Raw genomic sequence first — 47348 nt, forward strand, 5'->3', positions numbered from 1 at the left:
AAAGAAGGATGTAAAAGTAGAAGATTTTCTACAAATATAAATAAAGAATGCTGCTAAGTATTAGGAGAAGAAGCTTAAAGACAGAAAAAAGAAGAATGGATATCCATTCTTCCTTAAGCCATCATTATAAAGTTTTGTTAGAAACGTTCTCCGCCAAGTTGTTGCTCAGCCATTTGTACAAGACGCTTTGTGATTTCGCCACCTACTGATCCGTTTGCACGTGCAGTTGTATCAGCACCAAGGTTTACACCAAATTCGCTAGCGATTTCATATTTCATTTGATCGATTGCTTGTTCAGCACCGTATACTAATAATTCATTGTTGTTGCTGCTTTTGTTGTTTGCCATGTTGTGTCACCTCCTTGTTTCTCTTAAGTTTCCTATTGTCAGAGATGTATATACATAGAAAATAATGGACGTATAATTTAGCATTCATTCCACATACTAAATGGTAGAAATCAATGACACTGTAAAAAGTGAAAAAAGGACATTGCTTGTACAAGCAATGTCCTTTTATATGGATATAGTCTTATAGGGTAAGATGAATCATGTAGTTTGAAATCCTAGTAAGTAACTTAAATTATTCTTTAACCAATTTAACAAGCATACGGGCAAGGTGATGTTGTTCTTCCTCACTTCCAACTTTCCATAGCTCATGTAATAAATATTGCTCTTCATTTTGTGGTTCCTCATGTTTTGCCAAATAATCAGCTATTTTTTTAGCTGCCAAAGTTAATTGGTCATCATTCAACCCCAATTTCTCACCTTTTGTGACTTTATCACCTAAGTATGTTTTGAATTCGTTAAAACTAGAAAGAATGCTGTCTTTCTTCTCTTGACTCATCTCGTTTAGCTTATTCTCTACTTTATTTTCTACAGTCCCAGTATTATTGTTCATTTTCTATTCTCCTCTCAATTAAATAGTGATGTTCTTATAAGATAAGTCCCCCAATTATAGGTGTATAAACATTTAATTCCATTTTAATGTGCTGTAGAATTTTTCTTCATGACAATTTCCTTTTACTATTTCACCTGAACTATCTTCACACTATCTTGACTAATTGATGATGAATTGAATAACGGTCTATATAAGCAGATATTAAAAAAAGAGTGGATAGAAAATATTTCTTCTAATGAACCTGTGGAAAAAGTATCTCCTTAATTTATCTAGATAGACAGAATCAGTGTTAAATCCATTGATATTGAAAAAAATTACAATATGACTTATTGTGAAACAAATTTCATATTAAGTTTCCTTTATAAGCTAGCTCACATGACGACCTAAGTTAGCTTTTTTATTTAACAATAAATAGATTGGCATTATATAACAAAATTTTCCCCTGTAAAACCCAATTGGAATCTTAGAATACCTTTTTTAGGGTCTGAATAGCTTATTTTTCATACCTAATACATGTTACAATACGTTTTGTAGATGCGAATGAAAATTCCATTTCTTATTTCATAGGTAAGAGAAGTCCTCATAATTTGAGGGCTTTTCTTGTTTTTAATCTGATGATAGTCAATTTCCAAAGAAGACTGTTAGATCACAACCTGATTTTTTAAGATCATTTATAAAAAATGACCTCTTAACTATTATTTAAGGAGCATAGTTTTTTGTATCAAGGCTACCATTTTTACCTAAGGCAATTTTTATAGCATAAAGAAACATTTGTTGGGTAAACTGATAACAAATATGATTATGATGAGAGTGTATACGGATGAGTTATTTTTATGGTGCTACCTTTTTATTTTTTGGTTTATTTCTAATAAACCTATTATTTTCGTATCAAAGTAAGCATATTGATCCAGCCTTTTGGACGACTTTAAAGTATCAACTTTTTGCCTTTCCACTATTTTTAATAGCCAATATGCTCATCGGATACGGCATCAAATTTGGACTTAAAGCGATTCAGAATTTAACATTTGTTTTAGTTACATCTAAAGGAATAGAGATAGTAATTTCAATATTAATGGGTTATCTATTTTTCAAAGAGGTTCCTACTTGGAAAACAGCATTGGGTTTTTTCATTATGATTGCAGGGATTATTATTTCGAAAATAAAGTAGAACCTTTAACGGTTTCAAAAATTCTGTTGGTAAACTTAAAATAATAAAAAAGCTTATGTTTGGAGAATGTTGTAGTAAAGCTTTAGTTAACCTAATTACTCTTTTGGACCATAGAAAAAACCCCTCTTTTTCAGCAGCTCACGCGCAAGGGGGGAAAGAGAGAGTGCTCTCATGAGGTAGGCAGGTTTTTTATAAATGACGAACATACTAATGATTATTTGTTAAAGAACTGCTTAACAACCAAGCTTTATATACTTATGCTCCGACAGTAACACCTACTGTTTATAGCGAGAATATGTTACGCTTTATTTTCAGTTATAGATTTTTTTAAGGGTACCTCCTTCTCCAATGCCATTAGAACGAGGTACCCTTTTCTCATTTAACTACTAAAGAAACTTCCACTCTTTCTTTTCCTCTTATAATGATGATGTCCATAACTTCCGTGATGACCATCTCTTTTCCTATAATCATCACTGCTGCTATAACTTTTAAAAGGTTTTGATCTTCCTCTCCTGTAATCACTGCTACTGTAACGCTTGTGCTTATTATTCATTAGTGAATCAAACAGTTTCTTGAACATGATTTAATCACTCCTCATAGTCATTTTAAATCTATAAAAAACAAAAAGCGCTTTTATCCTTTTAGTAGATAAAAGCGCTTGATGTACAAACACAGACTTCACCTAACTAAAAAAGTAGGCAAAGGTCTTGCTAACAATTAAGATTGCCAACAAAGCCGGAAACATTTTGTTTCGTAGTGACGACTTTTGTTGTACAGCTACTCCCCTTTTGAGTATTAAGTTTGTTCAATGTTAACTTAAACCAATTCTATAAGTCAATTAATAACTAATGAGATATGACTTTTCTAAACATTATTCGTATCGTTTATCTTCATCGTACCAGATGACTGACTATTGAACGTTTTTCAAGGTTAGTTTAGATGTAAAAACAATATATGGTCACTTTTAATCTAGCACATAACTCTTATAGTAGTTCTATATTCTTTGTAGAAAAACATTCTATTTGTCTACAAGATGTGTAACTAGTAAAACCTTAATAATAAATTAAATAATTTATTATTTACTTAACGAACAATAAAACGGAGACAAAGTTATTTTTTATATATCGTGAATGACAACATTTGTTTTTAAAGATATATGTATATGAATCTACAAAACTGGCCAGACTAATAACGTATTCCCCCCAATTCCAATAAATTTGAAAATCCTTTGCCTACATGGGCAAAGGATTCTTTTTGTCTTCTATATCTTAAAAATAGACACTTCCTCAAAGTTTAAAGTTGACAACATCCGTGATTCATTTTTAAGATGTATATAATATATATCTTAAAAATGAAATTATTAATTTAAAGGAGATAGAACATGGATACTAGTAAAACTAAATGGATTCCTGTTCCTTATTTTCAAATCAATCAAGAAGGTAAAATTTTAAATTCTTCAAACATAACCCATACCTATTTTCCTTCTACGTCTAATATATGGACCATTATTCATGAAGAAGATCGAGGTAAAGCGATATCAATGCTCTCGCAGGGTGCTAATTCTGATTCTATAACGAAACATTTGGTTTTACAGACAAGTAACAAGTTATTTGGGAATTTTAAATGTACGATCCAATGGAAAGATGGTATAGGTCACCTGGTGTGTACAGAAACCAAGAGTATTGAAGTTCTAGCTGTTACACCTTCATCTGTTCAAAAATCTTTAGTAAACACCCAAAAACGGTTGGAGGAATCAGAAAAACATTTAGACCATGCTGCTGAAATGTTAATTATAAGAAAACACTAATTCTTTGCTTTTCATTACATGAATTTTTTCTATACAGAGCAAACTACTCAAGACGCCGTAAGGCATCATCTCTAAAATGCCAATTAGAGAAAAAAACTACCTTATGCGTGAACTGCACCCCAATTGTTAGACAAAAACTAATAATTGGAGGTGCAGTTTTTTATGTCAAAACACACACTTGAAACAAAGTTAAAAGCTGTAGATTTCTACATCAATAAGCAATATTCATATAAAGAAACAGCTGAGTTATATGGTGCGAATACATCAGATGTTATTCAATGGGTGGCATTATTTAAAAAACATGGGAAAGAAGGTTTAGAATCAACGTATACAAAGTACTCTGCCGAGTTTAAAATGGACGTATTAACGTATATTGAAAAAACGGGAGCGTCTATTCTTGAAGCATCTTCTGTATTTAATATCCCTTCATATTCAACGGTTATAAAATGGAGAAGAATCTTTGAAGAACAGGGCATGGACGGCCTGTATGCCAAGACCAGGAGGCCGCCAAAAGTGAAGAAGAATTCGATTAAAAATAATGATTCACAGAAAACAAATGAAGAGCTAGTAAAGGAACTTGAATATTTACGAATGGAAAATGCGTACTTAAAAAAGTTGAACGCCTTAGTACAAACATCAAGGGAATTAAAGAGCGAGAAAAAGCCCAAGTAGTGTTTGAATTAAGGCATGAGTATAAGGTCGTCGACCTTATCAAAGTAGCTAGAATCGCTCGTAGTACGTATTATTATTGGATAAAAGCCTTTAAGCGCCCTGACAAGTATAAAGAAATTAAAGAAACCATTCATCATATCTTTCATAAACACAAAGGGAGGTATGGTTATCGTCGTATTACGCTAGAATTACACCGTCTAGGCTATCTTATTAATCATAAGACGGTCTGTCGATTGATGAAAGAGCTAGGCTTAAAGTGCCTCGTTCGGCTCAAAAAGTATCGTTCTTATCGTGGGAGAACAGGAAGAATCGCTCCAAATATCCTTAAACGTGATTTTAAAGCATCTAAACCAAATGAAAAATGGGTAACCGATATCACAGAGTTTCACCTATTCGGAGAGAAGCTTTACTTATCACCTATTTTGGACCTTTTTAATGGGGAAATTATCTCCTACCATATCGACAAGAGACCTGTATTTTCACTGGTCACTACGATGTTACATAAAGCATTTGACTGTTTAAATGAGGGAGACTGCCCTATTCTTCATTCTGATCAAGGATGGCACTACCAAATGACCAAATATCAGCATTTATTGAAGGGAAATAACATTACTCAAAGCATGTCCCGTAAGGGTAACTGTTTAGATAATGCGGTTATTGAAAACTTCTTTGGTCTATTAAAATCAGAGTTACTCTATCTACAAGAATTTGAAAGTATAGAACAGTTCAAACAGGAATTAGAGGCCTATATCCTCTATTACAACCATCTACGAATAAAAAAAATTAAAAGGATTGACCCCTGTAGAATACAGAATTCAATCCTCATTAGCTGCCTAAATAACGTGTCTAACTTTTTGGGTTCAGTTCAAATGAGCCAATAGGTTTTTTCTATATTACTCTTAGTTACCATAAAACGTATTATAAGAATCCATAAAAAAGAGAAGATTCTATTCTTAATCTTCTCTTTTTCTATATTTCAATTGTTCCTCTTTATAAATAAAATTCATTATTAAACAAAATACTGCTACAAGCCAACCAATAATAGGAGAATAAATAAAAACATTTGTTAATAACAATCCTGCACAAATAGAGATTACCGACAACATTAATAAAAAAACGTTAGTACCTTCATTTTTATTCATATAAAACACCTCTCTAATTAATCAACTAAGTGAAAAAATAAAAACTTTGAAAGAATTCCATAATATTTCCTAAGCAAATAAGGACATTTCTTTTATGCCCTGTTTCCTCGTATCAGCCCCACCTACGCTAAATACTATGACAGCCACTCATGCCATCCAACCTACACTCAGTATAAATGAAAGCGTTTACAAAGTAAAGTAATTAATAAAATATTCTGTCTACTTTTTATTATATTAAACTTGCCTATTTCGAATAATATTAAATACAGTGAGCAAACTATACAAGACGCCGTGAGGCATCTACGGACTTTCTTATTCGAATTTTACACAGAAAACTTCCTTAACGCATTGGGGGAGTTTTTCTGTTTTTAAGCTGTATATCATATACAAAGTTAGTTAAGTCGGGTAGGCAGGCACTCTCACGAGCGCCCGCCCCCCTAAGAACCGTACGTGACAGATTTCCCGTCATACGGCTCAAGCCTTCTTTTTATCCAAACAACTTATTCAAGACATGGTACATGTACTAATTTAGCCAATTTACCTGTAGAAACCTCTAGGTTTCGCACTGTAACTTTCTCTCCATTTTGTAGAGTCTGCTTACACAATGCACAACGATATCCTTGTTTCCTTGCGAGTTTCATCCTATCTAAAGTATTTTCGCTATTAAAGACCTTTCGGTCTCGCTTTTCCCAATACTCTTTTAGATTCGGATCATCTGGGCTGTTCTTGTAGGCTACCATGACATGTCGTTCTATTTTAATCCAAGACATCTTCAACAATTGAATATTAGTAAGTGGACATGTGAGAATCCATTTATTATTTCCACCATGGTGGGGTTTCTTAAAATAGCGCTTATTAATCCACTTCCAAGACTTCCTTGGATGCAATTGTCTAAGATGTTTCCTTATTTTCAAGAAGACGTAGTTGTCTATATAACCAAACGTCTTTTTAGAAACGACATGTTTCCAATACTGTCCGTAACCACGAATAATTGGGTTTAAAACACGTATTAGTTCTTTTACGGGTCGTCCTCGCATCACTGCGAACGTATCTTTTATCTTGCTTTTTGCTTTTCTGATACTGTCTTTACTGGGTTTGATTAATAACTTATTGCCTTGTTCCGTTTTGTATTGTCGGAGTGAAAAACCAAGGAAATCAAACCCACTCTCGATATGTGTAATTCTGGTTTTATCCTCACTCAATTTAATTCCTCGCTTTTGTAAGTAAGGATTGAGTTTCTGATACATACTTTCAGCTTGTTCCTTCGTTTCCGTTACGATGACGAAGTCATCTGCGTAAAGAATACGTCCTATTTTACATTTGGGATCGATTTTATATCTTCCATTTGATTTGTGTGTTTTTCTATAGAAGATACCAATCTCTTTTTCCATCCCACATAACGCAATATTGGCCAGAAGAGGGGACACAATACTTCCCTGAGGAGTTCCCTCTGTTGTTTTATGGAGCATATCCTGCTCTATGCATCCCATTTTGAGCCATCTTTTAATAAGAGTACTTCCTGAGAATGAAGATGTTTGTTCTACTATCCAATTATGGTTAAGATGGTTGAAACATCCTAGGAAATCTTCTTCAAATACCCACTTTTTCTTACTATTTGTGTTCAGCTTGTTAAAGAGGTTACTTATAGCATCGTGTGTACTTCGTTTAGGACGAAAACCGTAGGAAGTGGCTTCGAATCTAACTTCCCATTGAGGTTCCAGTGCGTTCTTTACTACGTTTTGATACACTCGATCTCGTATCGTCGGAATACCGAGAGGTCTTAGCTTCCCATTTTTCTTAGCGATAAACGTTCGTTTCGCTGGCTTTGGGCGATGTTGAAAGACATTATATCCTAACAGTTGTTGATATAGTGTGATACGTTCATTTGGTTTGAAGACCGTATAGCCGTCTACACCAGGTGTTCGCTTTCCGGTATTTTGTTGTGTTACTCTGCGAATAGAAAGCAGTAGATTTGCTTTACTCCGAAGGAGTAAACGTTGAAGTTTCCTTACTTTTCTTTGTTGATTTTGTTGTTCGGCACGATAAATTCTTTGTCGTAACTTCGCTACATATTTTTGTATAATACTCCAATCAATAGAGTACCAATCTTTATGCGAGACGTGCGCCGACGCTCGTAGAGAGGTATTCATAACAGCACGCTCCTTTTCGTTAGAAGATAGCCACAACTTTATTTTCGTGTTGAAGACCCATGAGAAGTGGGCGCTCTTTCGAGCCTGTCATTGTCCATAAAGACGACAATATCCGTCCAGTTATACAGTGTTCCTGCTTTCCTGTTCCCTTTCAAGTTAACGGCTTTAGCTTTTTCTCATATCCCATACCCTCTGTCACATCGTTTGACTTTGCAGTCATTCTACTGCTGATGCAGATGACATAGGGCTTACCAAGTTCCACATTCTACAGATACGATAGGGGTAGGTAGGTTCTTTACTCCGGGTAAGATGCGGGACGCATCAGAGTAGCATTATGATTCTACTGTTCCTCTTACCAAGACCCAAGCCAATCTATGCATTATCTTGAGCTAAGAGTAACGAAGCTTACAAACCTTCACTTTCGTTTACCATGCCTATCTTCTCCTAGCAGTATTCTGGACCATGCATTTGTCCTCTGTTTCCGCATTTCCTCATGCAACCGACAAACTCGTTACCAAGAATGCCGTTTTGGATGGAGATCATCTTCGCGTCTAGATAAGTAGCGTTAGCTACACTGTAAGAAAGCGACTTCTTGTCGCACCATAATACCTCTTTCCGGAATACACACAAAAAAAAGAACCCTTGGTAGGCAAGGATTCCGATGAGGTTACGATTTCTGCTTTATGCAGCTTTTTATACATCTTTGACACACTAACGTTTAGGAGCACAACCAAAGAGATGTTGATGTATAAAAAGACCACCTTTTATACATATGTAGAGCACATCGGAAATAGTATGAATATTAAAAATATGTTATAGTCGGGTTGTTCATTCTCGGATACGTTTGAACGACCCCTTATGTGAAAGCAACCTCGCTTGCCAATGCCGAGGTTGCTCTTTTATTTTGTTAACGATAATAATTACTTTAACATCTTGTAATAGATTTAAATATCTTATCCGTAAAAGTATATCTTTTTAGAAAAATTCGCGTCGAAATAAAAGAAATAACTGTTAAATAATCATTGATATTCTGTGATTTAGAAGCGTAATACTTTGTAGAAAAAAGTTTCATTTGTCGACACGGAGTAAAATCAATAACACTACTTTTAATAAAATACGTTTAGTTTCACTTAATGATATGACGAAAAGTAAACTACACATAATCAGCTTTTTTAAAGGGGGGGAAGAAAGACCGATATTAAAAATCAACAATTCCTAGAGACTATTGATTATTTGCTTTCCTCAATTTTAAGTATGTATATGTACTTAACGTGATGGCTACCATTACTATACAAGTAAGAGGAAATAGAATTGTATTAACAAAATGATCATAAAACCAGGTATACATGAAAACCACCTCAAATAGTGTAAATTCACCCTGATAAGCCTTGTCTTATAGGGGTTTAACAGATTGTAAGAACCACCTCATCTTCGAAGGAAATAATGCAAATAAACCTTTTATGACCTCTGTTTCTTTCTATTTTTCAAGAAAGCAACAAGAAGAAGCAGAGAAGGAATAATCCCGAGGATAGGCATATGCAGAATAAACATTTCTACCTTTAGTCCTTCATGTAGATGTTCTTGAACATTGCTGGCAATCGTGCTAGCCATAAATAGAATAACGAAGCCCAAAGGGTATGAAAGGCGTGAAGGTGATTTAATCTTAAATAAGTTAGCCGTACCTATGACAGCTGCATATAACAACACACTAATCTTAATGAAACCACCGATAACTAAAGCAAGCATAAAAAATACATCAAGACGTTCCAAAAAGTCAGCTACCTGGATGCTTTGTACGGTACTAAGAAGAGGAAATTGTGAACGTGCAGTCAAATCAACCCCAAGTACACTAATGTTAATAAGCATGGTAATAGTTAAGTTGATTCCACTTAGTCCTGTTGCACATAACATCGTCATTTTTGCCTTTTTTTGGTTTTTTAAATAGGGTAAAATCATTGTAAATACCATCGCTTCTGCAAACGGGAAATAGATAGCTTGAGTAAATGCAACTTTCAGGACGGGGAATACACCCTCCTCAAGTACTGGCTGTAAGTTTGTAAACTTGATTAAACCTGAACATACGATGAGAATAAATCCCATGATGGCAAAAATATATATAAATATAAAAAGGATCTCTCCTGAGCGAGCTACAACCTCGATTCCTTTTCGAATCGTATAAATAACGACAAGCATTAATAAAGTATGTGCAATGAATAAAGGAGTCTCAGGGTAGGCGGAGGTTAACAACATCGCGCCAAAATCACGGAGAACCCTTGCTGCATCATACATAAAATAAAGGATGTAGACAAAGGCAAGTACCGTTCCAATCCCTTTACCCATGATTTTTTGCATGTACTCGGTAGGCAGGAGATCCGGGTAATAAGAATGCAGCTTATTATAGACTAGAAATAGAACAAAACTTCCTACCATCCCAAGCAGAATCGCAAGCCAGGCATCTTGTTTTACATCCATTGCAATAGGTACCAATAAAGAACTACCTAGTTCAAACAAAACCATTAGAATAAATAATTGACTGGCACTAATTTTTGCCTTCTCCATTCCACTGGAACCTCCTTTCTAATTTTATTTAAATTAATCTTTTGCTTTCTCGACCTTTCATAACGTACAATCTTTTAAACGTTATGTAATAGATAGCAGATTTACTTTAAGGTTAATTCTAGGCTAAAAGTATTCTTTCTACGGGTAAGAACTTTACTGGAGAGCTTAACAAGAATGACAATATTACATATGAAAATTAGCTAGTTAAATGTGTTTTCCTCATGCTTCTTCCTGTTTTTAAAGAAAGCTACAAGAAGAAGCAAAGGAGGAATAATCCCAAGAAGAGGAATGTGTATAGTGAACATTGCCACCTTCAGCCCTTCATAGTTATGTTCTTGAAGGTTACTCGCAATGGTAATAGATAAAAAGAGAATGATTAGCCCTAAAGGATACGATAACCTTGAAGGTGATTTAACCTTGAATAAATTTGCTGTACCTATGACAGCTGCATAAAATAACAAGCAGATTTTAAAGAAGATAGTGATAATTGAAGCAAGCATAAAAAATACATCAAGCCTTTCTAAAAAATTAGCTACTTGGATGCTCTGAATTGTGCTAAGAAGTGGGTATTGTGAACGTGCAGTTAAATCAACACCAAGTACACAGACATTAATAAGCATGGTAATAATTAAATTGATTCCACTTAACCCTGTTGCACATAGCATGGTCACCTTTGCCTTCTTAGGATTATTTAAATACGGCAAAATCATGGTAAATACAATGACTTCTGTAAATGGAAAATACAAGGTTTGAGTAAATACCACTTTTAGGACAGGGAATAAACCTTCTTCTAAAATGGGTTGTAAATTTTTAATCTCAATTAAGCCAGAAGATATAATTAAGATAAAGCCAGCAACGGCAAGGACATACATGAAAATAAAAAGCAGTTCTCCTGATCGAGCGATGACCTCAATCCCTTTTCTAATGGTATAAATAATGACAAGCATTAATAATGCATTGGCAATGAATAAAGGTGTGTCAGGATAGGCAAAAGTTAACAGCATTTCACCAAAATCACGTAGAACCCTTGAGGCATCGTACATAAAATAAAGAATGTAAACAAAAGCCAGTACGGTACCTAATACTTTCCCTAAGATCTTTTGGATATATTCTGTAGGCAAAAGGTCAGGATAATAGGTATAAAGCTTGTGGTAGATTAACAATAGAACGAAACTGAATACCATTCCAAGGAGAATTGCAAGCCAAGCGTCTTGTTTTGCATCTATCGCAAGAGGTACCAGTAAAGCACTACCCAGCTCGAACAGAACCATTAAGATAAAGAGCTGACTAGAACTAATCTTAGCTTTTTCCATTCAATTGCGACCTCCTTTTTGGTTTTATTAAAGCGTCCTTCTGCTTTTTTGAATGGTTATTTAACTTTCTATCACTTTCGAACGTTATGTAATAAAGATGAGATTTGTTCTAAAGGTAACTCTAGTGTAGAGAGAATCTTTCTACGGGTAATTACCTTATTAGGAAATGAGGCTATAAAGACAATATTCTATATGAAAACTAGCTAGTCAAACATGGTTTCCCCCATGCTTCTTCCTTTTTTGTAAGAAAGCTATAAAAAGAAGGATAGGGGGAATTATTGTGAATAGAGGAATATGCAGAATAAACTTGGCTATATATAATCCTTCATGGAGATGTTCTTGGAAATTACTCGCAATCGTGATAGATAAAAATAGAATAACAATACCTAAAGGATACGCTAACATTGAAGGTGACTTAACTTTGAATAAGTTAGCTGTTCCTATGGTGGCTGCATAAAATAATATGGTAACCTTAAAAAAAATCCCAATCACCATAGCAAGCATAAAAAATACATCAAGTCGTTCTAAAAAATCAGCTACTTGGATGCTCGCGACTGTACTAAGAAGTGGAAATTCGGAACGCGCAGTTAGATTAACTCCAAGCACGCTAATATTAATGAGCATGATAATAACCAAATTGATTCCACTTAATCCAGTTGCACATAGCATGGTCACCTTTGCTTTCTTAGAATCATTTAAATACGGCAAAATCATGGTAAACACAATCGCTTCAGTGAACGGAAAATATAACGTTTCAGCCAATGCAACCTTTACCGATGATAGTAACCCTTCTTCCAAAACAGGTTGTAAATTTTTAAAATCAATTAACCCAGAAGATATAATTAAGATAAAGCCACCAACGGCAAGGACATACATAAAAATAAAAAGCAGTTCTCCTGATCGAGCGATGACCTCAATTCCTTTTCTAATGGTGTAAATAATGACAAGCATTAATAATGCATTGGCAATGAATAAAGGCGTGTCAGGATAGGAAAAAGTTAACAACATTTCACCAAAATCACGTAGAACTCTTGAGGCATCGTACATAAAGTAAAGAATGTAAACAAAGGCAAGTACAGTACCCATCACTTTACCTAAAATTTTTTGCATATATTCTGTAGGCAAAAGGTCAGGATAATAGGTATAAAGTTTATGATAAACTAAAAATAAAACAAAACTTCCTAACATGCCGAGCAGAATCGCAAGCCAGGCATCCTGTTTAGCTCTGATGGCGAGAGGTACCAGTAAAGCACTCCCAAGCTCAAACAGGACCATTAAAATAAAGAGCTGACTGGCACTGATTTTTGCTTTCTCCATTTAACTGGCACCTCCTTCTCCTTACTTTTGATTCTCTTTTACTCCTGAAAGAAACGATTTATTTCGTAAGCCAGCTCGACGTACATAGGCTTCCACTGTGATATCTACATCTAACTTTGGAAAGTAGACATCATTCCATTCTGTTTTTAATTTTTTAAATTGATTTGGTCTAGTACGGTGAACTACTTCGCCAAATCCTAAAATATCCGTTTTGTTTTTTTGGGCACGTTCAATAGCTGTCTTTAGCTCTTTTTTAATTTCTTTCCTCACGGATTGTTCGATTTTTGTAATGACCTTTGGATTGGTGATATCAACAGGTACCTCCATGTCACCGATATCTCCTTCAACACGTGTATGAACAGAAATATGAGGTTTGCCATTCTTCACTTGAGCAGACACACTTGTTTTTTGTCGTACGGTTTGATAAGCAATAGCTTCTTTCTTTCCTGCCCAATCAATATTAATATTCGTTCCTTGGATTTTATTGAGAATCCATACCGTTCCTCTTGCTGGTTTTCCATACAGCCAATCCACTAGCTTTCCTTGTTTTAAGACAGCAATTCCGGAAGCTCGAAGCGTTGCCTCGGGTTCACTTTCCTGAAGGTTATCTAGCTTTTGTGCTTGCTGGGGATTACCAACTAGACGAAATCCTGATACGACAGTTCCTCTTCCAGGGGACTCAATGCTCTTCATCACTTCTTGGAGTGATGTTTTTACATTCTCTCCCCATTTTCTTTCCGTAAATTCTAAGGTTTTTAGCACTTTATTCGCTGGAATTTTATCAACTGGCGTTAATGTTTTGACAAGGTCAGCTGCGGTCGAGTTTTTCGCAATCACAAGAGTGGAAGTATTTCGAAATTCCGGATCCCGATCTAAACCATCGATTAACGTATTAAGTCCTTCTTTTCTGGCCAGTCTTTCTCCAACTACGACTAAGTTTGTATGAGCATAATACAATCGTCGAGAGATTCTGCCTGAAGCCCGTCTACTTGCTTCTACTATATTATCCCCTGAAGCCGAATAGATGGTAATAGGAGGGCTTTGACTGCCTCCTCCTCCTTGCATACCTCCTGCCACGTTTCCTGGATTAATAATTTGAAGTGTTAAGTGAAATCTTCCATCTTTCGTTTCGTCGATACCCATGGCTGATACAATAGCAAGATCCGTTAATTCTTTTTTACTCCAGCAACTTGTGAGCAAGAGCGTCATTGCCATCATTAATAAAAGAAAAAAACCTTTACGCTTCATTGTTGTTACCTTCTTCAAAATCTCGATTCACCATACCTCGAGATGCAGGAGGGTGTGGGTGTTGATTTGTCCCTTCTCGAACCGTATTAGCAGTAATTAATCGTGGTCTTTGTCTCAGTGTCCACCATGGTAATCTCACAACCGTATCAGCATTGTTTACAGGGATGAAGGGAGCAAATGGAGCCATGTAGGGTACTCCAAATGATCGTAAGCCGCATAGATGGACAACCATCAATAAAAGGCACAAAATGATGCCATAGAAACCAAATGTTGCTGCACCAATCATAAACAAAAAACGGATTAAACGAGCTGAAATCGCCATATCAAAAGAAGGTGTGGCAAAACTAGCAATGGCTGTGATTGATACAATGATAACCATTGCTGGTGACACAATACTTGCTTGAACGGCTGCTTGACCAATTACAAGGGCGCCGACAATGGATACTGCTGAACCAATAGCTTTAGGTAAGCGTATCCCTGCTTCGCGTAAGATTTCAAAGGTTATTTCCATAAGCACAGCTTCCACAAATGCCGGAAAAGGGACGGACTCCCTCTGTGCCGCAATCGCTACAATGAGCGTGGTTGGCACCATTTCCTGATGGAAGGTTGTCACCGCGACATAGGTAGCAGGCGCGATTAGCGAAATCATAAACATAAAAATACGTAAAAGACGAATTGAGGTTGCAATGTCAAAACGAGCATAATAATCTTCAGCCGATTGGAAGAATTGCATGAACACAGCTGGCGCAATCAGCACAAATGGGGTTCCATCCACAAATATAGCAATTCGCCCTTCTAACAGGTTCCCTGCTACCACGTCAGGTCTTTCCGTGTTGTATATAGTTGGAAAAGGAGTCAATGTTTGATCCTCTATTAGTTGTTCAATATATCCTGATTCCAAAATACTGTCGATATCAATTCGATTTAATCGCTGACGAATTTCTTTGACGACTTTATCATTGGCAATGCCATGTACGTACATAAGCGTCACATCTGTCTTTGTTACACGCCCAACTTTTAAAGACTCCATCCATAAATCTGGGGTCTTAATGATGCGGCGTACCATAGCTGTGTTGGTCCCAAGAGACTCTGTAAATGCTCCTTTTGGTCCTCGCACTACCATTTGGGTAGTAGATTCCGCAATGGAACGCTTCTCTCCACCTTTGGTACTAGCACTCAGTGCCTGATCTACTCCATCCACTAAAATAAGAGTATCTCCTGCCATTAAAGATGCAAATAAATCATCCAAGTTAGTGATTGAAGATATGTTTCCAATTGTCATTATATCTTTAGAAAGCAGGTCTATCGCATTTTGCTGATTTATTACTTCTTTATGATCATCCTTCATCATAGATTGCAGTAGATACTCTTGAATCGACTGATTGTCTACAATTCCTTCTACATAGACAATCGCTGTTTTAATGTCAGAATCCCCCCCCATTTTTATCTCACGAATAACGACATCTGAACTATTTCCGGTTTTCTGCTTAATCATGTTAAGGTTACCTGATAATGAAACCTGTATCCGTTCTATTTGATGATCAGTAGTTTGATTCTCGTTACCCTGTGGCCGTTTCTTTTTTGGTTTGCGATCTTTAAAAAACGAAGGCATAGATTTAAGCACCCTTCTTTCAGTTTTTATTACTTTAACCATATAAGAGTTTTTTATGTAAAAATTAACAATAAATATTTATGTATCATCATAGAAGAAAGGGAAGAACCTATTATATGGAGCGTGATAGATATGAAAATCATAGGTATTAGCCTTTTAATGATGGGATGTTTAATGGGCTTTTCTTTAGGTATTGATATTGTTCAAGGATTTGATGTTTCTCAGGCGTTGTACAACGCCGTGAGTCCATTTAGGGTAATGGAAGTCGCTGAATTATTTGTACTCTTTTTTCTTCTTTTTCTTTTTTTTGCTGAATCTTTATATCTTTTTATGAAGAAGAAAAATCAAAGCAAGTAACAATATACTCATCAATTATCATTTTTAAAAATAGGAAATGGACATAATGGTAATTTAGTTCAGGCTACCCGTTTCAATCAGTTCTTTCATTAATTAAGATTCATATAAAATAATTCATCGTCTGTGTTATTTAGTTGTTCATTTATCCATTTCCTTACATTATTCATTCTGGAATCAAAAGCCATTTGAAAGAGACCAGTTAACTGAAAATCGGTAAAATGACTTCTCTTTAATTGGAGAAAAGCCTCCTGATAGGAAGAGAAATGAAGCTGTTTGAATAAGAAATCATCCATTGCCTCTCGAATATATTCTTCATTTTTCCAACAATTCATGGGAACATGAGCAAATTGCCAAGGCCTAAAGACACTAGGATAAATCGCTTCAACTATTTGAAAAGGGGAATAGCCTAAAAGCGTAAAGGCGCCACCTAAACCATGTTGTCTAAAAAAATTAAAATTAACTCGAAAGGGTATTTCTTCCATAGGAATCTTCATTTTTTCCTCTATTACATATCTTACTGCCTCAATAGCTCTTCTCTTTCCTTCTTCTCCCTCCCAATATTTATCAGGAGTTTGTTGGAATTGCCAAGGTTTAAATTTTCCTGGATAGGCATTATCAATGACTTCATAATAATTCCATCCATATAGCATAGCAGGGGGTCTGAGACGATGAGACCATAATGTATTGGCACCTACTTGAAAAGGGATTTTATCGATGGGGATTGATAAGTGTTGCTCAAGTAAATAGCATGTCATATAGCGCATATATTTTTTTCCTTCCTTACCTACAAAGAAATAATTAGGAAATCTTTTTCTTCTCTTTTCTAGAACATCTTGATAAACTTCAATGACTTGTTCTCTATTCACTATCGAAAGCCCCTTTTGAGAAAGTATATTTTTATTATTATGTATAATAATGGGATTTATATACGAATGGAGCTGAATCTGATAAGATACATAACAAAAAGAAAAGCTACTTATCCTTTATCAGTAGCTTTTCTTTTTATTATGTAAATAGGGATAAGGTAATTGATAAAGGAAAATATATACTCGTGCATATTGGTTCTTGAAACCCAACTCCAACGAGTCCACCACTCTTTCTAAGCTGCGAATTTTTTGTGTTTAAAACAAAAAATGTAATCGTTTTCTAATTTGATTTGTTGTAAAATAAAAAAGGCATGTTAATTGGAGATTTTTCGAAATGTCATCTTAACTCATTGAGCCTATTCCCACATCAAAGCACCAGGGAATAGGTTTTTTTATGCAATTATGGATATAGTATTTAAACCTATATTTAAAGTGGAATTATTTGTATAAATTTAACAATAACACAAAATATATAGTTCATAAAAGTATATCTTTACGAACAAAAATGAAATTCAATTAGCGAACGCTTTTCAGTGTTCGAAAAAGTATAAAAACACTGTACGAACGACTTTATATTGACACACCACTTTTACGAACGTTTTTAAATAATATCATCTCATATATAGGTGGTTTTAAGTTTGAAATGGAAGGTTCAATCAGTTAATAATCTGAGTAAAACCCTCTTCGTATCATTCGAAGAGGGTTTTTTGTTTCTTCTATTTAGTTCTCATTGCTTTCTTTCAATGCTTTTTCTCTCGCTTTCACAGAAAAATAGGTATTGATCCAAGCTGTAACCGGAATAATGAGAGCTACTCCAATCCCCGCAAAGAAAATGGTCATCATTTCCGCACCAAAGATTTTGGAGTTCACGATCGCACCGATGGAATAATGTAAATCCTTAAACCAGATGAGAAGTGCGAGATAGCCTCCAAAAAAGGCAAAGAACAGCGTGTTCGTATCAGTGCCAAGAATATCCTTTCCTATTCTCATTCCGGACAAGAATAAGTCTTTTCTGCTGATTGAAGGGTGATGCTTCATTGTTTCGCCCATTGATGAAGTGATTGATATGGCAACCTCTGTAATCGCACCGATTGTACTGATGATCATGACAGAAGCTCCTATTTTAACAAAATCAATGCCTACAAAAAGGGAGAAGACAGCAAGCTCTTCAGTCTCTTCTTCACCATACCCTTGAATCATAGATACGTTCACGATCACCTCAATTAATACAATCAAAAGAACAATCGTGACAATTGTAGAAAGAAAAGCAGTTCCTGTTTTTCGATCTACGTTATTAATGAAAAAGAGATTAATACAACTAATGATTGCACACGAAATTAAAGTGATGATGACTGGATTCATTTGCGGGCCGAGCATAAGAAAAATGGTAAACATAAGCACACCAAAGTTCAAAAACAAGGATATAAAAGAGCGCATTCCTCTATATCCGCCAATTACAATCATTAAAACAAGTAGGATCAGTGACAGGATGACTAATGCATTCATATTCTTTTCCTCTTTTGGTTAATAAAATAGATAGATGTGTACACGGCGATTGGGATGGTTAGCATAATGCCAATTCCTCCTGCCAGTGCACGTGCAATCTCTAAGGAAAGGTTCATGGAAAGGGTAAACCCTAATGGTGAAGCATTCTTTAAATACAAAATCATGGACGGAATGGATCCCGCCGCATAAACAAAAAACAAGATGTTGGTTAATGCGCCCATGACGTCTCTCCCAATGTCCATTCCTGATTTTCGAAGTACCGTTAAGCTTATCTTTTCATTCTTTTCATAAAGCCCAAAGAGGGAAGAGGAAATGGTGATTGAAACATCCATGACCGCCCCTAATGATCCAATCAACAAGCCAGCCATAAAGACAATTTCATACGGTCGAGTCAAAAATTGCATTCCTTCATATCTTAATCCGTTTCCATTTGTAAAATGGACCACGGCATACATAACTCCTAACGTTAGGAAGATGCCCAGCAGTGTGGATGTGATCGAAGCGTACGTCATTTCATTTACACCATTGAGGAGCAGCAACGAAATGACTGTAAACAAGATGACCAATATACTGCAGATGAAAACTAAGCTTTTGTATGAACTGTTCACGTAAATATCCAATGCGAAGGACATCAGAGCAGCATTAACCAACAAGCTGATCAAGGCAAGGAATCCCCGTTCCTTACCGACAAAAAGGAGCGTGAAGATGAAAAGCCATCCGACAAGCAGAACGTACTTGTCTCGCTTGGCATTCTTAATGGATCCGGTTAAGTGCTTTTCTTTTGAATGCTTATCAATTATAACGAAGATTTGATTACCGGGTTTATACTTTTGATCATAAGCGCCAGATGAGGAGTATTCATTTTCTAAATGAATAACTTTCCCTTTGTCTTTGCCGTTTTTTATTTCGGCTTTGATACTTTGTTTATAGGTTTGGTCCTTATTGTTATGCTGATCGGTCACTTTCTCTTTACTTTGCAAATGGGTGCTCAACACTTCAGCTATCGGCTGCTTGTAGAATGAGCTATTATGATTCACAAAAATGATGGAGAGGACAAAACAAAACACGATAAGGGAATAAACCACCCATTGTTTTATAGACATCTTTTTCAATTTATTAATGATCATTTTAATCTCGAATTCCTCCGTTCGGAAGGGGTCTGTTCTATATTCATCAGAATTGTTATAGCTTATATTTACTTAGTGAAAAAAGAGAGAACAATGCATTGTATCATGGATAAAGGATTGAAACAAAATTTCCTAAGGTTGATAGCTTAAAAAAGGAGAAAATACATATGAAAAAAGGTAAGGCACTTGCCCTAGTATCTGCTTTTGGATTATTAGTTACGGGAGGAGTAGCTGAAGCATCTACTACATATGAATCATATTCTAAAAAGATTCCTGCATTTAATGGTAGTGCGTATACAGGGTACCAAGGGATGACTGGTTACGACACCACATCGGAAACTATTGATAAAACACAATTAAACTAAAAAAGAGAAGGTTTTTAACCTTCTCTTTTTCTATATCATCTATATTTAAATACTCTTTTTCATCCCGCACTCTCGACATTCACGTAGAAAAATGGCACCTTTTATAGAACTTTTGAAGTAAGATGAATTGCAGTTATCGCATTGGACACTAACTTTATTCGGAAATTCAGCATAGTCATAAACTTTATCAAGGATAATTTTTTGCTAATCTTTCTCTTCTATATAGTCAGAAAGCAGTCTTTGAATAGTTAAAGTACTGCTTTTTTACTTCATTCTATAATGAAGCTAACTCTTTCTTCTTCGTTCACATGTGAAAAATAATTTCAGATCTGTATAGCAGAAAGGAATTCGTAGAAAAGCTGTTAGGATTTATTTCCTTTAAATATGATCTTTCTTTTCTCCTGTTTAATCCGTTTTAACCGTAGTTCTATCTTTTTATCTAACGCTCTATACAGTATTTCGCTAATTGCACATATCAAAAATAAGATTAGAGTAATAATTGCAGCCTTTGGTACATGAAAATAGAAACAAAGTACGACTACAAGTAGGGACATAGCGTAAATAGAGTTGGTTACCCATCTTCTACTTCTATGAGCTTCTAGGTTTCTCTCAAGTAATTCTTTTTGTCCTTCTTCTTTTTTTGTATCTTTTAAATGATGGTATGTAGAATTCATTGCTTTTCTCCCACATGAAAACTAATTGTAAATTATCTCTGCATTAAATATCCTATATGTTTCAATTAAGGAAAAATATGAAGTTTTTCCTTTTTCATATTATATACGAACAAATGTTCTTTTTCAATAAAAACTCTAAAGTTTTCCCGAATATGGATATTGCCTCTACTTCATCTTTCTACATTTTATAATTTAGGGGTCATTTACATAGTCATCCGTATCAAGTTTTAAATAGAAACCCACTGGGTACATGATATACACAATAAGGATGGAATTAAATGTGAAAAGAAGTTTTCGTTTAATTAAAATTTAAGGGGAAGGGAAAATGGGAACGAGAAAACGAGTTGCAGGGGCTTTTCATTCGGAGCAAGAAGTGATACATGAAATTAAGGGGTTAAAACATCAGGGGTATCGTGAAACAGACATATTAGTAATAGCAAAGGATAGCAATAATACTTTACAGTTAGGGACTGAAACGAATGTAATGATAGAAGCTGGAACACCAGCTGTAAGTTCGTTGGCAGGTGTGATGATGGACAGCTTTCTTACCATGATGACAGGTGGAATGATTTCTACTATCCAAGCTGGTGGCCTAACTTCAAAACTTGTCGGAATGGGGATTCAAAGCTTTACTGCAAAACAGTGTGAAATGGGTGTAAAGGAAGGGAAAATCCTTGTCCTAATTGATGTGGATGAAACTCAAACAATTCCTTCACATACTACGGTTAGGGAGTCGCCATACGAGACAGAGGGGCATAGGTCAGTGCAACTTCGTGAAGAGCAGCTTAATGTAAGGAAAGAGCGAGGTCAGACTGGGGAAATAAACCTTCGTAAGGAAATTGTAGAAGAACTACGAACTATCCAGGTTCCAGTTATGCGTGAGGAAGTCTACGTAGAACGTCGCCCGGTCATAGACGGTCAGTATGATGGTAGCCCATTGACAGAGAACGAGATCATTCGTATTCCTATTATGGAGGAGCGAGTTGAAGTAACCAAGAGGCCTGTAGTTGTGGAAGAAGTCATCATTGGTAAGCGTAAAATTCAAGAGATTAAAGAGATGAAGGATACTGTTCTAAAGGAAGAAGCAAAAATTGAACAGTCAGAACTTCCCGTGATTCCTGAACTTGCTGACTCTGAAATCTATCAAAACATGGATAATCACGTAGATCAAAGTTACCAAGAAGTTGCTGCCGCAATTGCCTCTGATGCTCCAAAAGAGGAAAAAGTTAAACTTTCACCCAACAAGAAACAAGAAGCTCAACTTAAAGTGACAACTTCTCCTGTTATTAAAGAAATTGAAGAGGTTGCAACCCCAGTAAACAACCAGAAACCAGAAAGTCAAACTAAAGATACAGATATTACGACTTCTGAAAAAAGAAAAAACAATGAGAAATTAACAAACGAGCAAAAGAAATAAGTATATCTCCTCTATGGTTTATAGCAGAGAGAATAATTAGGGATATTTAAGGAAGGGCTGCCTAGCTGTATTGGCAGCTTTTTTTATTTCTCTTTAAATTAACATAAGTAATGTTTCTAAAATCAAAAAAGCATTAAAATAACTTATTAAAATGAGCATAAACAGGCAATAAAATAAAAGAAATGACTTTCATTACTGGGGGTCATTTCTTTTATTCCTAAAAGTCCTGGAGATTGTATCAAATTCCAACAGGTATTCTCACTAAACTCTAGAAATATTACTTATCAAAATAATTTATAAATATTTCCAATTCCAATAGAAGCAGGTGATTAAATGGAACGAAAGAAGTTTATTGAATACATTGATAAGTTACTAGAACAATCTGATGCGTGGAGAAAGGATGCGGAGAAAAGGGAAGACTGGAACAGTGCATGTTTTTACCAAGGTGAGGTCAAAGCTTATGAGAGAGTAAAGAGATTGGTTAATCAGCAGTTACATGTATAAATAAAAATTACAACCCTAACTCAGAAATGAGAAGGGTTTGCTTTACTTCCTTTTCTAGTTTACATAAGACATATTCTAGGAACCAATTTATTTCAGGAGAAAGGGGGCCTTTTATGGTCCAATATAATAGTAAGTGCATAGAGTTAGTTTATAGATAGAGTAAAATCGTTTGAGTGTCTTAGACTGCGCTTTTTTATATCTCAATTTGTTAAGAATACTTTTGAAATTGAGATATAAACAATTTAAATTTATATTAAAACCCACAATTTTGCCTGTCTACTCATAGAAATAAAAAGAAACTATACAGCAGCAGGTGATCATTAGATGTTTATAAAATATATGCTCTTCTTTATATGTTGGAACGTGGCTTAGTCGCGTATATTTTTCATCAACTGAATGGGAGATCTAAAGTTGTATCAAAAATTGAAGTAGAACGTAATGAGAATCACTGGCAGCATAACGAATTGTATCTTCTAGGTCCTAAAAAGAAGTAAACAAAGGTAAATAAAAAAGAGAAGATTTTAACCTTCTCTTTTTACCACATATATTCTACAGTTTTAAAGTTAATTATTTAATTAACAACAGCTGTTATCCATTCCTACCAAAACAAATCCTGCACCTTGAGGACCTTCTTGAACATCAAGTGTAAGCCCTTGAGTTGTAGATAGTACTGTATTTTCAATAGCTACTTGAATACCGTTAATTTCTTGGACTGTATCATCCTCAGTAGGTTCGTCTAATGATAAACCGACTTGAGGTCCACAGCATCCAGCACCTTCAGAGTAAAAACGAATGCCTTTAGCTCCTTGTTCAGCGAATACATCTTCTAACATCTTTTTAGCTCCATCTGTGATATTCATCTAATCTCTCCCTATCTTCAATTATATTTATTGGTTAAGCTTCTGGAAATAAACGTTGAAGTGAAGCTTTCATTTCAGGTTTTACATTAATTTTAGCACGAGCTGCTTTTGCTTTTTCTTCGGCTTCTGCAATGGAATCAGCTTCTCCAAGTGCTAACAGAGTTCCAATTGCAATCGTACCAGTACGATTACTTCCTCCTGCACAATGGAAGTAAATCTTCTTCTCTTCCTTGTACGATTTTATTACTTCATTAATTGCATTTTCAATAGATTCATCTTGGTTTTCTGCATCATCTACAATTGGCGTATGAACACGTACTTCTGGAGCATCATGTTCTAATGATTCTGCACGTAAGTCATAAATCACATCTACTTTATCATTTTTCATTATTTCTTTTACATCAGCTGCACCACCAATAAAAATACGATTGTCAATTAATGATTGATAATTTTTGTTATTCATGTTGTCCACCTCTATAATTTTAATGTCTGAATCATTATTAAAACAGGTTACTTCCCACTTTGAATTATTGAATATACTCTTTGACTTTTTCGTAACCGATTTTCTCTTCTGGTTGCCAGGGAATAATAGCACAATTAGATGTTAATTCTTTCTTTATTTTCTTAATCCATGCTTTTTCAGCTTGTGATCTTCCCTTTAAAATAGCATCCTTTGTATCTGTTGCGTACAAACTTTGGTTGATAACCCACCATTTTGGCGTAATTTCAGCACGTTTCAAGTCTTCCTGAAGACGATTCGCTTCTAATACTGGCGTTGCTTCTGCAAGAGTTACAATAACTACACTCGTTTCTTTTGGATTACGTAAACGTGGCAGTAACGTTTTAACGCTTTCTGGAACCTCTCCTGTAGCTTTTTCCAATTCTTTATGATAAGACTCGCTAGCATCAAGTAAAAGCAACGTATGACCAGTTGGTGCTGTATCAATGACTACAATTTCATCATTTGACTTAGCTACCACATCCGCAAAAGCTCGAAACACAGCAATTTCTTCTGTACATGGTGAATTTAAGTCTTCTTGAATATAAGCAATGCCATCTTCATCAAGTTCCTCACTAGCTTTTGTAAGTACTTCTTTTTTATAAGCATCTACTTCAGCTTTAGGGTCAATTCGACTGATGCTTAGTAATTCCTTTGCTCCACTATTACTAAAAATAAAATCTAAATGGGCTGCAGGATCTGTGGTAGTTAAATGAACACGATGGCCTTTTTCAACTAGTCCTACTGCAATGGCAGATGCTACTGTTGTTTTACCAACACCGCCTTTACCCATTGTGAAAATAACTTTTGTTCCATTTTTAGAGAAGTCTTCTACAACATCTTTAAACTCGGATAACTTTTCTGGAGAAAGCTCTACATTTTTAATTTCGGTTTCTGGTAATGTCTCTGATTTAAACAAACGACGTAAATGATTAATACCCGTTAAAGGGTAAGATACGTAAGGCACTGAATACATAACCATTTGTTGAAGTTCTTCTGGCACTTTCTTTAATGATTCTTGTTGTCGAGTATAAAAAGCAGTAGATATTTCATCGCCTTGTACATATTGACTCATTAACCCATTCACAATTAAGTTTTGATTTAAAATGCCAATATCTTTTAATTCTTTTGAAGCTCTATTTGCCTCTTCTAGAGAAGAAACATCGGGCCGAGCCACTAACATTAAAGTCGTCTGATCCGGATTTGATAAAGCTTCTACCGTTTTTGCGTATAAACCTCTCTTTTCATCTAGACCTGATAAAGGCCCTAAACAAGAAGCTCCATGTGTACTTTCATCTAAGAAACCAGTCCATGCACTAGGCAATTGTAACAAGCGAAGTGTATGCCCTGTTGGCGCTGTATCAAAAAGAATATAATCAAACTGGTTGACCATTTCTTCATTAGCAAGTAAATTTGTAAACTCATCAAATGCAGCAATCTCTACCGTACAAGCTCCAGATAATTGTTCTTCCATAGTAGAAACAACAGCATCAGGGAGTTTTCCACGATAAGGTCCTACGACTTTCTCACGGTATGTTTTTGCTGCTTCTTCAGGGTCCAGGTTACAAGCATATAAATTTTTCACCATCGGTATCTCAATTGGCTCGTTTCTCAAGTCAATTTCAAATACATCTTGTAAATTTGAAGCAGGATCTGTACTAACAATCAGTACTTTATGACCGTTATCTGCTAACGAAACAGCTACAGCACATGCTATGGATGTTTTGCCAACACCGCCTTTACCTGTAAAAAATAAAAAGGGTGTTTGAACCATTTTTTCGGGTTGAAAAGATTTGAACATTTCTTTTACCTCCCTATTTTGGATTATTAATATTTAATTTGATCGACATGCGTGGTTTTTCGCTCTTTAATTCTTCAGTTTTAACACCAAACCATTCAGCAAATTCTTCATTGGTTGGGTAGCTTCCAGTTTTCTCTACTTCACCATCCACTAATACCACTGGTAAAGCATCTGGACCTTTACTCATAAGAATCTTATTAACTGCTACTTGATCAACGAACTTATTTGGTTCGCTTGTTAAGTTATAACGTGTAATATCGAACCCTTTTTTCTCCAAGGAGAATACAGCTGAAGCCACCCTTGTTAATTCAGGATCAACACTAGGACCACAAACACCTGTTGAACAACACATAGCTGGATCAAAAATCTCTACTTTCTTCATAATTTCATCTCCCTTTATGTAGACTATACCTTTTTAAAAGTAGTTTATAATAATATACTTATATAAAAGATAAAGGATATGCCGAGAGAAACTCTCCCGGCTATTTAATTTTAATGATTATTTACCTGTTTCAGCAAAACGGTGAATACGCTCTCCGATTTCATCACGTACACGTTGGAAGAATGCCCATTTCTCTTCATCTGTTCCTTCTGCTTTTGCTGGATCATCAAATCCCCAGTGTTCACGTTTTACATGAGGAGGCGTTACTGGGCAGTGATCTGCTGCGTGACCACATAACGTGACGACTAAATCCGCATTATTTAAAATTTCAGGATCAATAACATCAGATGTTTGATTCGAAATATCAATGCCTGCTTCTTTCATCGCTTTGACAGCATTGGGGTTTAGCCCATGTGCTTCCAGACCTGCACTGCGTACATCCCATTCTTCATTATTTAGATGTTTTTTTGCCCAACCTTCTGCCATTTGGCTACGGCAAGAGTTACCTGTACATAAGAAATAAAGTGTTTTTTTAGACATGTGTCAAATCTCCTTTAGAAATGTTATGAAATAATAAGTAACCAAATATATAAACCAACAAGTGTAATAAACAGTGTTGGAATGGTTAAAATGATACCTGTTTTGAAATAGGTTCCCCATGAGATTTTCACGCCTTTTGTAGAAAGAACATGAAGCCATAAGAGTGTGGCAAGAGAACCGATTGGCGTGATTTTCGGACCTAAATCTGATCCAATAACATTGGCGTAAATAAGTGCTTCTTTAATCGTTCCTGTTGTATGTGTTGCGTCTATCGCAAGGGCATCAATCATAACGGTTGGCATATTGTTCATGATGGATGAAAGAATGGCTGCAATAAATCCCATGCCAATGGTTGCTGCAAACAGGCCTTGATCGGCTGTTGCTTGAATCACATCGGCTAGCACTTCTGTTAGACCAACATTACGTAAACCGTATACCACGACATACATACCGATGGAGAAAAAGACAATGGCCCACGGTGCTCCTTTTAATACTGTTTTTGTTTCCACTGCTGGACTTGTTCTTGCTATTCCTAAGAAGAAAACAGCAATAATTCCTGCAATGAGAGATACCGGAATATCGAAAAATTCACCAACAAAGTAACCAAGGACTAGAATAACGAGTACTATCCCAGATAATCGGAACATCTTTTCATCTTTAATCGCATCGACTGGTTTCTGTAAATCCGCAACATTGTACTTCTTAGGAATACTTTTGCGGAAGTATAGATATAAAACAATAATGCTTGAGAAGAGTGCGAACAAATCTGGCACAATCATACGTGATGCAAACTCAGAAAATCGAATACCAAAAAAATCAGCTGATACGATATTAACTAAGTTACTAACCACAAGTGGTAATGACGTTGTATCTGCAATAAATCCACTTGCAATTATAAATGGAAAGACCATTTTATCTTCAAACTTTAATGCGCGAACCATTGCCAGTACAATCGGCGTTAAAATTAAGGCTGCTCCATCATTCGCAAATAAGGCTGCAACAACGGCTCCAAGTAGCGAAACATATACAAACATACGAACACCATTGCCACCTGCAGCTCTTGCCATATGCAATGCTGCCCATTCAAAGAAACCAATTTCATCTAAAATTAAGGAAATAATAATAACTGCGATAAATGTGAGGGTCGCATTCCATACGATGCTTGTTACATCCAGAACATCTTGAAAATCAACGACTCCTGCCAGCAAAGCCAGGACGGCTCCCCCACAGGCTGACCAACCTATAGATAGGTTTTTAGGTTGCCAAATAACAAAAACTAATGTCACTAAAAAGATCAGTGACGCCAGGACAACTGATGTCAATTTTTAAACCTCCAATTACTCACAACAACTAATACGTAAGCCTTGTTTTTCTAATTCAGTTAAACGTTCATCTTGACTTGGTAATGAAGCAAGCAAACTGATTATAAAATCGTGATTTTCATGTGCTTCGTTAAGAGAATAAAAAACCCATTGTCCTTTTCGTTTTTCCTTCACTAAACCAATATCTTTTAACTTGCGTAAATGCTGACTAATGGATGGCTGACTAGCCTTGTAGATTTCTACTAATTCGCAAACACAGCATTCATTTGTTTGTAAAAGCTTCATCATTGATAGGCGCGTTTTATCACCCAACAATTTTAGAATTTGAGCTGCTTTTTCAATTTCAACTACTGTTTTCACACCCACGTACATACACCTCCTAGTTAACTAGAATTAATATATAATAATTTGCTTATATGTTTATGTGTATTAATATACTTGCTTTTTAAAACATTTACAACCCTTTTGATTAAATAAGTTAGATCAGTCCCATCTTGTTATCATGCACCCATCTAACTGTTCACTTATATATAAAGAAATTTATGTAATAATTAACCTTCACATCAACTTCTACTTATATGTGAAAAATCCCCCAAGATTATTCCTTAGAGGATTTTACGAATTATTTAAGGATTTTCTCCATTGCCATCACATCTACATGCTGATCGTCTAATATTCCTTGTTCATAAAAAACGCCAACTTCTCGAAACCCCAAACTACGGTATAGTTTCTGACCTGCTTCATTAAAAGGAAAAGTCGAGAGAACTAGCTTATGAAAATTATTTTTCTTTGCGATAATTTCTAAGGTGTGCAATAAAGCTTTTCCAATCCCCTTTCCTCGACTCTCACGTTGAATATAGACGGATACATCAGCTACGCCATTATATGCACAACGATGAGAATAGGGATTTAAAGAAGCCCATCCGACTATTTCTCCTTCTCTTTCGGCCACAATAACCTCATACCGATCATTGCGATGATACAACCATTCTTTTATGTAAGGTAAATCCTTTACATCTTCCTCTAAAGTAGCAATTCTGTCTTCAATTCCTTCGTTATAAATACTTAAAACTTGTGGTAAATCCTCTTCTTTCATGATTCGAACATTCATAAAACTCCCCCTATCTTAAGTCTTTAATTATTATATCAATTTTTTTTGATGTATTAATTGATTTCTGTAATTTTTTTGATATGATTAATACATCAAGAAATTTTGATTCATTCAATGTGAGGTTAAAATATGAGAATTAACAATTCAGGAAACCTATCTGTAGAGTATTTTCATGCTTATTTCCGATTAGTCGTCAATACACAAAATATAGACAAAAACGAAGCTAAAACCCTTATATTCAAACGTTTTTTTCATGATGATCCAATGTTACGCGGAAAAACTACGTATACAAATTTTGAAAAAGCATACAATACATTTACCTATTAAATCAAAAAAAGTTGATTAAGGAGAAGAGTAATGGATACAGTAAAAGATATGAAGCAAACATTTGAACAATACGAACAAAAGTTTAAAGCTCTTGCGGATCAAAAAAGACTAGAAATTATGCATGAGCTTTGTCAACGAGGTCAAACATGTGTGTGTGATTTAACTGAATTCTTTGGTATATCCCAGTCAAAACTATCCTATCACTTGAAGATTTTATTGGATGCTAACTTGATTACAAAAGAAAAAAAGGGAACTTGGAATTACTATGATCTAAACAACGAAGAGCTAAATCATTTATTATCTGAGGAGCTACGTTGTTTATTTAAAAATGAAAAAGGATAATTTTATCCTTATTTTTTACCGAATATATCAATTTTTTTGATTTAACGTAGTGCTTATATTACTAAGGAGGAATTTTAAGTGAAATATGTTCATGTAGGAATTAACGTAACGAATTTAGACCAATCGATTAAGTTCTATCAAAAGGTATTTGGCATAAAACCTGAGAAGATAAAAGAAGACTATGCGAAATTTCTATTAGATGAACCAGGACTTAACTTTACTCTAAACGTACGTGATGAGGTAAACGGGAACCAAGTCAACCACTTTGGATTCCAAGTTAATGATGCAGAAGAAGTAATTGCTCATAAAGAACGATTAGCGAAAGAAGGATTCTTTGCTCGTGAGGAGATGGATACAACTTGTTGTTATGCTGTTCAAGATAAATTTTGGGTAACAGATCCGGACGGAAATGAATGGGAATTCTTTTACACTAAAGCAAATAGTGATGTTCATAAAATTAGCTCCAATGTAGGGCCAAATGAAAAAGCCCCTAAAACTTGTTGTTAAATGAAAAGCCTGCCTCTTCAAGGAGACAGGCTTTTTTTGAATCTCTAACATGTTCTTCTACTTCGGAAATCGTATAAAGATATAATAGCTGTTAAAGGAGTAACTTTAGAATATAGTAGAAGACCATTGCAATAATCCCGGCTCCTGGTAAAGTAACTACCCATGATAGAATAATTTCTTTAATAACTCCGAAATTCATTGCTTTTCGTCCATTCTTTAATCCAGCTCCAATAATAGAAGAAGTACTTACGTGGGTTGTAGAAGCTGGTAATCCAAATTGACTCGATGCCATAACTAATGAGGTGGTAGTGAACACTGCTGATAAGGAGCTATTTTCATCTAATTTGGTCACTTTTTTTGCTAACAACTCTGTGACTGGCAGCCCTTTAATTAAGCTCCCTAGGCTCATTGCTACCGTGACTAAAATGAAGAATGAAAATGGTAAGGTATTGCTTTGTTCTGAGGAACCATTTAACACTGAGACTAGTAAAGCAATTGCTACAATTTTTGGCGTATCATTGACTGATCGAACAAAACAAATTAAGCCACTAGATATCCACGCAATACCTTTTCCTACTTGTGGATTAATTTTAATTTTGTCTATAAATAAATTAAGTAACCAAGCTATACATAAACCTAATACAGGACTAAGAAGTAATGGTAAAACAAATTTACTTCCAAGATTGCCCCATAAAACACTAGATACCCCCTGTGAAATACATGCAACTAGAATGACTGCTCCGATAATGGCATGAGTTGTAGAAACAGGTAACGAGAATTTAGTGGCAAGTGCTACCCAAAGAGTTGCTCCTAAAGCCATAGCTAAAGCCATAATGCCTGTAAGTTGATAGTCTGGATTCATTAAACCTGCAGTAAATAAACCAACTAATTTAGAAGCAAGAAAAAAGGAACATACTCCTCCAATTGCTGTCATGATAACACCATATATAATAGCTGTTAACGCACTCGCATAGCCAGAAGCTACTAACGAGGACACACCTTTAGAGACATCGTTTCCTCCATTTTCTGCAGCTAACCATGCGACAACACATAACCCTATAAACGTTAAAAAGGAACTTGTAGGAACAATATTCATTAGTGCAAAGAAGCTTGTCGTTACAATTGAGATGATTAAGCCTGTTAGAGGGCTCGTTCCAAAATTTAATTTCTTTCTTATCCTTGGTTGAATTACTATATCTTCACTTATCTTTTGATTTTGCATCTCTTTCTTCAATCCCCTTCATTATGATATAGTCTGTTACCTTTGAAGAATTTTATCTCTCTATTTAGAAGCCAATGTTTTATTTATATATAGGTCTTATTATGAATAAGGAGCCAGCAAGCTGGCTCCTTATCGCTTAGTTAATTTCTTTTATTACTAATTCTAGATGAGGTTTAGTTGCAAAGCTTATTAAGTTCCCGTTTACAACTACAGCTGGTGTTACATATTTAAGGATTGTATCCTCGCTTATATGCTGAAATCCTCTTTGTTTAATTAATTCGCTGAGTTTTTTCTGAGCCATTACGCGATCCATTGAAATATCATAATTATAAAGATGCACATTTACCGATTTATCAAAGTGCTCTTTTAATTGATCTTTTAATTCAAGGCTTTCTTCATAAAAGCTTTGACTATCTTCACAGCAATCAGTTTCTACTTCCAAGTTAGAATCTGTATCACAACAATCTCCTTGAACATTTGGTACACTTGGGAAAATTTCGATTAAATCGCTTGATTTCATTTATATCTCCTCCTTACATTACTTCGTATAAACGATGAACTGGTTTTGGTGGTAATGGACTAAAGCACTCATTGTATGTTTCAGTCCAATTCGTTCTAAATTCTTGATTTAAAGCTCCAATGGCATCTGCTACAACTAGATTTAAGATGGCTGGAGATGCTTCAATACGGATATTTAAAACAACTCTTAGTTGTTTTGCATTTTTGACATTTTCCTCCGTAAACGTTGGTTCATCGCCTGTATGAACCATACTCGCCTTTACATATCCATTTTCAAGTCCTACATGTACTTTTAAATGTGCAATGGCCATTTTTTCTCTTATAAAGTGGGCATTTAATTTATCTAGGAAGCTTTTAGCCCACTGACGTGGATCTACGTCTTGATCAGAGTTTAAATCACCCAAAATATTCATCCAAGCTAATTGAGCTTCTCCCTCTGCATAGCGTTCGTAATCGATATCAAGTACTTTATCTCCACCTAAATCTGTTGTTAACCAAGTTTCTGTCAGAACATCAAGGTTATCTCCTCTTTCTGCGGAAATTGTTTGAATGACCGTTTGTGGATAACGTTGTTGTAAATAGTTATATAATTTTTCAACTTCCTCAGAAGAATAGCGATCTAATTTGTTTAACGTAATGATATCTGCTTCAGCCAACTGTTTTTCAAAGATATAGCTGACTGATTGTGAAAAAGAAGGTCTTGTTTCATCTGTGGCATTTAACTCATGCATTAATCTAGCTGGATCTACAACAATTGTTAAAGGCGCAGTCTTAAACTGCTCTGAATAATACTGTTTTAAAGGCTGGATTACAGTAGCAGCTAAATCTGTACAACTTCCTACAGCTTCTGCAATGATGACATCTGGTTGTTTTTCCTCTAATAAACCAGTTAAATTCTCATATAAGTCTTCAAATTGACAGCAGAAACAACCGCCTGTTACTTCTTTTGTATCTAAACCATTTTTGCGAGCTAGCTCAGTATCAATTAACTCTTTCCCTTGGTCATTTGTTACAATGGCTACACGATAACCTTGCTCCTCAAGTTTTAAAGCAGAATTAATCATTGTAGTTGTCTTACCAGCTCCTAAAAATCCTCCAAGTAACACTAATTTTGCAGTTTTCATTTTCATTCCCCCTGATTATTTACTCTTCTTCATGAAGTATTTTATAAATGAAGGCAGCGCTAATGGCACCTAATACAGTGGCTATTAGGTAGATCCATAGCGTACTAACTGTACCTGATACGATTGCAGGTCCAAATGATCGAGCAGGATTCATTGAGGCCCCACTAATTGGACCACCAAACATGGCTTCTAAAGCTACAGTTGCTCCTATTGCCATGCCAGCAAATGCTTTGACGGCTTTACCATGTACAGCTGATGTTAAAATCACCATCATGAGTACAAATGTCATAACGAATTCTAAAATAAAGCTTTGGGTCCAAGAACCACTAGGCAGAGTAGCTCCCAAGTTCGCTACGTCCCCAAACATAAGTAATAACGTGAGGCTTGAGGCGGAAGCTGCGATTAATTGAGTGAAAAGGTATAGTGTAGCTTCTCTTTTGTTGATTTCACCAAGAAATAGAAAAGCGAGTGTGACTGCTGGATTGAAGTGAGCTCCTGAGATATGTCCAAATGAATAAATTAAAGCCAATACAACCAAACCAAATGTGAAGGCTACTCCAACATGAGTTAGACTCTTTGTAAGGGAGTCGACGACAATTGCTCCTGTCCCTGCAAAAACAAGAAAATAGGTTCCAATAAACTCTGCTATCAGTTTCTTCTTTGTTTCTGCGTAAGGGTCTATCTTTGGCAAGACATGCGTTTGGCCAACAGGAGCTGTTACCATAGATTTCTCAGCCACTAGTTATTCCTCCTTAACATTTCAAGCAGCATCGCTTAAAGATGCCCTCTTCAGCTGGTGTTAACATTTCAAAATAAAGCTCGTCCAATTGAGGATCTGGATGTTTCCAATCGTAGTGAAATTCATGTTCTTCTAAATCTAAGGCTTTAATAGAGTCTTTATTTAATAATGGGGAACCTTTATACAAATATAGTCTTGTTTCATATTGAATTGGATCTACTATATTTCCTAGTTGATTATCCTCTACAAAAGTTCTGAATGTCGTAAGGTCTTCAAATTTCGTCCACGGATTAAACATGATAAACGTTGGATTCAACTTGATATCAATCTCTCTTAAGTAGGCAATTGCTTCCTCAATATCTGAAACAGTAGTATCCTTAGCAACCGCATCAAGTACTTCTTCAGATGGGAATTCTAATGCTGAGGTAATAAATTTGACTCCTAGGTTCTTCATTTCTAAAAGAGTTTCTTTATTTTCTAAGATGTGATCTACGCGAGTGGTAAAATCATATGTTAAGTCAGGAAATTCTTCGTGAAGTTTACGTAAAATTTTGATTCCATGATATTTTGCATTAAAGAAATCTGCATCAATGAATGTAAGGTGAGTCATTCCCCCTGCAACTAAATTTCGAATATCTGTTAACACTATATCCTCTGGAACTAAAATGACTTTGCCATCGTATGCTGCAAATACTGAACAGTATAAGCATTTGTGGTGACAGCCTCTTGCAATTTCAGTAGAGCCTACAACTTCTTCCGATCCTAAAATATGATTAATTTGCTTTTGAGGGTATTTATACAATGGTGGTAATAAATCTCGTGAAGGTATGTCTAGGTGATTACGTGCCATGTAAGGATGTATGGATTCTCCTTTTATCGCTTGCTCTGCACTTAATAAGCCTGGGATATTTTCTTGTACATCGCCAGAAAGATGTTTAGCTAATAGGGTTAATGGGTGCTCCCACTCCCCACAAATACAGGAGTTACTATACTTTCCAGCTAAACGATTAGCGTTAATCGTGGCATGTTGTCCAAAAAAGGTTATGTGGGCTTCTGGGTTAAGATCTGCGGCCCGTTTTGCGATCTCGATTCCAGCATGCACTGCATCAAATAACGGAACGGAAATTGCGATTAAATCTTTATCAGAAAACTTTTCTTCCACTATGCCTTCAACGTAAGTATCTAAAACTGAAACGTTAAAACCTGCTTTAATTAAAGGAGTGGCTGCTGTAGCAATAGTATTTGGTTGAAAGCCACCTTCAAAATTTGAAACTAGTAAAATATTCATTAATTAATCCCCCTAATTTCTTCTTATGGCCAAGCTGGATCTGTCATCATGATAATAGTAGCTGTTGCCATCGTAGCTTTCATAAACCACATCTTACATTTCAATTTTATTTTAATTTTAATTTCCTATTATTAGAGTATTTTTGATTGTTCCTTAATAAGTTATTTCATTTATTTAAACTCGTGGCCAAACTGGGTCTGCCATCATGATAATAACGGCTGCTGCTATCGTAGCTTTCATAAACCAAGTCTTATACTTCAATTTCATTTCAATTCCTCCATTATTAGAGTATTTTTGAGTTCCTCTTAACAATTTATTTTACTTATTTAAACTCGTGGCCAAACTGGATCTGCCATAGAGATAATAACGGCTGCTGCCATCGTAGCGTACATAAGCCATATCTTATATTTCAATTTCATCGCTCCCTTTCATTTTTGAATATTCAAATTATTTTAATTAAGTTTCCCTAACTGTCATCATAAATATGGAAGTGTTAACCTTACTAACTAGTAATCTTCAAACTTTATCTTTATCTTCCTCCTTTTTCACACCATTTAACATCAGTTAACATTTTTAATCATTTATAAGTTTTGTTATAAATGTTAATTCATAAGTAAATAGTAATAGATGTGGAATTACTTGTCAACATATTTTGAACATTTAACAAACTATTTACATTTTGTTCAAAAATGTTAATAATAGAGATAGGTAAATAAAGAAAAGATTGGGGTAGTTTTTATGTTAGGACAGCGCATAAAAGAATTAAGAAAAGAATCAAAGTTAACGCAGCAAGATTTATCAGAGGGCATCATTACTAGAAGCTATCTAAGCCAGATCGAAAAAGGCCTTGTTCAGCCTTCATTTGATGTATTAGAAAAGTTAAGCGAGAAACTAGATTGTACAGTCGATGATTTCTTTAAAACTATAGAAAATAAAGATTTACTTTTATCCCAAGTAAAAAAAGAAATAAAAACTGCAGAAAACCAAGTAAATGCGAATTCATTTGATAAAGTTGAAGCATTTATTCAAAATAAAGAATATTTGTCCCGGAACGATTTAAATGAATATGACAAAGGTATTTTAATGTGGATACATGGAAAGTATTACGAGCATAAAAAAGACTATAACCACGCCATTACTTTCTTTGAAAAGAGTTTTTCAAAGCTTGAAAAAGGTAAACATACGAATGAAATGCTTCGTTCTTTAGACTCTCTTGGCTCTAGCCATAGCCAGGTTAATAATAATGAAAAAGCACTTCATATTCTAAATAAGGCTTATCGTATTATGATTTATGATCAAATTAGTGGAATGATAAGAATATCCATCTTGGTTAATTTAGGGGTTGTTCACGGTAAATTAAAGGAATTTTATTCTGCCATTAATTTTTTAGAAGAAGCAAGGGACTTAAATGATAGTCTAGGCACCTTTTATAAATCAGGAGAAATTTTTATGGCTCTGGGAATTTGTAATATGGAGTTAAAACGTTATAAAGATGCCAAAGGTTCTTATGAACGGGCTCTTAAATACTTTAAACTTAGTGAAAATAGATACCATGAGGCCGGTACCTATACCAACCTAGGAATTTTATTTTCTTACCAAGAAGACTATTATCAAGCTGAACTTGATTTGAGAACAGCTATAAACATTTATAAGAATTTGAATGCAGAAGAAGCGAGAATTATGAACGCGCAGGTAGAACTTGCAAGAGTGTACTATTTACAAGAAGAATATGTAAAGGCTTCTTCTATATGTGAAGACATTATAGGTATAAATGATGTTAATAAACATAAGGCACAAGCATTTGAACTTTTAGGAGATATTAATTGTAAATTATCTAATACAGAAGAAACATTAAGAAATTATAGTGAAGCAAAAAGAATTTTGGTAGAACAATCTATGCCATGTGATTATGTCTGTAAAAAGGTGGCTGATGTTTACTTCCAGTTAGGAGATTTCCAAAAAGCTGCAGATTCCTATAAAGAATGCTTTTAATACAAAAAACAGTGAGTTACTCTGACTCACTGTTTTTTATGATTTCTTGGTAGATAGTTGGCGATAAGATACGTTTAACTTCTTTCTCATCTACCTTATAGTAACACCAGGTTCCTCTTTCACAACGTATAAGTATTCCTGCTTCAACTAATAATTTCAAATGATAGGATAACTTAGATTGAGAAATTTGAAATTTATCCTGCAAATCGGATACACATAACTCCTTACAACAGGAAATTTCCTGTAAAAGTGCAAGTCTAGTCTTATCACTAAGCGCTTTAAATTTATTTTCAACACCTGTAATCATAATTAAATCTCCAATGGGTTCTTAATTGTTATAGATAATTCTTTTTCTACAGAATCGGCTTTACTACATGAAGGACTCTGCTCATCTCCATAGACAATAAAATAACCCAAACGATTAAAATTACTCTCGGTTCGTTGGACTGATTCACCATCGTTAACATACCACTTCTGTTCTTTTATAGAAGCAGATTGGAACTGTTCATCGAAGTACACTTTCCCTTCCTTATTTGCTAACAAGAATCGAATGGAGGCAGAAGGAACAGTAGATGAAGACAAATCTATGGAAGCAATTCCTTTGCCTAAGGTAACAAGGAAAGCTAAAGCTTTAAGATCTACTCCAGTGACTGCTTTCACCAGGTGTGGAATCTCATCGCCTCCAGGTCTAGCGTTTACTTCCACTATTCTTGGACCCTTCTCTGTTAATTTGACCTCAGTATGAGTAACGGCAAAATCCACATCTAAAGCAGCTAAGCTTTGTTCTACTAGCCTTTTAATTTCATTCTCTTCATTAGTATTTAAGTTTGCAGGGAAATCATGTCCTACTTCAATAGAAAGAGGATATGGAGTTACAAGTTTCTTTGTAATTCCAATAATAGTAGTTTGGCCATTAACCGTTACAGACTCAATACTAAACTCCGGTCCATCTAAAAACTCTTCAATAAGTATGTCTGAATCAATGGTTTGGCCCACAATGTTTTTCTTACTTTTCACAATATGTTTAATAGCTGTTGTTATTTCTGATTCGTTCTTACATAAGTAAACATTTTTACTTCCTGAATCATTAGAAGGTTTAACAATAAGGGGAAAATCCATGCCTTGAAGTTGGGATTCCAAGTTACTGTCTGAAGTAACAAGACGATATTGGACCTCTCCTACACCAGCTTCATTTAGTTTTTGCCTAGCCATTTTTTTATTTCTACATCTTAAACTAGCTTCGTAAGGTAGTTGATACTTTAATTGCAGCATTTCACTTATCTTAGATGCCAAGGGAATTCTATACTCATTCATGGTAAAAACTGAAATGACCTCTAGCTGATTAGTTAGTTGGAGACACTTTTCTAACACAGCTTCTTCGTCATTTAAATCAATTTCAACAGGTATATCCACATCAAAAATTTCATCATATGAAATCTCTTTTCTTAATAAAATGATTTTATAGCCCTTCTCCTTTACTAATTGAACTTCATTATCCCTAGGACTCACTAAAATAACATATTGATTCTCCATAGATTGGCTCCTTATTGGCAGCATGTAGAAGATGGTTTACTTTCTACCCTTACCTCGACTTGATCCCTTAACTTTTGAGCATTAACAGCAATCGCGATACCCGTTATTTGACCGATTTCTTCCTTGGTAAAACCTAATTGTTTAGCTGTTAGAACTGCGTTCTTCAACGTATCCTGATCGTTTAATAAAGTAGCTGAAGTTAAAATAGCTACAACTTTCTCTCTTTCTGGAAGTGTGCCCCCTTCGACTGCTTCCGTAAAGAAAGTATCAAAACAAGAATTTAATTTTTGATTTAAAGCTAACATGTATTTAACACTCCTTTTTAACTTTATTAACATTTTTATTATTTTTATTAAAATGTTTTATTTTGTTAATTAAATAATATAATCTATTTCAATACCCGTCAACAAAAAAATCTGAAAAAAATGGCAATTTAATCATTGACAATTGAAATAGTTGTATTTTACAATTGTTTCAACAAGCAAATAAGGTGTGGTGAAAAGAATATGAACAACGTAGAAGTGGGAAAAGAATCTCATCAATTTCGTCAAATGCTTCAAATCCTAATTAGACGCTTTGGTTTACTCGAAAAAGAAGGTGCACAATGTTGTGGGGTTTCTTTAGTACAGAGTCATATATTATTTGAAGTGGAGCGCACAAAAACCCCATCTTTAAATGAACTATCTTCTTCTTTAGGGTTGGATAACAGTACATTAAGTCGTCACATTCAAGGATTGGTAGAACGTAACTTAGTAAGTCGTATACAATCCCCTACTGATCGTAGATATGTAACCATTACGCTTACTCCTGAAGGTGAGCAATATGAAGATGAGATTGCTAAACAGATGAATATATATATTCAAGAAATCCTTTCTAACGTACCAGAAAATAAACGGGGTCAAGTTTTAGAAAGTATTGATTTAATTTTAGGGGCTATGAAAAACAGCAGTTGCTGTTAATGCCTCTTTTTCTAAAAGTAATAGTTGTATTTTGCAACTATTGTAAATATACATAGTTTCGAAGTTTAAATGAATTAGGAGGAATGCTTTATGCCAGATTTAGTAACCAAAGTATTATTGGAGTTTCTATCTTTAAGTAAGAACTTATTAGTTTTATTCCTTGGTATTTCTTTTTTCATTAGTTTTATTCAAGCCTATGTTCCTTTTGAAAAAGTAGAGAAATGGATGGGGAGTAAAAACCCTTTCCTAGGTAACTTAGCAGGTGCACTACTTGGTTTTATAACACCGTTCTGTTCATGTTCCACTATTCCCTTACTAGTAACTATGCTCAATCGTAATGTTCCTTTCCAAACAGTAATGACATATTTATTTACTTCACCGTTATTGGATCCTTGGATTTTAGGGTTAATGGCTTATATCTATGGAGTAAAGGTAACAGCTATTTATACCGTTACAACTTTTGTATTCTCTATGATTATTGGATGGTATTTAAATAAGAAAAACTATAAAGAGCAAGTTAAAAAAGTCATGATTAAAGGAAATCTCCCAGAGCAAGATGAACGTCGCAGAAAAGATCTTGTTTTAAACATTAAGGAATCCATTAAGGAAACTATAGATTTAATTCGTTCAGTTCTCGTATATATATTAATTGGTGCATTCGTAGGAGCAATTATTAAGGAGGCAGTGCCAACCAATTTCTTGACATTTATTTCTGATCAAAACCAATGGTGGGTTATCCCATTAGCAGCTATTATTGGTGTTCCATTATACATTCGTCTATCAACGATGTTACCAATTGCTCAAGCTTTACTTGTTAATGGATTCCCTATTGCTCCGACTATGGCATTGCTAATAGGAGGTGCTGGTGCAAGTTTACCTGAAATCATTATGTTGAAGAGTATTTTCCATAAGAAATTAGTAAGTGCATTTGTTGTATCAGTGTTTTTGATGGCAACTGTTTCAGGCTATTTATTCTTAGTATTAGAACTTTAATGGAGGCGAAGAAAAATGGGATTAATGTCAATTTTTAAAGGAAATAAGAAAGAAAAAGATTGCTGCAATATCGAGATTGTAGAGATAAAAGAAGAAAAGAGCACTTGTTGCTCAAGTGAAGCTAATAAGGAGCAAAAGAAAGAAGCTTAAAAAGGAGTGAGTAATTATGATGTATGAACTAGAATTTATACTCATGCAAGAACAACGTGCGATGAATTATGCATCTCGTCAACAGACACATGATACTAATTTATTAGCTAAAGAGAATTACCTTTCAAAAATAAAAGGTATTATATCCAGAAATTCCAATGTCACAAAGTCTAATTCTCAATGTTGTGTACCATGTTGCTAACACTATAAATAACAGACAATTTAAAATATTAAGTACAATAAAGGTGAAACAATGGTATATCGGGAGATAAAACTACCTAATGAGTTATAAGTGGGGAGGTTTTATCTTCCTTTTTTATTTCTTTGTTTCTTAAAAATAAGACGAGGAGGATTTGTATGAATAATGTTTTTAATTTTTATGAGTTCAGAAGACATAGAAAAATCAAGAAGTTTTTTCGTTTCATTTTAGTAATAGGGATAATTCTTCTATTCTTTGTATTTACTTATCTTTTAATGGTAACAGGGACAAACCAACCGAAGGAGCTTCCTTCTTATATTGAGCCTAAACCATAATTGTTGAATGTCTAGCTTCCTCATTTAAACTCAAGCATCTTTAGTTAATCTTATTAAATACAAACAACAAGGCCCCTTCAAACTCTCAAGGGACCAGATGTTATATATTGAAACCACGTATTTTTTAGATACTCTTCTTCATTCCACATTCTCGACATTCACGTAAGAAAATGCCACCTTTTACAGAACTTTTGAAGTAAGCTGAGTTGCAATTATCGCATCTGCCACTAATTTTGTCCGGGAATTCAGCATAGTCATACACCTTATCAAAATCAATTTCTTGCTCTTTTATTTCTTCCAGGTTAATCACTCTTTTCTGTTTGGCTTTCCTTAGACTAACACATCTATATCCCTAGAAAAGAGTTATGATAAAATTATTTTATATAATACGTGACTTTTTATATTTGAATTAAAAATCTTGTTCCTTCCACAACAATCCAATTTCTTGTTCACGTTGCAAAACCTTCTCCAGATAACGTTCGGTGGTCTTACGGTCACTGTGACCTAGTTCTTTTTGAATTAAAAAGATGTCTGCTCCCTGCTGCCGACTATAAATCGCATAAAAATGACGAAAGTAATGAGGCGTAATCCTGTTATTACGTTCTTTTATAAAAGGTAATTCCGTTCGTTCAATGATACGCACAATATAATTACTTAAGTTTTTATATTGATAAAACTCTCCTTCTTTAGTTGGTAATAATGGACCTTGATCACTTGAATTTAATACTGTACTGACATGACGTCGTTCTCGAAAAGTAAGAATGCGTTCATATAGCGATGGATGAAGTAACTTATCAAATTTCTTTCCACCCTTCCCTACCCCTCTTAGTCGATAATGGCCACTTAAACTGTCTAGATATACATCTCCCCATGAAGCTTTAGCTATTTCCTGTACACGCAATCCTGTCATGGCCAACATCGTTAACAATCCATAATTAATAGGATGGTCTTTATAGTAATCTAGAAGCTGTTTGACTTCATGATAATACAAATCTCGATTTGGAATTTCTTGTTCAGATAATGATGTACTCAAGATTTCTTTATACAATGGTTGCTGTATGTAATTCGTTTCATGTAGCCATTTCATAAAACTTTTTAAAATCGTCATTTTCGCGTCTAAAGTTGCAGGTGAATAAGGTTTCCCGCCCTTCCCTAACAATGCAGTGCTTAAATAGTCCTGGTAGTTCCGTATATGCCAAGGACGTAGGTTTTTAAAAATAGTTTCTTCTATATAATAGTCAACATCTTGGCGCAAGAACGACTCACTTTTTACCGCATACTGATAAAACTGCAATAAAGTCCGTAAGTATTCGGTTTTTGTATTTTCTTTTCGTTCTCGATCCTTTCGAATATGCTTTCGCTGATGGACATAGTAGTACATCATTTCTTCATCCGTAAAATCACTGAACATATCTTCACTTTTTCTCTGGTGATTCTCATTTCTTTCTTCTAATGCATCATAATATTTATTATCTAGCATCAATGAAAAGATTTTATTGAAATCCCCTTTTCTTTCTCTTACTTCCGTTCCGATATGTACTAATGAGACATCTCGCATAAAACTTCTCCTTTCATCAAGCATGTCTTGTTATTTATAGGTTTTTCCTGTGTTGGAATAGTTTCTTATCTATGTGAAGGTAAAGTATATATTTATATGTATATAGATGATAAAGAACCTTTAAATTGTGATAATATTTCTGCTAGCAATAGCCAAACTATAAATTATTTTAATTAAATACCTAATGCTTTTGTAATTAAATATATATTAAAAGTTACTTATTATATTTATTACTCATTAATTGTAACTTATTTAAAAGTAAAAGTGTAAATTTACTTTTTATATAAATAGTTTAATATTTATATTGTTTGTAGAAAAATCTCCTATTTGTCATCAGTTAGAGTAAATAGTAAAACATAATATTATATAAGTTGGTTTTACTATTTACATATCAGTTAAAAAAACTTTATCCTTATAACTATACATAAATATGATATAATTAATTATCAAATATAAGAAAAAGAATAGGAGTGTATGTCATGATTGATAATCTGACTAAAATTATTACCATTGAAGATATAATGAGAATGTTAGGTATTTCATCAAAGAAAACTATTTATACATATATTCAACAAGAAAAATTAAATCCTATTAATAAAGATGACTGGCATATCGAAGGACGTTATGAATTTGATATCGAGGATGTTGTTCGTTTACAAGAAGAGTTAAAAAAGCCAGGACTTACGACAAAAGAAGTTGCGAAGCAACTCGATATCTCTGTCACGACGGTGAATAAGTATATTAAACAAGAACTGTTACCGGCGTTCCAAGAAGAATACAGGGGCATTAATTGTTATTTTGTCAATGAAGAAGATTTAGAAGAGTTTAAGCGTACACATGAAGTGGGGCGCAAACCGAGTAAGCGTCATTTCTATCATGCTGAACAAAATGTGGCTTTATTTCAGCTTTTTGTGAAAAAAGGTGAAGAAAAAGAGCAGTTTGCACGTATCATCTCGGTAGAAGATCCAATTATGGCCGTTACAGAGCAACATGAAGAGATAACAGTAGAAGAATTACTTGATCGAGGCTATGAAGCAGCCTATAAAATTGAATCGAAAAAAACGATTACGAAAGAAGGCTATGCAACGTTTGCCTTTAAGCAAACAGCCTATGCGAAATCACAGCTTTATAAGCTCCTGGATTTATTCTATCAATATCTAAGCCCGACCAATATGAGGATTACACCACAAGAAGAGAAAGAGCAATTTTTGATTGAAATTAAACCAGTATTACTGACGGAATCAGCACAAGAAATCGTCGAGTTATTAGAGTCGGTTCTTGTCTCAGGGAAAATTAACAAGCGTAGCCGTGGCATTTATATTGATAGCGATTTGGAAGTGGTACGCGTGAAAGTAACAAGTGATTTGAAAGAAGAGTTGCAACAAAAAGCGAAAGAACTAGGTAAAAGAAACATTGAGGAATTGTTACTATACGCTGTACAAAAATTATAAAATGGAATAGAAAAGACACCTAATAAAAGGGTCTTTTCTTGTTTAGATACTACTTTGAATTATCAAGTTTCTAGTGCATATCTCCAAAAAGGTCTAGCTTACTTTTCATATAAAGATAGTAACTATTTAATTCTTTTTTATCACTAATCTTAAATAAAACATCATCGTTATTGTAGAATTAGGAACAATCTCCTTAAAAGCTTCCTAATCTGAAGACATTGCCACTCCTGATTCTCTTGCTGCTTAACAATTTTTTACAACCTTTTTATGATTTAGTCACATAATGTTCATTTCCACTTAGAGATGTACTTAAAGTAGAACATCAGGCTTCACAAGCATTTGCAAATAAAAATTTCTCCAATATCAAGTATATGTATTTGGTAGGTGACTACAATTCTCTACTTTTTAAAAATTTATAAGGTGTTATTCCCACCAATTCTTTAAATACCTTTGTAAAATGGCTCTGGTTAGCAAAATGTAACAAGCTACAAATTTCAGAAATAGAATATGATGAAGAAGTAATTAACGCTTTCGATTCCTCTATTTTTACTTTTTGAATATATGTATTTAGTAATATTCCTGTTTCTTTTTTAAATAATCTTGATAAATAACTAGGATGTAAATTTACTAACTCAGATAATTTGGATACTTTTATGATGTCATAAATGTGATCATTTATAAAATTCATGCAGATAGTAATTTCTTTAGAATATATATTATTTTTACTTGTACGTACGCGTTGTCCAAGATCAATAAATGCTTCTTTTGTTAAAGTTTTTATGCACTCTAAATCTTCTGAGCTCTCTATACTTTTAACATAGATATTACTTAAGTCATAAGCAATTTCAGAGTACAGCCCACCTCTTATGGCAGAGGTTACTGCAAGAGTAATGTTTGAAAGGGCCAAGCTTTTTAAAATTTTCAAATCATATCTCTTAGAAGAATATGCATAGTGAAATTCTTGATCTAGAATATCAATAAAATTATCTATCTCTTCACTATTACCTTCTTTAATTAGTTCAAGTAATTTTTCATGCTTAGCATTGTGATCTTCAGAAGCAATTAAAGAAGTATCTTCATCTTCCATTACATTTTCCGTTTTCATCTTATTCAATTTAAACATGTGTTGTAAATCAAGCTCTTTTTGATAAATCATATAGTAAAGAATAATCCCATGGCGTATTAAATCTACTCTTTTGACTATAGGAATGGACTCATAGTATGAAAGAAGCGATTTCGTTTCTTCAAGTGTACCCAAACTATTAATGAATTCTTTTAATATTCCTAGAGGATACTTCTTATACATAAAAGGACCAACAACCATTGCTCCTTCAAAATTATCCTTATGTTTCAAATTAATTATTAAGAAATTTTCAAGAAATTTCGTTGGTTTAATTAGTGGATAATCATTACACACCTCCTCATTGATAAGTATCTTGATATGGTCTATTTTATGAGGAGAAAGAGAAGGCTGGGAAGAATGTGGAGAAATTTGAAAAATCAATTCTTTCTCTTTATTAAAAAGAAAGAATGAAAGTTTAAAAGTTTCTGTCATATTTTCACAAATGAATGTTAATTGCTCTTTATTGGGAATTTCCATAAAAAAAATCCTTTCGTAGACTATTTTTATTAATTTCATAGATATAATATCATACTTATTTGCAATAATTTTCATTGATAAACCAAAAGCCCTCTTGATATCAAAGAATCAAGGGGGTTTTTGGTTTAATACAAATATTTATGTTACTTAGTAAACTAACCTTTAAAGTCATAACTTCCTATTATAACAAGAAACGAATTAGCGATACCAGTCTATATATTTATGATTCATATACTTTATTACTTGCTCTAAAAGCTACAAAATACCATATAATATTTGATAAGAATGCAGCCACACCTAAACTTATCGCCCCTATAGAGATAATCATACTATTGTATGAAAAAATGTCCATGAATACCATTACTAAAAGTGCTGTAATAGCTATTAACATTCCTAAACCACAAAAAATAGCCATTACAATTCTCATTGAATCAACACCCAGTGCATAAATAATTAAAGGTATAAGATAAAAAATTAACACTGTTCCCACTGAAGACCACATTCCTACATCACCAAATTTGTTAACATTGGGTCCAGTATTAGAAAGCGAAGATAGGGAAGATACTATAAGCAATGAACAAAGTAGAACTGCTGATACTATAGTGGCTAGTATTACTGAATTTCTTTTGTTTTTAGTATTCATATTTTTTCCTTTCTTTTTCAGTATTAAAATGTAATCGAAAATTAGAATTAGTTATTAGCTTATTGACATATATGTCTTAATAATGAACTATCCTGATCCTCTCAATACTTTATGTAAATAAACTGAATTAGGGATCTACGAAAAATATTCATAGACCCCCGATAGAGAATATAAAATTAGCAAACTGCAAAACTAATTGTACTTACTACTTTGCAGTTAACACTTAAAGATGAACCTGCGCGTAGCTCTACATCCTTCTTTGAATCTAAAACTTGAAGAGATAATACTTTTTTCACAAAAATCACCTCCTTTTAGTTAGTGACCTTCCATTAAAGCTATTACGCCAATACATTTAACTTTTGGCTGCTCAATGAAAAAATGATTTCTATAATCTATGGTAGGATACCGAATAATATTATTCAGTAATCTTTAATAGAAAATATAAAATTAGCAAACTGCAAAACTAATTGTGCTTACTACTTTGCAGTTAACACTTAAAGATGAACCTGCACGTAGCTCTACATCCTTCTTTGAATCTAAAACTTGAAGAGATAATACTTTTTTCACAAAAATCACCTCCTTTTAGTTAGTGACCTTCCATTAAAGCTATTACGCCAATACATTTAACTTTTGGCTGCTCAATGAAAAAAT

51 protein-coding genes and 1 pseudogene (1 of these 52 running past the window's edge) are annotated in these 47348 nt (G+C 34.4%); 15 read left to right on the forward strand and 37 right to left on the reverse strand.

Features of this window, described 5'->3' with window-relative positions; genetic code table 11:
• Nucleotides 1-40, forward strand: partial view of a helix-turn-helix domain-containing protein gene (locus tag AC2YJL_RS24595; protein ID WP_230932240.1) — the 3' end only. 188 nt of this gene lie to the left of the window's left edge; the window shows 40 of its 228 coding nt (coding positions 189-228); its start codon lies beyond the left edge, outside the window; the stop codon is at nucleotides 38-40.
• Nucleotides 41-137: 97 nt separating this feature from the next.
• Here AC2YJL_RS24595 and AC2YJL_RS24600 read toward each other — a convergent pair whose 3' ends face one another.
• Together AC2YJL_RS24600 and AC2YJL_RS24605 are read right to left on the reverse strand one after the other, a co-directional pair.
• A complete protein-coding gene (locus AC2YJL_RS24600; RefSeq protein ID WP_230932209.1) occupies nucleotides 138-347 on the reverse strand; it encodes an alpha/beta-type small acid-soluble spore protein in 210 nt (69 codons plus the stop codon).
• A gap of 232 nt (nucleotides 348-579) precedes the next feature.
• Complete coding sequence (locus AC2YJL_RS24605) at nucleotides 580-897, reverse strand: DUF3243 domain-containing protein (RefSeq protein WP_230932208.1); 318 nt, start codon at nucleotides 895-897, stop codon at nucleotides 580-582.
• 820 nt (nucleotides 898-1717) lie between these two features.
• On the opposite strand from AC2YJL_RS24605, the gene AC2YJL_RS24610 reads away from it, so the two are divergent.
• The gene (locus AC2YJL_RS24610) at nucleotides 1718-2065 is read left to right on the forward strand and encodes a hypothetical protein (RefSeq protein WP_230932207.1); all 348 of its coding nucleotides are present in this window, start codon (nucleotides 1718-1720) and stop codon (nucleotides 2063-2065) included.
• A 379-nt stretch (nucleotides 2066-2444) separates the two neighbouring features.
• Here the strand turns inward: AC2YJL_RS24610 and AC2YJL_RS24615 are convergent, their stop codons facing one another.
• A complete protein-coding gene (locus AC2YJL_RS24615; RefSeq protein ID WP_230932206.1) occupies nucleotides 2445-2645 on the reverse strand; it encodes a hypothetical protein in 201 nt (66 codons plus the stop codon).
• Between the two features lie 801 nt (nucleotides 2646-3446).
• Between AC2YJL_RS24615 and AC2YJL_RS24620 the strand changes: the two genes are divergently transcribed.
• The gene (locus AC2YJL_RS24620) at nucleotides 3447-3872 is read left to right on the forward strand and encodes a hypothetical protein (protein ID WP_230932205.1); all 426 of its coding nucleotides are present in this window, start codon (nucleotides 3447-3449) and stop codon (nucleotides 3870-3872) included.
• Nucleotides 3873-4034: 162 nt separating this feature from the next.
• Nucleotides 4035-5381, forward strand: a pseudogene (locus AC2YJL_RS24625) (IS3 family transposase).
• A 116-nt stretch (nucleotides 5382-5497) separates the two neighbouring features.
• Here AC2YJL_RS24625 and AC2YJL_RS24630 read toward each other — a convergent pair.
• The 7 genes from AC2YJL_RS24630 to AC2YJL_RS24660 all read right to left on the reverse strand — a co-directional run bounded on the left by AC2YJL_RS24630 (nucleotide 5498) and on the right by AC2YJL_RS24660 (nucleotide 15885).
• Nucleotides 5498-5686, reverse strand: a complete 189-nt coding sequence (locus AC2YJL_RS24630) for a hypothetical protein (RefSeq protein WP_230932204.1) — start codon at nucleotides 5684-5686, stop codon at nucleotides 5498-5500.
• A gap of 500 nt (nucleotides 5687-6186) precedes the next feature.
• Entirely contained in the window at nucleotides 6187-7836 is a 1650-nt protein-coding gene (gene ltrA / locus AC2YJL_RS24635; RefSeq protein WP_251569154.1) for a group II intron reverse transcriptase/maturase, read from the reverse strand.
• A gap of 1458 nt (nucleotides 7837-9294) precedes the next feature.
• Nucleotides 9295-10395, reverse strand: coding sequence for a GerAB/ArcD/ProY family transporter (locus tag AC2YJL_RS24640; protein WP_230932202.1), 1101 nt, complete (start codon nucleotides 10393-10395; stop codon nucleotides 9295-9297).
• A 200-nt stretch (nucleotides 10396-10595) separates the two neighbouring features.
• Nucleotides 10596-11708, reverse strand: a complete 1113-nt coding sequence (locus tag AC2YJL_RS24645) for a GerAB/ArcD/ProY family transporter (protein ID WP_251569153.1) — start codon at nucleotides 11706-11708, stop codon at nucleotides 10596-10598.
• Between the two features lie 207 nt (nucleotides 11709-11915).
• A complete protein-coding gene (locus AC2YJL_RS24650; protein ID WP_230932200.1) occupies nucleotides 11916-13025 on the reverse strand; it encodes a GerAB/ArcD/ProY family transporter in 1110 nt (369 codons plus the stop codon).
• Nucleotides 13026-13046: 21 nt separating this feature from the next.
• A complete protein-coding gene (locus AC2YJL_RS24655) occupies nucleotides 13047-14273 on the reverse strand; it encodes a Ger(x)C family spore germination protein (RefSeq protein WP_230932199.1) in 1227 nt (408 codons plus the stop codon).
• Nucleotides 14263-15885 (reverse strand): spore germination protein, encoded by a 1623-nt coding sequence (locus AC2YJL_RS24660; RefSeq protein ID WP_230932198.1) that lies wholly within the window; start codon nucleotides 15883-15885, stop codon nucleotides 14263-14265. Before AC2YJL_RS24660 ends, AC2YJL_RS24655 begins: the two co-directional genes overlap by 11 nt.
• Nucleotides 15886-16017: 132 nt before the next feature.
• Here AC2YJL_RS24660 and AC2YJL_RS24665 point away from each other — a divergent pair, with 132 nt between their 5' ends.
• Nucleotides 16018-16242, forward strand: coding sequence for a YczF family membrane protein (locus AC2YJL_RS24665; protein WP_098334763.1), 225 nt, complete (start codon nucleotides 16018-16020; stop codon nucleotides 16240-16242).
• Nucleotides 16243-16331: 89 nt separating this feature from the next.
• Here AC2YJL_RS24665 and AC2YJL_RS24670 read toward each other — a convergent pair whose 3' ends face one another.
• From AC2YJL_RS24670 to AC2YJL_RS24680, 3 genes are all read right to left on the reverse strand, one after another.
• Nucleotides 16332-17108, reverse strand: a complete 777-nt coding sequence (locus tag AC2YJL_RS24670) for a DUF4046 domain-containing protein (RefSeq protein ID WP_144635477.1) — start codon at nucleotides 17106-17108, stop codon at nucleotides 16332-16334.
• Between the two features lie 720 nt (nucleotides 17109-17828).
• On the reverse strand, nucleotides 17829-18614 hold the full coding sequence (locus AC2YJL_RS24675) for a YibE/F family protein (protein ID WP_230932197.1): 786 nt from the start codon (nucleotides 18612-18614) through the stop codon (nucleotides 17829-17831).
• Nucleotides 18611-19747, reverse strand: a complete 1137-nt coding sequence (locus AC2YJL_RS24680) for a YibE/F family protein (RefSeq protein WP_372586396.1) — start codon at nucleotides 19745-19747, stop codon at nucleotides 18611-18613. The genes AC2YJL_RS24675 and AC2YJL_RS24680 overlap by 4 nt, the downstream gene beginning before the upstream one ends.
• A 161-nt stretch (nucleotides 19748-19908) precedes the next feature.
• On the opposite strand from AC2YJL_RS24680, the gene AC2YJL_RS24685 reads away from it, so the two are divergent.
• The gene (locus AC2YJL_RS24685; protein WP_487374999.1) at nucleotides 19909-20106 is read left to right on the forward strand and encodes a hypothetical protein; all 198 of its coding nucleotides are present in this window, start codon (nucleotides 19909-19911) and stop codon (nucleotides 20104-20106) included.
• 45 nt (nucleotides 20107-20151) lie between these two features.
• On the opposite strand, the gene AC2YJL_RS24690 is transcribed toward AC2YJL_RS24685, so the two are convergent.
• Nucleotides 20152-20304 (reverse strand): DUF8096 family protein, encoded by a 153-nt coding sequence (locus AC2YJL_RS24690; protein ID WP_483879672.1) that lies wholly within the window; start codon nucleotides 20302-20304, stop codon nucleotides 20152-20154.
• Between the two features lie 164 nt (nucleotides 20305-20468).
• Entirely contained in the window at nucleotides 20469-20780 is a 312-nt protein-coding gene (locus tag AC2YJL_RS24695) for a hypothetical protein (protein WP_230932194.1), read from the reverse strand.
• A gap of 325 nt (nucleotides 20781-21105) precedes the next feature.
• On the opposite strand from AC2YJL_RS24695, the gene AC2YJL_RS24700 reads away from it, so the two are divergent.
• On the forward strand, nucleotides 21106-22197 hold the full coding sequence (locus AC2YJL_RS24700; protein WP_230932193.1) for a YsnF/AvaK domain-containing protein: 1092 nt from the start codon (nucleotides 21106-21108) through the stop codon (nucleotides 22195-22197).
• Nucleotides 22198-22530: 333 nt separating this feature from the next.
• A complete protein-coding gene (locus tag AC2YJL_RS24705; RefSeq protein WP_165574757.1) occupies nucleotides 22531-22701 on the forward strand; it encodes a hypothetical protein in 171 nt (56 codons plus the stop codon).
• A 575-nt stretch (nucleotides 22702-23276) separates the two neighbouring features.
• On the opposite strand, the gene AC2YJL_RS24710 is transcribed toward AC2YJL_RS24705, so the two are convergent.
• From AC2YJL_RS24710 to AC2YJL_RS24745, 8 genes are all read right to left on the reverse strand, one after another.
• Nucleotides 23277-23561 (reverse strand): HesB/IscA family protein, encoded by a 285-nt coding sequence (locus AC2YJL_RS24710; RefSeq protein WP_047751966.1) that lies wholly within the window; start codon nucleotides 23559-23561, stop codon nucleotides 23277-23279.
• 34 nt (nucleotides 23562-23595) lie between these two features.
• On the reverse strand, nucleotides 23596-24024 hold the full coding sequence (locus AC2YJL_RS24715; protein ID WP_230932192.1) for a protein-tyrosine phosphatase family protein: 429 nt from the start codon (nucleotides 24022-24024) through the stop codon (nucleotides 23596-23598).
• Nucleotides 24025-24088: 64 nt separating this feature from the next.
• Nucleotides 24089-25861 carry an arsenical pump-driving ATPase gene (gene arsA, locus AC2YJL_RS24720; RefSeq protein ID WP_487375000.1) on the reverse strand — a complete coding sequence of 591 codons (1773 nt, stop codon included), beginning with the start codon at nucleotides 25859-25861 and terminating at the stop codon, nucleotides 24089-24091.
• Nucleotides 25862-25874: 13 nt separating this feature from the next.
• A complete protein-coding gene (gene arsD / locus AC2YJL_RS24725; protein ID WP_230932190.1) occupies nucleotides 25875-26243 on the reverse strand; it encodes an arsenite efflux transporter metallochaperone ArsD in 369 nt (122 codons plus the stop codon).
• A 117-nt stretch (nucleotides 26244-26360) separates the two neighbouring features.
• On the reverse strand, nucleotides 26361-26783 hold the full coding sequence (arsC, locus tag AC2YJL_RS24730) for an arsenate reductase (thioredoxin) (RefSeq protein ID WP_047751970.1): 423 nt from the start codon (nucleotides 26781-26783) through the stop codon (nucleotides 26361-26363).
• 23 nt (nucleotides 26784-26806) lie between these two features.
• Nucleotides 26807-28105: an arsenical efflux pump membrane protein ArsB gene (locus AC2YJL_RS24735; protein ID WP_047751971.1), complete on the reverse strand. Its 1299-nt coding sequence runs from the start codon at nucleotides 28103-28105 to the stop codon at nucleotides 26807-26809.
• Nucleotides 28106-28120: 15 nt separating this feature from the next.
• Nucleotides 28121-28471: an ArsR/SmtB family transcription factor gene (locus tag AC2YJL_RS24740; protein ID WP_230932189.1), complete on the reverse strand. Its 351-nt coding sequence runs from the start codon at nucleotides 28469-28471 to the stop codon at nucleotides 28121-28123.
• 256 nt (nucleotides 28472-28727) lie between these two features.
• Nucleotides 28728-29216, reverse strand: a complete 489-nt coding sequence (locus tag AC2YJL_RS24745) for an arsinothricin resistance N-acetyltransferase ArsN1 family A (protein WP_195694660.1) — start codon at nucleotides 29214-29216, stop codon at nucleotides 28728-28730.
• A gap of 375 nt (nucleotides 29217-29591) precedes the next feature.
• Here AC2YJL_RS24745 and AC2YJL_RS24750 point away from each other — a divergent pair, with 375 nt between their 5' ends.
• Both AC2YJL_RS24750 and AC2YJL_RS24755 read left to right on the forward strand, forming a co-directional pair.
• Entirely contained in the window at nucleotides 29592-29885 is a 294-nt protein-coding gene (locus AC2YJL_RS24750; protein WP_195697079.1) for an ArsR/SmtB family transcription factor, read from the forward strand.
• Nucleotides 29886-29963: 78 nt separating this feature from the next.
• On the forward strand, nucleotides 29964-30392 hold the full coding sequence (locus tag AC2YJL_RS24755; protein WP_230932188.1) for an ArsI/CadI family heavy metal resistance metalloenzyme: 429 nt from the start codon (nucleotides 29964-29966) through the stop codon (nucleotides 30390-30392).
• Nucleotides 30393-30483: 91 nt separating this feature from the next.
• On the opposite strand, the gene AC2YJL_RS24760 is transcribed toward AC2YJL_RS24755, so the two are convergent.
• The 5 genes from AC2YJL_RS24760 to arsL all read right to left on the reverse strand — a co-directional run bounded on the left by AC2YJL_RS24760 (nucleotide 30484) and on the right by arsL (nucleotide 35284).
• Nucleotides 30484-31488: an inorganic phosphate transporter gene (locus AC2YJL_RS24760; RefSeq protein ID WP_230932187.1), complete on the reverse strand. Its 1005-nt coding sequence runs from the start codon at nucleotides 31486-31488 to the stop codon at nucleotides 30484-30486.
• Nucleotides 31489-31750: 262 nt separating this feature from the next.
• A complete protein-coding gene (gene vcpD, locus AC2YJL_RS24765) occupies nucleotides 31751-32134 on the reverse strand; it encodes an ArsD-related vicinal cysteine protein VcpD (protein WP_230932186.1) in 384 nt (127 codons plus the stop codon).
• Nucleotides 32135-32147: 13 nt separating this feature from the next.
• Entirely contained in the window at nucleotides 32148-33257 is a 1110-nt protein-coding gene (locus AC2YJL_RS24770; RefSeq protein WP_116516813.1) for a GTP-binding protein, read from the reverse strand.
• Nucleotides 33258-33276: 19 nt separating this feature from the next.
• Nucleotides 33277-33981, reverse strand: a complete 705-nt coding sequence (locus tag AC2YJL_RS24775; protein WP_269067567.1) for an aquaporin — start codon at nucleotides 33979-33981, stop codon at nucleotides 33277-33279.
• A 28-nt stretch (nucleotides 33982-34009) separates the two neighbouring features.
• A complete protein-coding gene (gene arsL / locus AC2YJL_RS24780; RefSeq protein ID WP_221816176.1) occupies nucleotides 34010-35284 on the reverse strand; it encodes an arsinothricin biosynthesis radical SAM protein ArsL in 1275 nt (424 codons plus the stop codon).
• 738 nt (nucleotides 35285-36022) lie between these two features.
• Between arsL and AC2YJL_RS24785 the strand changes: the two genes are divergently transcribed.
• A complete protein-coding gene (locus tag AC2YJL_RS24785) occupies nucleotides 36023-37276 on the forward strand; it encodes a helix-turn-helix domain-containing protein (RefSeq protein WP_195694654.1) in 1254 nt (417 codons plus the stop codon).
• 16 nt (nucleotides 37277-37292) lie between these two features.
• Here the strand turns inward: AC2YJL_RS24785 and AC2YJL_RS24790 are convergent, their stop codons facing one another.
• The 3 genes from AC2YJL_RS24790 to AC2YJL_RS24800 are packed head-to-tail and all read right to left on the reverse strand — an operon-like array spanning nucleotide 37293 to nucleotide 39114.
• Nucleotides 37293-37583, reverse strand: a complete 291-nt coding sequence (locus AC2YJL_RS24790) for an ArsR/SmtB family transcription factor (protein ID WP_116516816.1) — start codon at nucleotides 37581-37583, stop codon at nucleotides 37293-37295.
• Nucleotides 37584-37585: 2 nt separating this feature from the next.
• Nucleotides 37586-38809 (reverse strand): ATP-grasp domain-containing protein, encoded by a 1224-nt coding sequence (locus AC2YJL_RS24795; protein ID WP_230932184.1) that lies wholly within the window; start codon nucleotides 38807-38809, stop codon nucleotides 37586-37588.
• An 11-nt stretch (nucleotides 38810-38820) separates the two neighbouring features.
• Entirely contained in the window at nucleotides 38821-39114 is a 294-nt protein-coding gene (locus AC2YJL_RS24800) for a carboxymuconolactone decarboxylase family protein (protein WP_116516818.1), read from the reverse strand.
• Nucleotides 39115-39315: 201 nt separating this feature from the next.
• Between AC2YJL_RS24800 and AC2YJL_RS24805 the strand changes: the two genes are divergently transcribed.
• From AC2YJL_RS24805 to AC2YJL_RS24815, 3 genes are all read left to right on the forward strand, one after another.
• Nucleotides 39316-39768 carry a MarR family winged helix-turn-helix transcriptional regulator gene (locus AC2YJL_RS24805; RefSeq protein ID WP_116516819.1) on the forward strand — a complete coding sequence of 151 codons (453 nt, stop codon included), beginning with the start codon at nucleotides 39316-39318 and terminating at the stop codon, nucleotides 39766-39768.
• A gap of 90 nt (nucleotides 39769-39858) precedes the next feature.
• Nucleotides 39859-40761 carry a permease gene (locus AC2YJL_RS24810; protein WP_230932183.1) on the forward strand — a complete coding sequence of 301 codons (903 nt, stop codon included), beginning with the start codon at nucleotides 39859-39861 and terminating at the stop codon, nucleotides 40759-40761.
• Nucleotides 40762-40776: 15 nt separating this feature from the next.
• On the forward strand, nucleotides 40777-40911 hold the full coding sequence (locus AC2YJL_RS24815) for a hypothetical protein (RefSeq protein ID WP_269067562.1): 135 nt from the start codon (nucleotides 40777-40779) through the stop codon (nucleotides 40909-40911).
• Nucleotides 40912-41569: 658 nt separating this feature from the next.
• Here AC2YJL_RS24815 and AC2YJL_RS24820 read toward each other — a convergent pair.
• Nucleotides 41570-41746 carry a DUF8096 family protein gene (locus AC2YJL_RS24820; protein WP_483879671.1) on the reverse strand — a complete coding sequence of 59 codons (177 nt, stop codon included), beginning with the start codon at nucleotides 41744-41746 and terminating at the stop codon, nucleotides 41570-41572.
• A 108-nt stretch (nucleotides 41747-41854) separates the two neighbouring features.
• Nucleotides 41855-43003 carry a tyrosine-type recombinase/integrase gene (locus tag AC2YJL_RS24825; protein WP_230932181.1) on the reverse strand — a complete coding sequence of 383 codons (1149 nt, stop codon included), beginning with the start codon at nucleotides 43001-43003 and terminating at the stop codon, nucleotides 41855-41857.
• A gap of 479 nt (nucleotides 43004-43482) precedes the next feature.
• Between AC2YJL_RS24825 and AC2YJL_RS24830 the strand changes: the two genes are divergently transcribed.
• Nucleotides 43483-44454 carry a helix-turn-helix domain-containing protein gene (locus tag AC2YJL_RS24830; RefSeq protein WP_230932180.1) on the forward strand — a complete coding sequence of 324 codons (972 nt, stop codon included), beginning with the start codon at nucleotides 43483-43485 and terminating at the stop codon, nucleotides 44452-44454.
• 388 nt (nucleotides 44455-44842) lie between these two features.
• Here AC2YJL_RS24830 and AC2YJL_RS24835 read toward each other — a convergent pair whose 3' ends face one another.
• The 4 genes from AC2YJL_RS24835 to AC2YJL_RS24850 form a co-directional block, all read right to left on the reverse strand.
• A complete protein-coding gene (locus AC2YJL_RS24835) occupies nucleotides 44843-46054 on the reverse strand; it encodes a helix-turn-helix domain-containing protein (protein ID WP_230932179.1) in 1212 nt (403 codons plus the stop codon).
• Nucleotides 46055-46274: 220 nt separating this feature from the next.
• The gene (locus AC2YJL_RS24840; protein ID WP_142339099.1) at nucleotides 46275-46697 is read right to left on the reverse strand and encodes a DUF5391 family protein; all 423 of its coding nucleotides are present in this window, start codon (nucleotides 46695-46697) and stop codon (nucleotides 46275-46277) included.
• Nucleotides 46698-46873: 176 nt separating this feature from the next.
• Nucleotides 46874-46993, reverse strand: a complete 120-nt coding sequence (locus AC2YJL_RS24845) for a class III lanthipeptide (RefSeq protein WP_205413786.1) — start codon at nucleotides 46991-46993, stop codon at nucleotides 46874-46876.
• A 151-nt stretch (nucleotides 46994-47144) separates the two neighbouring features.
• Nucleotides 47145-47264: a class III lanthipeptide gene (locus tag AC2YJL_RS24850; protein WP_205413786.1), complete on the reverse strand. Its 120-nt coding sequence runs from the start codon at nucleotides 47262-47264 to the stop codon at nucleotides 47145-47147.
• Nucleotides 47265-47348: the final 84 nt, after the last annotated feature.

Source organism: Priestia sp. SRI_019 (assembly GCF_057586255.1).

What these genes read in the sequence shown, in the direction of transcription:
- ltrA (WP_251569154.1), bottom strand. Translation starts at nt 7,836, where the DNA reads ATGAATACCTCTCTACGAGCGTCGGCGCACGTCTCGCATAAAGATTGG.
- AC2YJL_RS24825 (WP_230932181.1), bottom strand. Translation starts at nt 43,003, where the DNA reads ATGCGAGATGTCTCATTAGTACATATCGGAACGGAAGTAAGAGAAAGA.
- AC2YJL_RS24800 (WP_116516818.1), bottom strand. Translation starts at nt 39,114, where the DNA reads ATGTTAGCTTTAAATCAAAAATTAAATTCTTGTTTTGATACTTTCTTT.
- AC2YJL_RS24650 (WP_230932200.1), bottom strand. Translation starts at nt 13,025, where the DNA reads ATGGAGAAAGCAAAAATCAGTGCCAGTCAGCTCTTTATTTTAATGGTC.
- AC2YJL_RS24665 (WP_098334763.1), top strand. Translation starts at nt 16,018, where the DNA reads ATGAAAATCATAGGTATTAGCCTTTTAATGATGGGATGTTTAATGGGC.
- AC2YJL_RS24810 (WP_230932183.1), top strand. Translation starts at nt 39,859, where the DNA reads ATGCCAGATTTAGTAACCAAAGTATTATTGGAGTTTCTATCTTTAAGT.
- AC2YJL_RS24630 (WP_230932204.1), bottom strand. Translation starts at nt 5,686, where the DNA reads ATGAATAAAAATGAAGGTACTAACGTTTTTTTATTAATGTTGTCGGTA.
- AC2YJL_RS24795 (WP_230932184.1), bottom strand. Translation starts at nt 38,809, where the DNA reads ATGGAGAATCAATATGTTATTTTAGTGAGTCCTAGGGATAATGAAGTT.
- AC2YJL_RS24770 (WP_116516813.1), bottom strand. Translation starts at nt 33,257, where the DNA reads ATGAAAACTGCAAAATTAGTGTTACTTGGAGGATTTTTAGGAGCTGGT.
- AC2YJL_RS24815 (WP_269067562.1), top strand. Translation starts at nt 40,777, where the DNA reads ATGGGATTAATGTCAATTTTTAAAGGAAATAAGAAAGAAAAAGATTGC.
- AC2YJL_RS24805 (WP_116516819.1), top strand. Translation starts at nt 39,316, where the DNA reads ATGAACAACGTAGAAGTGGGAAAAGAATCTCATCAATTTCGTCAAATG.
- vcpD (WP_230932186.1), bottom strand. Translation starts at nt 32,134, where the DNA reads ATGAAATCAAGCGATTTAATCGAAATTTTCCCAAGTGTACCAAATGTT.
- AC2YJL_RS24700 (WP_230932193.1), top strand. Translation starts at nt 21,106, where the DNA reads ATGGGAACGAGAAAACGAGTTGCAGGGGCTTTTCATTCGGAGCAAGAA.
- AC2YJL_RS24660 (WP_230932198.1), bottom strand. Translation starts at nt 15,885, where the DNA reads ATGCCTTCGTTTTTTAAAGATCGCAAACCAAAAAAGAAACGGCCACAG.
- AC2YJL_RS24790 (WP_116516816.1), bottom strand. Translation starts at nt 37,583, where the DNA reads ATGATTACAGGTGTTGAAAATAAATTTAAAGCGCTTAGTGATAAGACT.
- AC2YJL_RS24675 (WP_230932197.1), bottom strand. Translation starts at nt 18,614, where the DNA reads ATGAATGCATTAGTCATCCTGTCACTGATCCTACTTGTTTTAATGATT.
- AC2YJL_RS24840 (WP_142339099.1), bottom strand. Translation starts at nt 46,697, where the DNA reads ATGAATACTAAAAACAAAAGAAATTCAGTAATACTAGCCACTATAGTA.
- AC2YJL_RS24615 (WP_230932206.1), bottom strand. Translation starts at nt 2,645, where the DNA reads ATGTTCAAGAAACTGTTTGATTCACTAATGAATAATAAGCACAAGCGT.
- AC2YJL_RS24835 (WP_230932179.1), bottom strand. Translation starts at nt 46,054, where the DNA reads ATGGAAATTCCCAATAAAGAGCAATTAACATTCATTTGTGAAAATATG.
- AC2YJL_RS24645 (WP_251569153.1), bottom strand. Translation starts at nt 11,708, where the DNA reads ATGGAAAAAGCTAAGATTAGTTCTAGTCAGCTCTTTATCTTAATGGTT.
- AC2YJL_RS24620 (WP_230932205.1), top strand. Translation starts at nt 3,447, where the DNA reads ATGGATACTAGTAAAACTAAATGGATTCCTGTTCCTTATTTTCAAATC.
- arsD (WP_230932190.1), bottom strand. Translation starts at nt 26,243, where the DNA reads ATGAAGAAAGTAGAGATTTTTGATCCAGCTATGTGTTGTTCAACAGGT.
- AC2YJL_RS24610 (WP_230932207.1), top strand. Translation starts at nt 1,718, where the DNA reads ATGAGTTATTTTTATGGTGCTACCTTTTTATTTTTTGGTTTATTTCTA.
- arsA (WP_487375000.1), bottom strand. Translation starts at nt 25,861, where the DNA reads ATGTTCAAATCTTTTCAACCCGAAAAAATGGTTCAAACACCCTTTTTA.
- AC2YJL_RS24685 (WP_487374999.1), top strand. Translation starts at nt 19,909, where the DNA reads ATGAAAAAAGGTAAGGCACTTGCCCTAGTATCTGCTTTTGGATTATTA.
- AC2YJL_RS24655 (WP_230932199.1), bottom strand. Translation starts at nt 14,273, where the DNA reads ATGAAGCGTAAAGGTTTTTTTCTTTTATTAATGATGGCAATGACGCTC.
- AC2YJL_RS24695 (WP_230932194.1), bottom strand. Translation starts at nt 20,780, where the DNA reads ATGAATTCTACATACCATCATTTAAAAGATACAAAAAAAGAAGAAGGA.
- AC2YJL_RS24785 (WP_195694654.1), top strand. Translation starts at nt 36,023, where the DNA reads ATGTTAGGACAGCGCATAAAAGAATTAAGAAAAGAATCAAAGTTAACG.
- arsL (WP_221816176.1), bottom strand. Translation starts at nt 35,284, where the DNA reads ATGAATATTTTACTAGTTTCAAATTTTGAAGGTGGCTTTCAACCAAAT.
- arsC (WP_047751970.1), bottom strand. Translation starts at nt 26,783, where the DNA reads ATGTCTAAAAAAACACTTTATTTCTTATGTACAGGTAACTCTTGCCGT.
- AC2YJL_RS24600 (WP_230932209.1), bottom strand. Translation starts at nt 347, where the DNA reads ATGGCAAACAACAAAAGCAGCAACAACAATGAATTATTAGTATACGGT.
- AC2YJL_RS24605 (WP_230932208.1), bottom strand. Translation starts at nt 897, where the DNA reads ATGAACAATAATACTGGGACTGTAGAAAATAAAGTAGAGAATAAGCTA.
- AC2YJL_RS24745 (WP_195694660.1), bottom strand. Translation starts at nt 29,216, where the DNA reads ATGAATGTTCGAATCATGAAAGAAGAGGATTTACCACAAGTTTTAAGT.
- AC2YJL_RS24715 (WP_230932192.1), bottom strand. Translation starts at nt 24,024, where the DNA reads ATGAATAACAAAAATTATCAATCATTAATTGACAATCGTATTTTTATT.
- AC2YJL_RS24760 (WP_230932187.1), bottom strand. Translation starts at nt 31,488, where the DNA reads ATGAATATTGTTCCTACAAGTTCCTTTTTAACGTTTATAGGGTTATGT.
- AC2YJL_RS24830 (WP_230932180.1), top strand. Translation starts at nt 43,483, where the DNA reads ATGATTGATAATCTGACTAAAATTATTACCATTGAAGATATAATGAGA.
- AC2YJL_RS24750 (WP_195697079.1), top strand. Translation starts at nt 29,592, where the DNA reads ATGAAGCAAACATTTGAACAATACGAACAAAAGTTTAAAGCTCTTGCG.
- AC2YJL_RS24705 (WP_165574757.1), top strand. Translation starts at nt 22,531, where the DNA reads ATGGAACGAAAGAAGTTTATTGAATACATTGATAAGTTACTAGAACAA.
- AC2YJL_RS24710 (WP_047751966.1), bottom strand. Translation starts at nt 23,561, where the DNA reads ATGAATATCACAGATGGAGCTAAAAAGATGTTAGAAGATGTATTCGCT.
- AC2YJL_RS24640 (WP_230932202.1), bottom strand. Translation starts at nt 10,395, where the DNA reads ATGGAGAAGGCAAAAATTAGTGCCAGTCAATTATTTATTCTAATGGTT.
- AC2YJL_RS24775 (WP_269067567.1), bottom strand. Translation starts at nt 33,981, where the DNA reads ATGGTAACAGCTCCTGTTGGCCAAACGCATGTCTTGCCAAAGATAGAC.